This window comes from Ruegeria sp. AH7 (genome assembly GCF_056541325.1).
Map to the genome: position 1 here is coordinate 615,426 of NZ_JBQFYF010000001.1, position 56,092 is coordinate 671,517.

The 56,092-nt window shown below is 57.4% G+C and carries 55 protein-coding genes and 2 tRNA genes (2 of these 57 only partly in view); 36 read left to right on the plus strand and 21 right to left on the minus strand.

Annotation, left to right across the window (positions count from 1 at the left end):
* A protein-coding gene (locus ACR0JX_RS03110) for a squalene/phytoene synthase family protein (protein WP_480541302.1) crosses the window boundary here: on the plus strand, positions 1-634 show its 3' portion. The gene continues 149 nt to the left of window position 1, outside the view; only the last 634 of its 783 coding nucleotides appear in the window; its start codon lies off the left edge, out of view; its stop codon occupies positions 632-634.
* On the opposite strand, the gene ACR0JX_RS03115 is transcribed toward ACR0JX_RS03110, so the two are convergent.
* On the minus strand, positions 635-1,861 hold the full coding sequence (locus ACR0JX_RS03115; RefSeq protein ID WP_480541304.1) for an MFS transporter: 1,227 nt from the start codon (positions 1,859-1,861) through the stop codon (positions 635-637).
* 97 nt (positions 1,862-1,958) lie between these two features.
* Here ACR0JX_RS03115 and ACR0JX_RS03120 point away from each other — a divergent pair, with 97 nt between their 5' ends.
* From ACR0JX_RS03120 to ACR0JX_RS03135, 4 genes are read left to right on the plus strand one after another with little or no spacing between them, the layout of a single operon-like run.
* On the plus strand, positions 1,959-2,591 hold the full coding sequence (locus ACR0JX_RS03120) for a DNA-3-methyladenine glycosylase family protein (RefSeq protein ID WP_480541306.1): 633 nt from the start codon (positions 1,959-1,961) through the stop codon (positions 2,589-2,591).
* Entirely contained in the window at positions 2,588-3,253 is a 666-nt protein-coding gene (locus tag ACR0JX_RS03125) for an alpha/beta hydrolase (RefSeq protein WP_480541308.1), read from the plus strand. The genes ACR0JX_RS03120 and ACR0JX_RS03125 overlap by 4 nt, the downstream gene beginning before the upstream one ends.
* 2 nt (positions 3,254-3,255) lie before the next feature.
* The gene (locus ACR0JX_RS03130) at positions 3,256-3,753 is read left to right on the plus strand and encodes an N-acetyltransferase family protein (protein ID WP_480541310.1); all 498 of its coding nucleotides are present in this window, start codon (positions 3,256-3,258) and stop codon (positions 3,751-3,753) included.
* Positions 3,750-4,055 carry a putative quinol monooxygenase gene (locus ACR0JX_RS03135; protein ID WP_480541312.1) on the plus strand — a complete coding sequence of 102 codons (306 nt, stop codon included), beginning with the start codon at positions 3,750-3,752 and terminating at the stop codon, positions 4,053-4,055. Before ACR0JX_RS03130 ends, ACR0JX_RS03135 begins: the two co-directional genes overlap by 4 nt.
* Positions 4,056-4,061: 6 nt before the next feature.
* On the opposite strand, the gene ACR0JX_RS03140 is transcribed toward ACR0JX_RS03135, so the two are convergent.
* Entirely contained in the window at positions 4,062-4,487 is a 426-nt protein-coding gene (locus ACR0JX_RS03140; RefSeq protein ID WP_480541313.1) for a VOC family protein, read from the minus strand.
* 32 nt (positions 4,488-4,519) lie between these two features.
* A complete protein-coding gene (locus ACR0JX_RS03145; RefSeq protein WP_480541314.1) occupies positions 4,520-5,125 on the minus strand; it encodes an rRNA large subunit pseudouridine synthase E in 606 nt (201 codons plus the stop codon).
* Between the two features lie 212 nt (positions 5,126-5,337).
* Here ACR0JX_RS03145 and ACR0JX_RS03150 point away from each other — a divergent pair, with 212 nt between their 5' ends.
* Positions 5,338-5,925 (plus strand): HNH endonuclease, encoded by a 588-nt coding sequence (locus ACR0JX_RS03150; protein WP_353007716.1) that lies wholly within the window; start codon positions 5,338-5,340, stop codon positions 5,923-5,925.
* On the opposite strand, the gene ACR0JX_RS03155 is transcribed toward ACR0JX_RS03150, so the two are convergent.
* Complete coding sequence (locus ACR0JX_RS03155; protein ID WP_480541316.1) at positions 5,922-6,389, minus strand: disulfide bond formation protein B; 468 nt, start codon at positions 6,387-6,389, stop codon at positions 5,922-5,924. The two genes, ACR0JX_RS03150 and ACR0JX_RS03155, sit on opposite strands and share 4 nt — an antisense overlap.
* Complete coding sequence (locus ACR0JX_RS03160; RefSeq protein ID WP_170532969.1) at positions 6,386-6,964, minus strand: YqaA family protein; 579 nt, start codon at positions 6,962-6,964, stop codon at positions 6,386-6,388. The genes ACR0JX_RS03155 and ACR0JX_RS03160 overlap by 4 nt, the downstream gene beginning before the upstream one ends.
* Before the next feature lie 145 nt (positions 6,965-7,109).
* Here ACR0JX_RS03160 and ACR0JX_RS03165 point away from each other — a divergent pair.
* The 6 genes from ACR0JX_RS03165 (at position 7,110) to ACR0JX_RS03190 (ending at position 14,043) form a co-directional block, all read left to right on the plus strand.
* A tRNA-Leu gene (locus ACR0JX_RS03165) sits at positions 7,110-7,195 on the plus strand.
* A gap of 158 nt (positions 7,196-7,353) precedes the next feature.
* Complete coding sequence (locus ACR0JX_RS03170; protein ID WP_480541318.1) at positions 7,354-8,061, plus strand: class I SAM-dependent methyltransferase; 708 nt, start codon at positions 7,354-7,356, stop codon at positions 8,059-8,061.
* A 338-nt stretch (positions 8,062-8,399) separates the two neighbouring features.
* Positions 8,400-9,611 carry a glycosyltransferase family 2 protein gene (locus ACR0JX_RS03175; protein WP_480541749.1) on the plus strand — a complete coding sequence of 404 codons (1,212 nt, stop codon included), beginning with the start codon at positions 8,400-8,402 and terminating at the stop codon, positions 9,609-9,611.
* A gap of 320 nt (positions 9,612-9,931) precedes the next feature.
* Positions 9,932-10,900: a TAXI family TRAP transporter solute-binding subunit gene (locus tag ACR0JX_RS03180; RefSeq protein WP_480541320.1), complete on the plus strand. Its 969-nt coding sequence runs from the start codon at positions 9,932-9,934 to the stop codon at positions 10,898-10,900.
* 102 nt (positions 10,901-11,002) lie between these two features.
* Positions 11,003-13,615: a TRAP transporter permease gene (locus ACR0JX_RS03185; protein WP_480541322.1), complete on the plus strand. Its 2,613-nt coding sequence runs from the start codon at positions 11,003-11,005 to the stop codon at positions 13,613-13,615.
* Positions 13,612-14,043: a universal stress protein gene (locus tag ACR0JX_RS03190; protein ID WP_170532978.1), complete on the plus strand. Its 432-nt coding sequence runs from the start codon at positions 13,612-13,614 to the stop codon at positions 14,041-14,043. Before ACR0JX_RS03185 ends, ACR0JX_RS03190 begins: the two co-directional genes overlap by 4 nt.
* Here the strand turns inward: ACR0JX_RS03190 and ACR0JX_RS03195 are convergent, their stop codons facing one another.
* Genes ACR0JX_RS03195 through ACR0JX_RS03205 form a run of 3 tightly spaced genes read right to left on the minus strand, consistent with a single transcriptional unit; the run spans position 14,044 to position 18,132 of the window.
* Positions 14,044-15,084 carry a lipocalin-like domain-containing protein gene (locus ACR0JX_RS03195; protein WP_480541324.1) on the minus strand — a complete coding sequence of 347 codons (1,041 nt, stop codon included), beginning with the start codon at positions 15,082-15,084 and terminating at the stop codon, positions 14,044-14,046.
* The gene (locus ACR0JX_RS03200) at positions 15,074-17,488 is read right to left on the minus strand and encodes an FtsX-like permease family protein (RefSeq protein ID WP_480541326.1); all 2,415 of its coding nucleotides are present in this window, start codon (positions 17,486-17,488) and stop codon (positions 15,074-15,076) included. The genes ACR0JX_RS03195 and ACR0JX_RS03200 overlap by 11 nt, the downstream gene beginning before the upstream one ends.
* Positions 17,485-18,132, minus strand: coding sequence for an ABC transporter ATP-binding protein (locus ACR0JX_RS03205; RefSeq protein WP_480541328.1), 648 nt, complete (start codon positions 18,130-18,132; stop codon positions 17,485-17,487). Before ACR0JX_RS03205 ends, ACR0JX_RS03200 begins: the two co-directional genes overlap by 4 nt.
* Positions 18,133-18,306: 174 nt before the next feature.
* Between ACR0JX_RS03205 and ACR0JX_RS03210 the strand changes: the two genes are divergently transcribed.
* On the plus strand, positions 18,307-18,762 hold the full coding sequence (locus ACR0JX_RS03210) for a potassium channel family protein (protein ID WP_480541330.1): 456 nt from the start codon (positions 18,307-18,309) through the stop codon (positions 18,760-18,762).
* Here the strand turns inward: ACR0JX_RS03210 and cls are convergent.
* Together cls and ACR0JX_RS03220 are read right to left on the minus strand one after the other, a co-directional pair.
* Positions 18,752-20,164 carry a cardiolipin synthase gene (gene cls / locus ACR0JX_RS03215; protein WP_480541331.1) on the minus strand — a complete coding sequence of 471 codons (1,413 nt, stop codon included), beginning with the start codon at positions 20,162-20,164 and terminating at the stop codon, positions 18,752-18,754. The two genes, ACR0JX_RS03210 and cls, sit on opposite strands and share 11 nt — an antisense overlap.
* A gap of 67 nt (positions 20,165-20,231) precedes the next feature.
* Complete coding sequence (locus tag ACR0JX_RS03220; protein WP_480541333.1) at positions 20,232-21,302, minus strand: AI-2E family transporter; 1,071 nt, start codon at positions 21,300-21,302, stop codon at positions 20,232-20,234.
* 144 nt (positions 21,303-21,446) lie between these two features.
* Between ACR0JX_RS03220 and ACR0JX_RS03225 the strand changes: the two genes are divergently transcribed.
* Complete coding sequence (locus ACR0JX_RS03225; RefSeq protein WP_480541334.1) at positions 21,447-22,313, plus strand: YihY/virulence factor BrkB family protein; 867 nt, start codon at positions 21,447-21,449, stop codon at positions 22,311-22,313.
* 108 nt (positions 22,314-22,421) lie between these two features.
* The gene (locus ACR0JX_RS03230) at positions 22,422-22,610 is read left to right on the plus strand and encodes a hypothetical protein (protein ID WP_480541336.1); all 189 of its coding nucleotides are present in this window, start codon (positions 22,422-22,424) and stop codon (positions 22,608-22,610) included.
* A 2-nt stretch (positions 22,611-22,612) separates the two neighbouring features.
* On the opposite strand, the gene ACR0JX_RS03235 is transcribed toward ACR0JX_RS03230, so the two are convergent.
* Both ACR0JX_RS03235 and ACR0JX_RS03240 read right to left on the minus strand, forming a co-directional pair.
* Positions 22,613-23,329, minus strand: a complete 717-nt coding sequence (locus ACR0JX_RS03235; RefSeq protein ID WP_480541338.1) for an RlmE family RNA methyltransferase — start codon at positions 23,327-23,329, stop codon at positions 22,613-22,615.
* Entirely contained in the window at positions 23,329-24,441 is a 1,113-nt protein-coding gene (locus tag ACR0JX_RS03240) for a Ppx/GppA phosphatase family protein (protein WP_480541340.1), read from the minus strand. The genes ACR0JX_RS03235 and ACR0JX_RS03240 overlap by 1 nt, the downstream gene beginning before the upstream one ends.
* Positions 24,442-24,621: 180 nt before the next feature.
* Here ACR0JX_RS03240 and ACR0JX_RS03245 point away from each other — a divergent pair, with 180 nt between their 5' ends.
* The 4 genes from ACR0JX_RS03245 to ACR0JX_RS03260 all read left to right on the plus strand — a co-directional run bounded on the left by ACR0JX_RS03245 (position 24,622) and on the right by ACR0JX_RS03260 (position 29,076).
* Positions 24,622-26,508, plus strand: coding sequence for a PhoX family protein (locus ACR0JX_RS03245; protein WP_480541342.1), 1,887 nt, complete (start codon positions 24,622-24,624; stop codon positions 26,506-26,508).
* Positions 26,509-26,755: 247 nt separating this feature from the next.
* The gene (locus ACR0JX_RS03250) at positions 26,756-27,052 is read left to right on the plus strand and encodes a virulence factor (RefSeq protein WP_170533008.1); all 297 of its coding nucleotides are present in this window, start codon (positions 26,756-26,758) and stop codon (positions 27,050-27,052) included.
* 26 nt (positions 27,053-27,078) lie between these two features.
* The gene (locus tag ACR0JX_RS03255) at positions 27,079-28,005 is read left to right on the plus strand and encodes a methylenetetrahydrofolate reductase (RefSeq protein WP_480541344.1); all 927 of its coding nucleotides are present in this window, start codon (positions 27,079-27,081) and stop codon (positions 28,003-28,005) included.
* Positions 28,006-28,014: 9 nt separating this feature from the next.
* Positions 28,015-29,076: a methyltetrahydrofolate cobalamin methyltransferase gene (locus ACR0JX_RS03260; RefSeq protein ID WP_480541346.1), complete on the plus strand. Its 1,062-nt coding sequence runs from the start codon at positions 28,015-28,017 to the stop codon at positions 29,074-29,076.
* An 84-nt stretch (positions 29,077-29,160) separates the two neighbouring features.
* On the opposite strand, the gene ACR0JX_RS03265 is transcribed toward ACR0JX_RS03260, so the two are convergent.
* Complete coding sequence (locus ACR0JX_RS03265) at positions 29,161-29,697, minus strand: winged helix-turn-helix transcriptional regulator (protein WP_480541348.1); 537 nt, start codon at positions 29,695-29,697, stop codon at positions 29,161-29,163.
* 39 nt (positions 29,698-29,736) lie between these two features.
* On the opposite strand from ACR0JX_RS03265, the gene ACR0JX_RS03270 reads away from it, so the two are divergent.
* Positions 29,737-30,108, plus strand: a complete 372-nt coding sequence (locus ACR0JX_RS03270) for a VOC family protein (RefSeq protein WP_480541350.1) — start codon at positions 29,737-29,739, stop codon at positions 30,106-30,108.
* A 63-nt stretch (positions 30,109-30,171) separates the two neighbouring features.
* Positions 30,172-30,245: transfer RNA gene (locus ACR0JX_RS03275), tRNA-Gly, on the plus strand.
* Positions 30,246-30,291: 46 nt separating this feature from the next.
* On the opposite strand, the gene ACR0JX_RS03280 is transcribed toward ACR0JX_RS03275, so the two are convergent.
* The gene (locus ACR0JX_RS03280; protein WP_480541352.1) at positions 30,292-32,340 is read right to left on the minus strand and encodes an ASKHA domain-containing protein; all 2,049 of its coding nucleotides are present in this window, start codon (positions 32,338-32,340) and stop codon (positions 30,292-30,294) included.
* Positions 32,341-32,556: 216 nt separating this feature from the next.
* On the opposite strand from ACR0JX_RS03280, the gene guaB reads away from it, so the two are divergent.
* The 3 genes from guaB to ACR0JX_RS03295 all read left to right on the plus strand — a co-directional run bounded on the left by guaB (position 32,557) and on the right by ACR0JX_RS03295 (position 37,582).
* Positions 32,557-34,005 carry an IMP dehydrogenase gene (gene guaB, locus ACR0JX_RS03285; protein WP_480541353.1) on the plus strand — a complete coding sequence of 483 codons (1,449 nt, stop codon included), beginning with the start codon at positions 32,557-32,559 and terminating at the stop codon, positions 34,003-34,005.
* A 16-nt stretch (positions 34,006-34,021) separates the two neighbouring features.
* On the plus strand, positions 34,022-35,179 hold the full coding sequence (locus tag ACR0JX_RS03290; RefSeq protein WP_480541355.1) for an RsmB/NOP family class I SAM-dependent RNA methyltransferase: 1,158 nt from the start codon (positions 34,022-34,024) through the stop codon (positions 35,177-35,179).
* A 111-nt stretch (positions 35,180-35,290) separates the two neighbouring features.
* The gene (locus tag ACR0JX_RS03295) at positions 35,291-37,582 is read left to right on the plus strand and encodes an ATP-binding response regulator (protein WP_480541357.1); all 2,292 of its coding nucleotides are present in this window, start codon (positions 35,291-35,293) and stop codon (positions 37,580-37,582) included.
* A gap of 5 nt (positions 37,583-37,587) precedes the next feature.
* Here ACR0JX_RS03295 and ACR0JX_RS03300 read toward each other — a convergent pair whose 3' ends face one another.
* Entirely contained in the window at positions 37,588-38,181 is a 594-nt protein-coding gene (locus tag ACR0JX_RS03300) for a sulfotransferase family 2 domain-containing protein (RefSeq protein ID WP_480541359.1), read from the minus strand.
* Positions 38,182-38,373: 192 nt separating this feature from the next.
* On the opposite strand from ACR0JX_RS03300, the gene recA reads away from it, so the two are divergent.
* The 4 genes from recA to ACR0JX_RS03320 all read left to right on the plus strand — a co-directional run bounded on the left by recA (position 38,374) and on the right by ACR0JX_RS03320 (position 43,567).
* Positions 38,374-39,441 carry a recombinase RecA gene (recA, locus tag ACR0JX_RS03305; protein ID WP_480541361.1) on the plus strand — a complete coding sequence of 356 codons (1,068 nt, stop codon included), beginning with the start codon at positions 38,374-38,376 and terminating at the stop codon, positions 39,439-39,441.
* 179 nt (positions 39,442-39,620) lie between these two features.
* Positions 39,621-42,293, plus strand: coding sequence for an alanine--tRNA ligase (alaS, locus tag ACR0JX_RS03310; protein ID WP_480541363.1), 2,673 nt, complete (start codon positions 39,621-39,623; stop codon positions 42,291-42,293).
* A 1-nt stretch (position 42,294) separates the two neighbouring features.
* Positions 42,295-42,582: a DUF1330 domain-containing protein gene (locus ACR0JX_RS03315; protein ID WP_480541365.1), complete on the plus strand. Its 288-nt coding sequence runs from the start codon at positions 42,295-42,297 to the stop codon at positions 42,580-42,582.
* Between the two features lie 361 nt (positions 42,583-42,943).
* Positions 42,944-43,567, plus strand: coding sequence for a transglutaminase-like cysteine peptidase (locus tag ACR0JX_RS03320; RefSeq protein ID WP_480541367.1), 624 nt, complete (start codon positions 42,944-42,946; stop codon positions 43,565-43,567).
* 71 nt (positions 43,568-43,638) lie between these two features.
* Here the strand turns inward: ACR0JX_RS03320 and ACR0JX_RS03325 are convergent, their stop codons facing one another.
* From ACR0JX_RS03325 to ACR0JX_RS03350, 6 genes are all read right to left on the minus strand, one after another.
* On the minus strand, positions 43,639-44,196 hold the full coding sequence (locus ACR0JX_RS03325) for a hypothetical protein (RefSeq protein ID WP_480541369.1): 558 nt from the start codon (positions 44,194-44,196) through the stop codon (positions 43,639-43,641).
* A gap of 462 nt (positions 44,197-44,658) precedes the next feature.
* On the minus strand, positions 44,659-46,476 hold the full coding sequence (typA, locus tag ACR0JX_RS03330; protein ID WP_480541371.1) for a translational GTPase TypA: 1,818 nt from the start codon (positions 46,474-46,476) through the stop codon (positions 44,659-44,661).
* 76 nt (positions 46,477-46,552) lie between these two features.
* Positions 46,553-46,888, minus strand: a complete 336-nt coding sequence (locus ACR0JX_RS03335) for a DMT family transporter (RefSeq protein ID WP_480541373.1) — start codon at positions 46,886-46,888, stop codon at positions 46,553-46,555.
* 375 nt (positions 46,889-47,263) lie between these two features.
* Entirely contained in the window at positions 47,264-48,427 is a 1,164-nt protein-coding gene (locus ACR0JX_RS03340) for an HD domain-containing protein (protein ID WP_480541375.1), read from the minus strand.
* Positions 48,424-48,669, minus strand: coding sequence for a hypothetical protein (locus tag ACR0JX_RS03345; protein ID WP_480541377.1), 246 nt, complete (start codon positions 48,667-48,669; stop codon positions 48,424-48,426). Before ACR0JX_RS03345 ends, ACR0JX_RS03340 begins: the two co-directional genes overlap by 4 nt.
* Entirely contained in the window at positions 48,669-49,322 is a 654-nt protein-coding gene (locus ACR0JX_RS03350) for an alpha/beta hydrolase (RefSeq protein ID WP_170536610.1), read from the minus strand. The genes ACR0JX_RS03345 and ACR0JX_RS03350 overlap by 1 nt, the downstream gene beginning before the upstream one ends.
* A 177-nt stretch (positions 49,323-49,499) precedes the next feature.
* On the opposite strand from ACR0JX_RS03350, the gene iscR reads away from it, so the two are divergent.
* From iscR to ACR0JX_RS03390, 8 genes are all read left to right on the plus strand, one after another.
* Complete coding sequence (gene iscR, locus ACR0JX_RS03355) at positions 49,500-49,958, plus strand: Fe-S cluster assembly transcriptional regulator IscR (protein WP_353007674.1); 459 nt, start codon at positions 49,500-49,502, stop codon at positions 49,956-49,958.
* A gap of 48 nt (positions 49,959-50,006) precedes the next feature.
* On the plus strand, positions 50,007-51,050 hold the full coding sequence (locus ACR0JX_RS03360) for a cysteine desulfurase family protein (protein WP_480541380.1): 1,044 nt from the start codon (positions 50,007-50,009) through the stop codon (positions 51,048-51,050).
* Positions 51,051-51,068: 18 nt separating this feature from the next.
* Positions 51,069-52,589 (plus strand): Fe-S cluster assembly protein SufB, encoded by a 1,521-nt coding sequence (gene sufB / locus ACR0JX_RS03365; RefSeq protein WP_480541382.1) that lies wholly within the window; start codon positions 51,069-51,071, stop codon positions 52,587-52,589.
* Positions 52,590-52,659: 70 nt separating this feature from the next.
* Positions 52,660-53,415 carry a Fe-S cluster assembly ATPase SufC gene (sufC, locus tag ACR0JX_RS03370; protein WP_170536617.1) on the plus strand — a complete coding sequence of 252 codons (756 nt, stop codon included), beginning with the start codon at positions 52,660-52,662 and terminating at the stop codon, positions 53,413-53,415.
* Entirely contained in the window at positions 53,415-54,695 is a 1,281-nt protein-coding gene (locus ACR0JX_RS03375) for a SufB/SufD family protein (RefSeq protein WP_480541384.1), read from the plus strand. The genes sufC and ACR0JX_RS03375 overlap by 1 nt, the downstream gene beginning before the upstream one ends.
* A complete protein-coding gene (locus ACR0JX_RS03380) occupies positions 54,695-55,180 on the plus strand; it encodes a YIP1 family protein (protein WP_480541386.1) in 486 nt (161 codons plus the stop codon). The genes ACR0JX_RS03375 and ACR0JX_RS03380 overlap by 1 nt, the downstream gene beginning before the upstream one ends.
* Entirely contained in the window at positions 55,177-55,743 is a 567-nt protein-coding gene (locus ACR0JX_RS03385; protein WP_353007668.1) for a YIP1 family protein, read from the plus strand. The genes ACR0JX_RS03380 and ACR0JX_RS03385 overlap by 4 nt, the downstream gene beginning before the upstream one ends.
* Positions 55,744-55,755: 12 nt before the next feature.
* Positions 55,756-56,092, plus strand: the beginning of a protein-coding gene (locus ACR0JX_RS03390; protein WP_480541388.1) for a cysteine desulfurase. It continues 884 nt past the right edge of the window; only the first 337 of its 1,221 coding nucleotides appear in the window; the start codon lies at positions 55,756-55,758; its stop codon lies off the right edge, out of view.

Below are 56,092 nucleotides of genomic sequence, written 5' to 3' on the forward strand. Positions count from 1 at the left end.
CGCCCCTTGGGTGACGCAAGAGCCGATGATTGCCGAAATGCGCCTGCAATGGTGGCGCGATGCCCTGCAGGAGATCTCGCAAGGGCCCACCGTGCGGCGGCACGAGGTTGTAACGCCTCTGTCGCAGGTTCTGTCGCCTCATTTGGCCAGGATGCTTGATGAATATGTGGCGGTGCGACGGTGGGACATCTATCGCGATCCTTTTGAGGATCAGGAACATTTTGACGCCTATATCAATCACAGTTCCGGCTCGCTGCTGGTGGCCGCAGCTCAGTCCCTTGGGGCGGCAGATGAGGATGTGTTGCGCGATTTCGGCTATGGCATGGGCGTGGCGAATTGGTTCCGCGCGATCCCAGAACTTGAGGCGCGTGGGCGTATTCCATTGCTCGACGGCAGACCCGAAGGCGTGAGGGTTCTGGCAGAGACGGCGTTGACGCGACTGGCGCGGGCGCGATCCAACCGGTCTGGAGTGTCAGATGCGGCGCGTCCGGCGCTTTATCTCGGATGGCAGGCAGAATGGATTTTGAAACGGGTGAGCGCACAGCCCGACCGGGTTGCGGTAGGTGACTTGGCGCAGAGCGAGGTGCGGCGGCGGTTGTCATTGATGTGGACTGCTGCGACTGGTCGCTGGTGATTAGGCCGGTTTCGCATCGGCAGGTCTGAGGACAAGCCACAGCAATGCGCCACCAGCCAGGGTCAACAGCGGGATCATGGCGAGATTGACGGCTGTCCAGCCTTCAACCGGTGACCCTCCGGAACAGTTCATCAATCCGCCCGATGCCAGCGAAGCAACGGTCACACCGCCGAATACCAACAGGTCGTTCAGGCCCTGCATCCGGCCACGCTCATGCACTTCGTGCGACGCGGCCAGCATGCTGGTCGCACCGATAAAGCCAAAGTTCCAGCCGATCCCCAGCAGGATCAGAGCGATGAAGAAGTTCTCCAACTCGACACCCTGCAAGGCGACAACTCCGGCACCGGCCAGGATCGCAAGGCCAAGAGCCACGATTTTTTCCACCCCAAAGCGCGCGATCAGGTGACCCGTGAAAAAGCTGGGAACATACATGGCCAGCACGTGATAGGTGACCACATCCGCCGCGTCATTGGCCGAGAAGCCGCAGCCCACAACCGCCAGTGGGGTCGAGGTCATCACAAGGTTCATCAACGCGTAGGAAACCATCGCACAGATGATCGCAACAGCAATGCGCGGGGTTTTCAACAACTCTAACCGCGAGCGGCCCTTGGGCGCATCTTCGGTCGGTTTCGGCGGGGTGGGGATGTCGAGAAAGAAGAACAGCGCCGATCCAATCACGTTCAGCGCGATCACTGCCACGTATGTGCCGAGGAACGGGATCACATATGACTCTGACGTCAGTTTGACGATTTGTGGTCCGATGATCGCAGCGGCCAAACCGCCTGCCATCACATAGGAAATCGCCTTGGGGCGGAACTCATCTGATGCGGTATCCGCTGCGGCAAAACGGTAAAACCCATGCGCGCTCATGTAGATACCGGTCAGCAGGCTGCCGAGCAGGAAGATCGGGAAGGACCCCAGATAAAGGCCATAGGCTCCGATAAGGCCGCCCAAGGCCCCGGCTGTTGCCCCGACAAGGAAGCCGGTCCGGCGCCCCCAACGTTGCATGATGGCCGAGACAGGCGTGGCGGCCAGCATCGATCCCAGAACGATCAGCGAGATTGGCAGGGTCGCTAGGCAGGGGTTGCTGGCCAGGGACTGGCCGGCCAATCCACCGACGATAAAGATCATCGGCATTTGCGCGCCCAAGATCGATTGCGCAGCGACCAAAACCGCTACGTTGCGTTTGGCTTGCGAGTCGTCCGGGGTGGCTGTCGTCAGTGTCATGGACCAATGCGTATCGGTGAACGCGCCGGGGCACAAGCGGCTTGCATCTGAGGCTGATCTCCCTAACGTGCAACCCGTATCACAAGGCAGAGAGCGCATGTCCGTAGGTCGCATCATTGAAACGCCCGATTGCGTGACGGAAGGGGCCGAGTGGCTGGCCAACACCTGCCCGCGCATGGCCCATGCGATGGAGCAGACCGGCCCTTTGCCCCTGCGGCGCAAGCCCGATGGATTCGCCCAACTGCTCAGCGCGATTGTCAGCCAGCAAGTCAGCGTGGCCTCGGCCAATGCGATCTGGAAGCGCATGCAGGATGCAAAGCTGACCGGGCCGCGCAAGATCATGTGGGCCACCGATGACGATCTGCGGGCTGTAGGTCTGAGCCGTCAGAAGGTTCGATATGCGCGGGCGTTGGCTGAGGCGCGTATTGATTACAAAGCGTTACGCGACGCTCCTGATGCGGATGTTATCACGACATTGATCCAAGTTCCGGGCATCGGTGTCTGGACCGCTGAGATTTACGCGATGTTCTCGCTTGGTCGCGCGGACGTCATCGCTCCGGGTGATCTGGCCCTGCAGGAGGCCGCACGGGTTCTATACGATTTACCCAAACGACCGACCGATAAGGAACTGCGCCAAATGGCCAAAGCCTGGTCGCCCTGGCGCTCGGTTGCGGCGCGGGTTTTGTGGGCCTATTACCGGGTGGCTAAGAAAAGAGAAGGGATCAGATGACACGGGTTTTGAACGCGCTCCGGAAAGAGCCGGTTTCAGGCGACACACGCTCGGTCGTGGTGTTCGTACACGGCTATGGCGCCAACGGGGCCGATCTGCTGGGTCTTGCTGATCCGCTGGGTGAACACCTGCCCGATACGCTGTTCGTCGCGCCCGATGCACCGGAACAGATCCCCGGAATGCCAAATGGCTTTCAATGGTTTCCGATCCCTTGGATTGACGGCTCGTCCGAGGAAGAAGCGCGCCGCGGCATGGAGATGGCGAGCGACGACTTCAACGCCTTCCTCGACGCACTAATGGTGGATGAAGATGTCCTGCCCGAGCAGGTCGTTCTGTTCGGTTTCTCTCAGGGCACCATGATGAGCCTGCACGTTGCCCCGCGGCGCGAAGACCCGGTAGCCGGGATCGTTGCGTTCTCTGGTCGGTTGCTGGAACCCGATCTGCTGCCCGATGAAACCGTCAGCCGGATGCCGATCCTGCTGGTTCATGGCGACGCGGATGATGTGGTTCCGCCGCAATCGCTGCCCGAGGCAGCAGAAGCCCTTCAAGCGGCTGATTTCAAAGAAGTCTACGCGCATGTGATGAAGGGGACCGGCCACGGTATCGCACCGGACGGGCTAAGCGTGGCACTGGCCTTCATGCGTGACAAGCTGAGCTTTTAGCGATGATTGCCGTCCGCCCGATGATGCCAGAGGATGTGGCCGAGGCTCGGCTTATTCTTAATGATATCATCGCGGCGGGTGGTACGACTGCATTCGAAATCCCGTTCTCGGACGCGCTGTTTGCGCAGAGCTATCTGAACGGGGCCGACAAGGTCTGTTGCCATGTCGCACTGGATCATCAAGGCGAGGTCGCGGGGTTTCAATGGCTTGGCACGCATCAGGCCTTGCCCGAGAATTGCGCCGATGTCGCCACGTTCACCCGCCGAAACCCGGTGCTGCGGGGCGCAGGCCGGGCCCTGTTTGCCGAGACTGTCAAAACGGCAGGTGCATTGGGATTTGCCGCGATCAATGCCACGATCCGAGCGGACAACCTTCTTGGCTTAAGCTATTATGAAAAAATGGGTTTCCGCGACTACTCGGTTGCATACGGCGTTCCGCTGCGGGACGGCACTCCGGTCAATCGCATATCGAAACGCTATGATCTGACGGAGGATAGATGATGCTGGTTGTCACGGGCGTTGTGGAAGTGAATGAGGCCGGGGTCGAACGGACCCGTGAGGCCGCGCAGCACATGGTTGCAGAAACCGCAAAAGAGACCGGCTGTCTGGTCTATGAATTCAGTCAGGTGCTGGGCCACAAAACCCGGTTTCGCGTTTACGAGGAATGGCAGGATCAAGCCGCGCTTGAGGCGCATTTTGCAACGCCTCATATGGCCGTTTTTCGCGCAACTTTGGCCGAGGTTGGTCTGATTTCCAGCGAGATTTACAAAGTTGTCGGCGGTGAGAAGCAGCCGCTCGGCTGATCTGGATCAGCCCCACAAATGGCCCTCGGCAAACTCGACCGAATTGCCTGCGGGGTCGCGGATGTAGAGTGACAGCGCGCCGCTGGGCCAGTCGAACTCGGCATCGATCGGGACATTCCAATCCAGAAGGTGTTTGCGCATGGCTGCGATTTCATCGCGGGTCAGCACCAGGCAGACATGCCCCGCACCACGCGCACCATGAGGCGGTACGGGCAGGTTGGGGTTTAAGGGCGGTTGTTCGGTTTGATCCGGGTTGAACAGTAATAGAACGGACCCGCCAACACGATAAAACACGTGCCGGTCTTTGATCCGCTGAATGCGCTCCAGCCCCAGTATTTCACCATAAAACTGTTCTGCCGCGCCCAGATCATCGACATATAGCGCAGCCTCCAGAATGCCTGACGGGGCAGGGATGTCTGGCGTAAGTTTCATGGCCGTATTCTAGCAGAAAGAAGCGGGCTGTGTCACCGCCGTGCGCGTCTGTCTCGTTTACGTTGCGGGGCGGCATTCAGGTTGGGCAGGGGTAGGCTGTTCCATTGGCCGGGCTCAAGATCGTCCAAAGTCCAGTCGCCGACGCGATAGCGGATCAGGCGTAAGGTCGGCAGGCCGACAGCGGCCGTCATCCGGCGCACCTGCCGGTTCTTGCCTTCGCGGATCGTCAGCTCGATCCAGCTGTCGGGAACGGTCTTGCGCTCGCGGATCGGAGGGGTACGGGGCCAGAGGCCCTCTGGCTCATCCATCTGACGTACTTTGGCGGGGCGTGTCAGGCCATCCTTCAGCTCAACACCGTCCCTCAGCGCGTTCATTGCGCCCGCGTCAGGTTCACCTTCAACCTGAACCCAATAGGTTTTGGCCATCTTGTGCTTGGGATCCGATATCTGTGCCTGCAGTCTCCCATAATCGGTTAACAACATTAGCCCTTCGCTGTCCCGATCCAGCCGTCCTGCAGGGTAGACGCCGGGAAGGTCGATAAAGTCCGACAGGGTGCTGCGCGGCGAGTCTGCATTCGCGCGGTCGGTGAACTGCGGCAGAACATCAAAGGGTTTATTGAATCGAATGAACCAGGACATGCCCCGCCATAGCCTGCAAAACACGCTGTGCGCAACCTGTGGATAACTGTCATGCGCCTGTTACGGATTCGGCTTACCCAATCAGCGACATATTGTGGAAACTCAGGGCTTGTCAGAGATTTACCACGATATATAGTTATCTTAAGACCGGGGCGGGTGCTCTCCGCTCTGGTGTCACAAACGGGCAGCTGAGAGCGAGGAGCGATTCTGTGATGGACGGAGACTTCAGGACCGAATTTGTAAGAGAGCCGGGGACGCTCAAGCATCACCCGGCCTTGGTTTTGAATGCCGATTACCGCCCCTTGTCTTACTACCCGCTGTCGCTGTGGCCCTGGCAAGAGGCGATCAAAGCCGCCTGGCTGGACAGGGTGGACATCGTGGCCGAATATGACGAAGTCGTCCGAAGCCCGAGTACCGAGATCCGAATACCTTCGGTCGTTGTTTTGAAGGACTATGTAAAACCCAGAAAGCGCGTGGCCTTCACGCGCTTTAATTTGTTTCTGAGGGATGAATTTCGCTGTCAGTACTGCGGCAGCCGGGACAATCTGACCTTTGACCATGTGGTTCCGCGCGCAGCAGGCGGGGTGACAAGCTGGCAGAACGTGGTGGCGGCGTGCAGCCCTTGCAACTTGAGGAAAGGGTCCAAATCCCTGCGTCAGGCGGGGATGTCCCTGCGCAAGCCCCCGCGCCAGCCCGATGCGGAGGCTTTGCGCAACATTGGCCGCAAATTCCCGCCAAACCACCTGCACGACAGCTGGATCGACTTCCTGTACTGGGATGCAGAACTGGATGAGTTCTAGGTTTTGGACCGCCAGGCCGCGATCCAGATCAACGTTAAACCCAAAGACATAACGGCATTCCAGCCAGCCAGAGACAAGCCCAGCATTTGCCACGGGATATCGTCGCATCGCACCAGCGGGGCGGACATGATCTGGTTCATCAGTTCTTCCGCCGACAAGCCGCCAATGCTGCCGGACGTACAACTGGTTGGGCCTTCCCACCAGCCTTGTTCGACACCCGCGTGAAACAGGCCAATGCCTGCGCTCGTCAGCGCTGCAAGTGCGCCCGCCAATGGCAGCAGGCGGACAAAGGGCAGCATCAGTGCGATCAGCCCGATGACAAATGCGGCCCCATGTGGAAAGCGTTGCCAAACACACATTTGGCAGGGTGCGAGCCCGCCGAGATATTGGAAACCCCAGGCCCCTAACAGCAATGCTGCCGAACCGCCGGCGGCGAGACCAATCAGAATACTGCGCTGTGTCATAGGTATCGCACCGCTAGAAAGCCGCCGAACAGTAGAATGATGAACAATGTGAACATCAGGCCCAGGCGCTTTTCAATGAAATCGCGGATTGGTTCGCCAAATTTCCAAAGAAGGCCTGCCACAAGAAAGAACCTAAGCGCACGCGCCAGAATCGACGTCGCTATGAAGGTGCCAAGCGGCATGCCCGTCCAGCCCGACATAATGGTGATGACCTTGTAAGGGAAGGGCGTCACCCCCGCCGCCAGCACAGCCCAGAAGCCGAAATCGTTGAAGCGGGTGTTGAACTCTTCCATCGCGTGGGCCTTGCCCATCGATTCCAGAATGGGTTGGCCAATGCTTTCATAGGCGAATGCTCCGATCGCATAACCCAACAAACCGCCCAGCACCGACGCAACCAGCGCAACACCCGCGATAAGCCAAGCGCGCGAAGGGCGTGCCAGAATCATCGGGATCATCAGCACATCCGGCGGGATCGGGAAAAATGAGCTTTCGATGAACGCTACAATCGCCAGCGCCCAAAGGGCATGGGGGTGCTCGGCCAGTCGAATGGTCCAGTCGTAAAGCGATCGCAACATAGTCTACTCAAATCCCGGTCTTTGCCCATGCAAGCCAAATCATGCACCCACGGACCCGTCAACTGCTGGCGGTCAAACAAACCGAAAGCTGGTTGATTTTTGCCTCTGGACCTTCCCGCGCGGGGGCGCTAATCCAGTGTCCGTGGCCCAAGTGGCGGAATGGTAGACGCAGGGGATTCAAAATCCCCCGCCTTCACGGGCGTGAGAGTTCGAGTCTCTCCTTGGGCACCACAATCTCAAGTCCTTGAAGAGTTTCTTATCTCTCTTGGTTTTATTGCGGCAGCTTTCTGGAGCCAACGTTCAAACTTCCTCAGCTCCATTTTTGGGTCTTGCCTTTTATGACGGTTCTTGCAGAGTCCATGCGGGGTCGTTTCGCGCGTCTAGGAGGTATGATGCAGAGCAAGTTTTTGATTGATGGCGTTCCTGACGGCTGTATTTGGGAGTATCCAGATCCGTCAACCTTCAAACCAAAATGGACCGAGAACATCGTTTCTGTACATGTATCTGAAAGGATACCGATTTGGTTGAAGATTTTTGAAAAGAAGTTTTCTAACAATCCCATAAACATGCTCGAGATCGGGGTTTTTAAGGGGGGCTGGGCGTCACATATTTCGACAAGCAAAACAAATGTTGCGTCATTCACGGGTGTTGACCCGTATCTGGGTGACGATTCCGATCCGTATACTGGCGCATATTGGAGCAACAAACAGGGCGCTCAATCCATCTATGAAAACACATCTCAACTTTTTGGAAAGCTCGGCTATACTCTAGACCGTTCGACGTCTCTTGATTTTGTAAAACGTCACGAACATAAACCAACCTATGACGCGATTTTCATCGATGGAGATCACAGGTTTGAAGCTTGTTTGACAGATGCGCGCATTTGCTGGCCTTTGCTGAAACCAGATGGGCTTATGATGTTTGATGACTATGCAAACTCAGATCACCCTGGTGTTACCAAAGCTGTGACACAGTTTATTTCAGAGAAGGAAGAAGAAATCGAAAGCCTGCTGTATTTTGGGTGCTTTTTCACAAACCTAAACAAGGCGATTCCGGTTCTGAATGGTCAGGTAGCGATAACCAAGAAAGCAAACTAGGTTCCGTCGATCCAATGGTACAGTGACAGCGGACGAAAACTGTGTAGGCATCACATGTGATCGCTGATAACCCTTGCCACAGATTTGTTATCTGTTGGGTATTAGTCTGGACAGGTTTCGACTTCACAAAGCTGTACCTGAATCTAAAAACCACCTAAGTTCGCTGCGCGGATTGAATTGTGCGTTTTTATGATTCTGGGAACTAATGCCGGTTTTGTGGTGGCTTTGTTGCCAACATTCACGCAAACACCGGCAGATGTAGGATATGGTTCACTTACAAATCTGATCCGTGCGTGGAATATTGGTTAGTGTATTGATTTGAAAGGTACGTTCCATTGGTGGGAAACTCGGAAACCGCCAAGCCCGTCGGCCAGACTGACGCGCTTGAACTTACGATTTTGATGCCTTGTCTGAACGAGGCGGAAACAATCGAGATTTGTATTAAGAAAGCGCAGGATTTTATTGAACGTGCGCAGATTAAAGGCGAGGTGCTGATTGCCGACAATGGCAGCACCGATGGTTCGATTGAAATGGCTCAGGCTCTGGGTGCGCGTGTTGTGAATGTCCCGCAAAAGGGATACGGCGCGGCGCTGTCGGGCGGGATCGATGCAGCCTTGGGCACCTATGTGATCATGGGCGATGCAGATGACAGCTATGATTTCTCTAGCCTGGATCCCTTTGTCGAAGCGCTGCGGGCCGGAAACGATCTGGTCATGGGCAACCGGTTCAAAGGTGGTATCTCGGATGGTGCGATGCCATTTCTGCACAGATATCTGGGTAACCCGGTGCTCAGCTTCATTGGCCGGCTTTTGTTCAACATCAATATTGGTGATTTCCACTGCGGCTTGCGCGGATTTCGGCGTGACTCGATCCGGGATCTTCAACTGCACACTTCCGGTATGGAATTTGCCTCCGAAATGGTGACGCGATCCGCGATGTCGCGTCTGAAAATTGCTGAGGTGCCGACCACCCTGCGGCCCGATGGTCGAAGCCGCCCGCCGCATCTGCGTACTTGGCGGGATGGGTGGCGCCACCTCAAGTTTTTGCTTATGCACAATCCACGCTGGCTGTTTGTCTATCCGGGGCTGTTTTTCAGCGTTTTGGGCGGGCTGGCCGCCCTGATCCTGATGTTCGGTCCTGTTCAGGTTGCAGGCTCGGTTGAGTTGGGCACAAACACCTTTATCGCCGCCTGTGTGATCACGATCCTTGGAACCCAGCTACTGACCTTTGGCGCCTTAGCGCGGATGATGGCCACCCGGAGCGGATTGCTGCCAGTGGGAGAGCCCAGTCGGATTCTTCGAAGCTGGGCCACAACCGACAATATCGCCCTATTTGCGTTTTGGTTGTTCCTGTTTGGTGTCATCCTGTTCGGTGTGGCGTTCGGCCAATGGGCGCGCCTGGGGTTTGGGAACATCGAAAACCCGCTGCCAACACGCCTGACTGTAGCCGGTTTCAGCCTTATGGCCGTTTCGGTACAAACCGCCTTTGCCGCCTTCTTGTTCGGGATTATTGAGATTCCAACTCGGGAACAAAGCACCGATTCCAACTGACGTTTCCGATCTTAGGAGAATGCTGACCAACAGTTTCACAAGGCTGTCCGTATAAGCGGGCAGCCTGCTTCGTCTTTGATGGCTCAACGGGGAAAGTTCAAAAAACAGCCTCAGATATGCTGCTTTGGCGCGATCAACGAGGGGCTGGCCTTGACATTCATTGTATCTGAATGAAACCTCGAAGATGTTGGGAGACATTGGAAAAATTCAGAAGTAGCAGCAATTGCAGGGCAGCCGGTTCTAAGATACCAGCGCGCTCCCTCGCTATTGCAGGGTTTTTGGCTTTTACCGCCCACACTAAAAAAATGGGAGTTTTTTACATGAAAAACAGCAGCAAGCTTAGCCTCGGCGCGTTTGTGACCGCTGCAATGATGGCACCTGCGGCTTATGCCGAAGAATTCATCACAATCGGCACCGGCGGCGTGACTGGCGTTTACTATCCGACCGGTGGCGCGATCTGCCGTCTGGTGAACAAAGGCCGCAAGGAACATGGCGTGCGCTGCTCGGTCGAATCGACCGGCGGTTCCGTTTACAACATCAACACCATCCGCGAAGGCGAGTTGGAGTTTGGTGTGGCGCAGTCTGACTGGCAGTACCACGCCTATAACGGCAGCTCGAAATTCGAAGAGGCCGGTCCTTTCGAGAACCTGCGCGCCGTCTTCTCGGTTCATCCCGAGCCGTTCACCGTTGTGGCGCGTGCCGATTCCGGCATCACCAACTTCGAAGACCTGAAGGGCAAGCGCGTTAACATCGGCAACCCCGGTTCCGGTCAGCGCGGTACCATGGAGGTTCTGCTGGGTGAAATGGGCTGGACCACCGACGATTTCGAACTGGCGACCGAGCTGAAGGCGGCCGAACAGTCGGCGGCTCTGTGCGACAACCAGATCGACGCGATGGTTTACACCGTGGGTCACCCCTCGGGCTCGATCCAGGAAGCGACCACAGCTTGCGACTCGGTTCTGGTGAACGTCAGCGGTGACGCGGTAAGCAAGCTGGTCGACGACAACTCGTTCTACCGGACTGCGACAATTCCTGGTGGCATGTACCGTGGTTCGGACGGCGACACAGCAACCTTCGGTGTGGGCGCGACTTTCGTGACCTCGGCGGATGTGTCGGATGACGCGGTTTATGCGGTTGTCAGCTCGGTCTTCGAAAACTTCGATGACTTCAAAAAGCTTCACCCGGCATTTGCGAACCTCAAGCCCGAAGAGATGATCGCGGACGGCCTGTCGGCTCCGCTACATCCGGGCGCCGAGAAGTACTACAAAGAAAAAGGCTGGATTCAGTAAGCCAGACCTAAAGCAGGGCGCCTACGGGCGCCCTGCAACCCAAACCCGCACAAAGCGGGTATTTCAGAAGGCCAAAAATGGTCGCGACGGGGAGACATTTGCATGAGTTCCGACACACAATCCAATCGTCCGCTATCCGAAGAAGAGCTTCAGGATCTTGTGGCGTCATCTGATGCGGGCGGACGTAATCCGGTCGGCAATGTCGGGATTTTCCTGGCCATTGTGGCAGCGATCTGGTCGATCTTTCAGGTCGTTTTGGCCTCGCCCATAGCGAACTATGTGCTGCCAGGTAGTATCGTGAACAACTCACGGCAGTTTCATCTGGCCTTTGCGATGTTTCTGGCCTTTGCAGCCTATCCGGCACTGAAATCCAGCCCGCGCGACTATATCCCCATACAGGATTGGATCATGGGGCTGCTGGGTGCGTTTGTCGCGCTGTATGGCTATTTTTTCTATGACAAGATCGTCAATGCAGGTGGTCTTGCAGATGATACTGACAAATGGGTTGCGCTGGGCGGCTTGCTGTTGCTGTTTGAGGCCGCGCGCCGCGCGCTTGGCCCGGCAATGGCAATCATTGCAACGATTTTCCTCGCCTACGTATTCTTTGGATCTTCCGAATGGGTGCCCGAAGTTATCCGCTGGAAAGGGGCCAGCCTGAAAAAGGCGATGAGCCATATGTGGATCACGTCCGAGGGCGTGTTCGGCATCGCGCTTGGTGTCTCAACAAAATTTGTGTTCCTGTTCGTGCTGTTCGGGGCTTTGTTGGATAAGGCCGGGGCAGGAAACTACTTCATCAAGATGGCTTTCGGGGCCCTCGGCCACCTGCGGGGCGGCCCGGCCAAGGCGGCTGTTGTGGGTTCGGCGGCGACCGGTCTGATCTCTGGCTCGTCCATCGCCAACGTTGTCACCACAGGCACATTCACCATCCCGCTGATGAAGCGCGTGGGCTTTAGCAGTGAACAGGCAGGCTCGGTCGAGGTTGCCTCGTCTGTGAACGGCCAGATCATGCCGCCTGTGATGGGGGCTGCGGCCTTCCTGATGGTGGAGTATGTGGGTATTTCCTACGTTGAGGTCATCACCCATGCCTTCCTGCCGGCTGCGATCTCTTACATCGCGCTGGTCTATATCGTGCATCTGGAAGCCGTGAAGCGGAACATGCCGACGCTGGGCAACCGTGAGGTTCACCTTGCGCGGACCGTGGTTGGGATGCTGTCCTTCTTCATCGTCTTTGCGGGCCTATGCTACGGCTCGCAATACCCGGTCGATGCGGTCACCAGCATGGTGCCAACGGCCGCTGGCATGGTGCTGAGCCTGATCGTCTGTGCGGTCTATGTCGCTCTGCTGTATCTGGCCGCGCAGGTCCCTGACCTTGAGCCGGACGATCCAAACGCCAAAGAGGTCGAGCTGCCGGTTATCGCCGACATCTACAAGGCTGGTCTGCATTATCTGCTGCCGATCATCGTGCTGGTCTACTTCCTGATGATCGAGCAGAAATCGCCGGGTCTATCGGCCTTCTGGGCAACGGCGCTGCTGTTCGTGATCCTACTGACGCAGAAGCCGCTCAAGGCGATCTTCCGGGGCGAGAGCGAGGTCTACAACCGCTTCATCGACGGTGTTGCTGATTTGTGGCAAGGCCTGATCGACGGGGCGCGCAACATGATCGGGATTGCTCTGGCCACGGCCACCGCAGGCGTGATCGTGGGCACCGTGACCCTGACCGGTGTGGGCCAGGTGATGGCCGATCTGGTCGAGTTCCTGTCGGGCGGCAATCTGATCCTGATGTTGATCATGGTCGGTATCCTCAGCTTGATCCTGGGGATGGGCCTGCCGACCACTGCGAATTATATCGTCGTTAGTTCACTGATGGCCGGAGTGGTTGTTGAACTGGGTGCGCAAAGCGGGCTGATCGTGCCGTTGATCGCGGTGCACCTGTTCGTATTCTACTTTGGGATCATGGCGGACGTGACGCCGCCTGTTGGTTTGGCAAGCTTCGCGGCCGCTGCAGTATCGGGCGGTGATGCGATCAAGACCGGTTTCACCGCGTTCTTTTACAGCTTGCGGACCGTAGCGCTGCCTTTCGTTTTCATCTTCAACACCGACCTGCTGTTGATCGACGTGACGTGGGTCGAAGGCATAATCGTCGCTATATTTGCAACCATCGCCATTCTGGTCTTTACGGCTGGCACGATGGGCTATTTCCTGACCCATAGCCGCATCTACGAAAGCATCGCGCTGATCTTTGTTGCCTTTGCGCTGTTCCGGCCAGATTATTTCATGGACCGCATCTCGCCTCCGTTCCAGTCGGTTGAACCCGCTGCGTTTGAAGAAACGATAGGTCAAGCACCGCCAGGTTCTGAAGTGCGACTGGTCATATCCGGCCCGGATTTCGACACGCTCGAAATGGCCGACACCACCGTTGTTGTCACTGTTGGCGACGAAGAGGGTGGCGCGGCGCGGGTCGAGGCGATGGGGCTGATCCTGATCCCCGAAGATGGGCTGATCAAGCTTGAGGAGCCTCTGTTTGGCACGCCTGTGGCCGATGATCTGGGTATCTTCGACTATTATGGGGATGAGCCGGTACGCCTGACCTCGGTCAGCTTGCCGTCCAGCCAGCCCCCGAAGCAGTTGGTCTATATACCGGCGATGATCCTGCTGGCTCTGATCGCCTTCCTGCAACGCGGCCGGGCCGCCAGACAAGAAGAGGTGACAGCATGACCAAATCAGTTCTTTGCGCTGTCGATATCAGCAATGGCGATCTGGATAGTCCGGTTTTGAAACAGGCCGCTAGGCTGGCGGATCTGGACGGGGCGCAGCTTGATGTTGTGACCGTGCTTCCTGATTTCGGCGAAAGCTGGGTATCGGGTTTTTTCGAGCCCGACTTCCACGATAAGGCGCTGGCCGAGGCGCATGACAAGCTGGCAAACCTTTGCGTCTCTGTACTTGGTGCGGAACGCAACGCCGCTATGCGCCACGTGGTGGCCACTGGCACGGCCTATCAGGAAATCCTGAAAACAGCAGAGGGCGCCGGCTCCGACCTGATCGTGATCGGTGCTCATAAACCGGATTTCAAAGACTATCTATTGGGCCCCAATGCTGCGCGCGTTGTACGTCACGCCACAGCCTCGGTCTACGTGGTGCGCTGATCAATACCCGGTCATTTCCAGATAGCCGCGTCCCGCGTGGCTGCCTGAGACAATGACCGGGCCTTCCCAATATTCAAATCGTGTTGCCATCCAGGCGTCCGGGATTAGGACAGCGACATCGACGTCCAGCCCCCGATCCGGCAGGCTGACCTGCCATCGGATTGGCACATCTCGCCCGGCCACTTGCGCGGCCTCAAGCGGTGTGAAGGTGGCGGAGCCGTTTGGCAGTGCCTCGGTGCTGCCATCCGCATTGATCCAAGTGGCAGCCGTAAAATCGCCGCGATCCCCGCGTAGCCGAAAAGCCATCAGCTTGTCGCCATCGTCAAAACTCAGCGAGAACCAATCCCATCCGCTTTGATCTTCGGCCAAGGGTTGCGAAGACCATTCGCGATCCAGCCACGCCGAACCGCTGACGGTGACATCGCCCTGAGGCAGGTGCAACGTGCCTTCGACCGCATAAAAGGGTTGAGAATAATAGTAGCTGGCTTGCCCATCGGCGGATTTGACGGAATAACCATCCTCGCCGTGAAACACCAATGGGCCTTGGGCATTTAGGGACAGGGTGTACCCGAAATCCTCTCCGTTTGCGGTCAGGGACAGCGTGTCGAAATCCGGACCGCTCATGCGCCATTCGTCGATCCAGGCGGCGAAGGGTTCGCTCGTGACGCCTGCCTGACCTACGCCGCCGCGTGACAGGCGTTCGGCAAAGTAGTGTCGTTCAGGCGTGGTGACAGCGGCATGGCCCATCCATATCTGAGGGCTTTGCCAACCCTCGGTCTCAAAGGGTTTGAGGGCCGAGCGAAACAAGGTCCACTGGATGCCATAGTCGCGCCCGTCATCCCCTTTGAGATTGGCGGTCAGATACCACCACTCGATCCGGTAGCTGGGATGCGGTCCGTGATCTCTCGGGAACTCGAACAAAACCCCGTGCTGTGGCACGTCAAACCCGTCTGCCGATCCGCCCAGACCGGCATAGCCCTGCGCTAATAAGGGTGTCGGTAGCCAGACCAGCAGGAATAGAAGAAACGCTCTAACGTTCATTGGCAAACACTCTCAGCAGGCTGGCCGGGGGCAGGCGCAGCAATCGCAAAGCGGGCAGGGCTGCGGCAACGAAAGCGGCCAGTAGTGTCAGAAGGAACAGATACAGCCAGTCCCACGGAAACAGGAACATCGGCAGCCTCCAACCGAAAGCCTGCACATTGATGACGGCCAGCAAGACCCAAGCCAGAACCAGCCCCAAGGGCAAAGCCAGGCAGGCGGTCAATGCGGCCAGCAGGACACTGCGCAACAGCTCGAGCCTGGCCAGTTGCGCACGGTTCAGACCCAAGGCCCAGACCGGCGCGATATGGGGCAGGCGCTGCGTCCAAAGGGTGAGCAGGCTGGTCAGAATGGCAAATCCGGCAACCCCAAGGGTCAGGATATTCAGGGCTGAGGTCACGACAAAGGTTTTCTCGAATATCGCCCGGGATTGCGCCTTCATCGCCGCCTGCTGAACCACGCTGCGCGGAGGCATATCGAACTGCGTACGCAGGGATTGTGCCATCTCGGTAGCTTGATCTGGGTTCATACGAATGCCGAACCGTCTTGCTTCGGCCCCCGGCGCGATTTGGTCCAGACGGGACATCGACACGATGGCCTGTCCGGTTGGATTGCCATAGTCGGAATAGACGCCTGCAATGGGCAGAGAGGCCGTTGCCGAAAGCACCAGAGTGTCTCCGGGCCAGAGGTCCGCGCGCCGGGCCAGTTGCTCGTTAATGAGGATTGCTTGTCCTGACATCACCCGATCCCAATCGCCATCAGATCGCGCGATCAACGGCCAATGATCCCGGTAGACCGGGTCATCGACCACGCCATACAGGAACAGCGGGCCGGTTTCATGGGCCAATTCGACACTGCGGATGGGTAGAATTGCATCGACCTGAGGAGCAAGCCAATCCGTAATTTCCAGCGCTTGCCGATCATCTTCGGCGGTAACATACAGTTCCGAAGTCAGGCGTTGATCCAGCCAACCGACAAAGGTCAGCCGAAAGCTCGAGACCATTGTACCGACACCGATATTGGCCGCCAGCGCCAGCAACAGGGCCATCAGTGCCAAGGAAAGACCAGGCAGCTGCGCCCGCATATCTGCCCAAATCCATTGAGACACCGGCCCGCGTGCTTTCTCGGCAAAGATCGTCAGGACAAGCGACAGGAACCACGGCAAAACCAGTGCCGCACCGGTCAACAGCCCAGCGAGCAGTGCAAAGCCGCCAAGCAGACCACCCATGCCGAAATAGAGAGCGCATCCGCAGGCGATCAGGCAAACTCCGACAATCCCAGTCAGGCTGTGTGATCGCCCGCTCCCGCTCCAGGCCTGAATGCCGGGCCCTTCGAGCAGTGGCATACGTGACAGACGCCACAGTGCATGACCACTGGCCCCTAAGGTGCCAAGAAGCGCCATGGCCATACCGGCCAGCGCCCAGCTCGGCTGCAGGCTCAGCTGTCCGGTGACAGGGGCACCATAGAGCCCGCGCAAGGTTGCGGCCACGTCCGGCAGCAACGCGCCTGCGAGAAAGAAACCCAGGATCAGGCCCAAAGCCCCGCCGATACAGGCCAGTGCCGTCAGTTCGACCAGCACCATCCACACCAGCCGCCTCATTGAAACGCCCAAGGCACGCAAGGTTCGGATCATGCCGCGCCGTTGGGCAAAGGCCAGCCCGACGGTACCGTTCACAATGAATAACCCGACGGCGAATGACAGTAATCCGAAGGCGGTCAGGTTCAGGTGAAAACTATCCGTCAGCTGCGCCGTATCGACCTGCGAGGCCGGGCTGATTTGCTGTAGCTCAGGTGCAATCTGCGACAGGGGCGGGCGTCCGCGGGGTTGGTTTGGCAAAACCACAAGCCGGGAAATCTTGCCGCGTTGGTCCAGTAGGGTTTCGGCGACGCCTATATCGGTCAAAATCACATCGGCAGGCAACGATGTGCTGAGGATGATCGGCGGCAGTCCTTCGACCGAAGACAATAGTGGCGCAAGGTCCGGATGAACAAACAAGCGGCCCGGAGCCGTCAAGATATCGGCCGGGTCTGGTGGATCAGCGCTCTGCTCGGTTTCCATCACCGCAGGCAAGGTCGGGTAGGCCACCATATCCACGCCCATCACCCGCAGGGTGCGACCTTGGGCGCGATAAGGACCTTCCAGAACGGCGGCGACTTGCCAGCCCGCCCGGCGCAGCTTGGAATATCGGGACAAAGGGATTGGGCCGCTTGGATCGCGCAGTTCATCAAACTGCCCCAAGGCCAGTTGTGCATTGGCCCGCGCATAGCTTGCGCGTGCTTCGGCGTTGATTGCTTGCACAGCAGACCACAGACCGGTTGCCAAGGCGATGCCGATCAGCAGCGTCGCCAGCTGCAGCCAATGCGCGCGCCAATGTGATAGCAGCGCCTGTATGACGGCCTTGGTCATTCGATGCGACCACCGGCCAGATGCACGCGCCGGTCAAGTCGCGCGGCAATGTTTTGCGAATGGGTCACCAACAGCAAAGCGGCCCCGGTATCGGCAACCAGGGACAGCATCAGGTCCAGAACATTGGCACTGGCAGTTTCGTCCAGGCTACCCGTAGGCTCATCCGCCAGCAGCAGTTTGGGCCGCGCAGCCATGGCGCGGCCAATGGCAACGCGCTGTTGCTGGCCGCCAGAGAGGTTTTCGGGGAAACGATCCAGCAAATCGGACAACCCCAGTCGATCAGCCAGATGGGTGCTCCAGGCCGGGTCATGACAGCCAGCCAGGCGGGCGTGAAAGGAGAGGTTTTGCGACACCGAGAGCGACGGGATCAGGTTAAACTGCTGAAACACCAGGGAGACCTGCGTACGGCGTAACCCTGCACGGCCTGCATCATCCAGCGCTGACAGGGCCATGCCATCCAGTGTGATCTCACCCGCATCGAAGCTATCCAAAGCGGCGGCTAGGTTCAGCAAGGTGGATTTGCCGCTGCCACTTTCACCGGTCAGGGCCAGTGTCTGCCCCTGATCCAGGGTCAGCGATACATCACGCAGGACAGGCCGCCCACCGGGATAGGATTTCTGCACCTTGTCGATCGTCAACAGCATGATCTGCCCCGCATTTTCATGCAGGATGTGCAACGGAACTCACCCATGTCCAGTGCCGAACGCCCTCCGATGCGTTTCGCCGCAGGTACATTGAGGGCACGCCGGTCTTGTGCCTTTCCGCCGCAGAGTCCATTCTAATACTCAAGGGATCATCGCGGAACAGGGTGGAAAAACATGAGCTTGCTGCACCAGATTGTTTGGGGCAGTGCCTTTCTGGGGCTCTGCTTTGTGGTCGAGATATTCTTTCTGGCCTGGTGCACGATCTTTGTAATCAAAATGGAGCCGAAATGGTCAAAACATGGGCTGTTTCTGGCCACTGCCGCCCCGATTGCCGTCGCATTGGCGTTTATCGTTTTGACACACACAATTCAGGTGTGGATATGGGCGATCGTTTGGGTTTTGCTTGAGGTGCTGCCGGATTGGAATACGGCTCTGTATTTCTCGTTGGTGACGTTCACCACGCTGGGCTATGGCGATATCGTTTTGGGTGAGGCGCTAAGGATTTTTGGATCTTTTGCGTCGGTTACCGGGCTTTTGGCCTTTGGACTTTCAACGGCCTATATGGTTGCGCTGATGTCCCGGGTGTTTCAGGAACGGTTCTTTTCCTTGGGCCAACCCCCTAAAGAATAGGCGCAAACAAACGGGCCAGGGGCGCACCAAATCGAATATAGACCGGTTGCTGGAACAAGGATCGCGTCAGTTCATAGCTTTTATCGAAATCAGCCAGAAGCATCCGTTCCACCGCCTGTGCGGCCTCAGCATTAAAAAACAACGCCATTGCTTCAAAATTCAGCCGGAATGATCGGTTGTCCAGATTAGTTGTCCCGATCGCAGCCAGAGTATCATCGACCACAAACACCTTTTGATGCATGAAACCATCGGTGTATCGAAACACCCGCGCACCACAGTTTCGAACCTCATCAAAATAGGCAAAGGCGGCCAGCCAGGGCAGGCGGTGATCGATCACCTCGGGCACAAGGATACGCACATCCACTCCACGCATCGCCGCATGTTGAAGCGCGGTCATGACGTCGATATCGGGCACAAAATAGGGCGAGGCGATCCAGAACCTCTCTTTTGCCTCGGCTATGGCCGAAAAGAACATCATAGCGCCGGTTTCGGTATCATCGCCGGGCCCGGTTGCGACGAGTAGCGCGTTCATGTCCTGATCAGATTCGCTGCCAGCCCAGTCCAGATCATCGATCAGGTCCTCACCACGGGCCCAGTGCCAGTCTTCGGTGAAAATCAACTGTAGCTGGCGAACGATATGGCCGGTGATCTTTACATGAGTGTCACGCCAGAGGCCGAACGTTTCGCCCTGACCGAGATACTCTACACCAACATTGTGTCCGCCGATAAAGCCGGTCTCTCCGTCGATCACCACTGTTTTCCGATGGTTGCGGTAGTTCAACTGAAAGCGAAAATTCGGGCCGCGCTGTTCCTTCGGGTCGGCGACATCAATCCCGGCGTTCTGCATGGTTTCCAGAAAGTCGGACGGCAAGCCATAGCTGCCCACCGCGTCGGTCATGAACCGCACATGCACCCCGCGGTTTGAGGCCGCGATGAGCCGTTCCTGCAGCTTCAATCCCAATTCATCGGCGCGCACGATGTAGAATTGGATCAGGATGTAGTTCTTTGCTGCATCAATGGCTTCGAAAATCGCATCGAATGTGGCATCGCCATCGATCAATAGCTCCGCCCCATTGCCGCGCGAAACGGGTAGATGGGCCAGAAATTCGAACGGCCGGGGATTGATCGACATTTTCTCAGGATCTGGCTTGGAGTGATCGGCGAATGTTTTGATCCCTTCGACCACGCGCTCACTTTCTTGCCGGGCGATACGATAGCCGTGAAAACGGTGGTGGCCCAGAAACAGATACATCGGTACGGCAAAGAAAGGGGCGGCAATTAGAAAGACCACCCAGCCAACCGCACCTTGCGGTGTGCGAGCTGTCTGCGCTGCCCTGAGCGAGAAGATAGCGGCTGTAACATAAAGTGCAAAGACGGCCGCAGATACCAACACTGTCCACATTTGTTTTCAGGGCTCCGTCTTTTTGCTTTGCTTTAGGGGCGATAGGCGAACGATACTGCGTTCTTCTTCATCTGGAGTCGTCCCCTAATCGCCCATCCAAAGACATCAAGATTGCGACTGGGCGCAGCGCCGGAATATGACTGAAAACGATCAAGATGCAGACCGTAAGAGGCACACTCAGAAAGGCTCCGATCAAACCCCATACCGTCGTCCAGAAAGTCAGCGCCAGAATGACTAGGAATGTGGACATGTTGAGCGATCGGCCCAGCATCGCAGGGTCCAGGAAATTACCGATCAGGAACTGGATCGTGCCGCAGCCCAGAACCACCACCAGAAACGGGCCGATGCTTTCAAACTGAACCAAAGCGATCATGGCCGGAAACACCACGGCAATGATCGACCCAATCGAAGGGATGAAATTCAAGGCAAAGGTCAGAACTGCCCATGTCTCGGCATATTCCAGGCCAAGCATGCGGAAGACACTATAGCTGATACCCGCCGTGATCAGGCTGATCAGGGTTTTGACTCCGACATACCGCTGTAGGCTGAACGAGATTGCATCGAGCATTGCCGACAGCTCTTTCCCGGTTTCCGGGCTTCCTGCAGCCAGCTGGATCTTTTTGCGAAAGGCCAGGCGTTCGACCATCAGGAACGAAACATAAAGGCTGATCAGAAAGAACTGGTTCAACAGCGATGTTGCGCTGCCCAGCAACAGCCGCGCCAGATAGGACATGTCGATACTGACAAGGTTGTCCCGAATAAACGTTGTCACATCGCTGCCCACCAACCCCGCGATACGGTTGATTGCGCTGTCGAACTGGGCCTCGTAGGTGGTGATGCCGCGTGCGAATTGGGTCGCCTGGCTGCCCAATATGTACATTATGGTAAACAAACCGGCCAACACAACTGTCACTCCGGCCAGGTTTGCCAGCCATACCGGTGATCGGGTCAGGGCGATGACTCGGTCGCTGAGCGCGATGATCAGAACATTAACTAGCAGGGCAAGCGTCAATGGGATCAGAAAGGTCGCACCCGCATAAAGCCCCAGCACCACCAAAGCTGCAACAATACAGCTGTCGCGCACCGCAGACAGGCTGAGGCGGCGGCGCGTTGTGGGTGTGTTTGGATCGGATGTCATAAAGAACCTGACTTGGGGCAGGGCGCACGCGTGCCACGATCCTGCACAGCCCGATAGGTTTATGCAATGCTGTCAGCTGTTTATAATTCCAGATTTGTGATCGAGCGACTTCTACGTTGGCCGTCGGCGGGCTAGGGTTGCACCATGTCTGGTGCATCGATTCTGTTCTCTGCCCGTCCGGTCAAGGCGCTGTTTCTGGCGGTGCGGCGGTTCAATGCCAAGAACGGCTTTGTCATGAGCAGCCATGTCGCCATGTCGATGATGATGGCGCTGTTTCCCTTTGTACTGTTCACCGTCGCGCTGGCAGGGGCACTTTCGCAGGGCTATGTGACGGATGAACTGGTCGATCTGATCTTTGGTGCATGGCCGCAGGATGTGGCCGGACCCATCGTGGCCGAGCTGCGGGCTGTGTTGGATGGATCCGGGTCCGGGGCAATTACGCTTGGCGGTTTGCTAGCTGTCTACTTTGCCTCAAACGGGGTTGCAGCGGTGCGGACAGCTATGAATCACGCCTACCACGACCATGACAGCTGGCCCTTCTGGAAAACGCGTTTGCTGTGTATCGCTTTGGTCATTCTGGGCGGTGCAGCCATCCTGATCGTCGCAGCGGTCGAGGTGGGTTTGCCCGTCTACACGGCGCTGGTTTCCGAGCACACAGACTTAGATGTCGCGACTTGGTTGTCGGCGGATCGCCTGCGGTGGACCTTTGCAGTGGCCGTGCCTGTAGTGACGATTCTGATGGCGCATCTTGTTCTGCCCACGCGACGTCACAGTCTGATGCAGATCATGCCGGGCGTGTTTCTAACACTTGCGCTATTGGGGGCCGGGGGATGGGGTTTTTCGATCTATGTCGGTCAATTCGCCAGCTACAGCGCCACTTACGCCGGTTTGGCCGGGGCCATGGCCGCGCTGATCTTCCTGTACCTTTGCGCTGCGATTGTGATTTTGGGGGCCGAATACAACAGCGCGCTGATTGATCTATCAAAAGACGATACGGGCGTGCAGGCCTAGGTGCCGATGGATCGGCACGCGCTTGCCAGTATTGGGCCATGATCCCGGCAAAATTCACTTGTAGACAGCCTTAGGGGCATCAGCCTCAGGTTTGTTTGCAGGTGGCGTATGTCAGAAACGATGCAGAAACATCCCTGTGTAGGGGACGTGAAGGGGTCATTGGAGCAGCGTATCGCGCAGTTGCGGGATCGTAAGCCGGTTTATCTGAACCATTCAGAGGTTGTTGAGATGCAGAACCTTGCAGCCGCGTCTTTTCAGGAGCATCCGCTTGCAGTGCAGTTGACGACAGAAGATTAACTTCAGCCGCGAAACCCTGTCGCCACAACGAATTTCTCGGAACTGTCCGACCGGGATGCGGGCGGTTTGACGTTGGCGACCTTCTCGAACTTCTGTTTCAACAGCTTTTGCAAATCTCCCTCGGCGCCTCCGGCCAGAACCTTGGCGACGAACGTGCCACCTACTTCCAACACGTCAAAGGCAAAATACGCAGCCGTTTCGCACAGGGCCATAATCCGCAAATGGTCGGTCTGTTTGTGGCCTGACGACGCGGCGGCCATGTCCGACATCACCACATCGGCCTTGCCGCCCAGCCAGTCTTTGACCTTTTGATCGGCGTCATCTTCCATGAAATCCAGTACATGAGCCGTCGCACCAGCAACCGGTTCGACCTCTTGAAGATCAATGCCCAGTACAGTGCCAATGCGCTTGCCGCTCTTCTCGCCCAGCGCATTCACCCGCTTGACCGCAACCTGCAGCCAGCCACCGGGGGCGCAACCCAGATCCACGACGCGCGCACCGGGTACGAGGAATCGGAATTTCTCGTCTAGTTCCAATATCTTGAACGCCGCGCGCCCGCGATACCCTTCGGCATTTGCGCGTTTGACATAGGGGTCGTTCAGCTGCCGCTCGAGCCAACGTGTTGAGCTTAGCTTACGCCCACGCGCCGTCTTTACCTTTACCTTCAGGTCGCGCTGTCCGCGGCCTGAGGTGTTTTTTCCACTCGGTGTCTTTGCCATCAGAACGGTCCGTCTTCCAATACGCCGTCCGCACTCATCTGTGCATAAAGCAGACCTTCGCGCAGCCCCCGGTCCGCTACAGACAAGCGGTCGGTGGGCCAGCAACGCAAAAGGGCCTGCAAAATGGCCGAGCCGGACATGATCAGGGCCTGCCGGTCATCCCCAATCCGGGGGTCGCGGCGGCGCCCGTGAGGGCCGAGTTCTAAATACCCGCGGATGACTTTGTCAATCTGATCGCTGGTCATGCGCAGACCGTCCACTTTGGTTCGGTCATAGCGCTTCAGCCCCAGATGCGACGCGGCAACGGTTGTGACCGTGCCGCTGGTGCCGACGATCTGGAATCCTTCGCGGGTTTGTTCGTCCTTGTAGGGGGCGAAGTCGGCCAGATTTTCTTCGAAAAACCAACTCATCAGGGCGAAACGAGCCGAGTCGTCTTCGACGTCGTGGAACTGATCGCGCAGGGTGGCGACACCAAGGGGCACGCTGATCCAATCCACGACCTTTGCGGCGGGGAAGGGGCTGTCAGCTGTGTGAAAGCCATTGTGAAGCCGCATGATCGCGGCCGGGCGATCGCGGCGGGGAATCGAAGATATGTCGATCCAAACCAGTTCGGTCGAACCGCCGCCGATATCAACGACCAGCAATTGTTCGGTCTTGGTGGAGACCAAAGGCGCACAAGAGATAACGGCCAGCCGTGCCTCTTCCTCGGGCTGGATGATCTCCAGCGTCAGGCCGGTTTCGCGCTTCACCTGACGGATGAAGTCGCGCGCGTTCTTGGCGCGGCGGCACGCTTCGGTCGCGACCAAACGCATCCGTTTGACCTTGTTGCGTTTCAGCTTTTGCTGGCAGATGCGCAGGGCCTGAACCGTGCGCGACATCGAGGCCCGAGACAGTCGCCCCGTCCGTTCCAGACCCGCGCCCAATTGCACGGATTTGGAGAAGCTGTCGACCACATGGAACCCGCTGCCCTTGGGCTGGGCGATCAACATGCGGCAACTATTTGTCCCCAGATCCAACGCCGCATAGAGCGCATCTGGATCGGGTCTTGCCGGCGCGGGGCTTTCGACCGCCTTCGGGAACGCGCCCGCACCTTTGGGACGCTTGGGCGCCATTCGTCACGCCCTCCGATTTTCGAGTTAGTTTGACCCTAGGCGGGGGATCGCCGACGCGCAAGTGATTTCAATTTTGAATTTAACGTGAGTGTCACACCGCGTTCATACTGGGGTGCGATCCCGTGGCCGAGCCCCGATACGGGATTCTCTACCAGCTTTCAGCCAGATATGGAGATTGCCATGAAAGACGAGCACACCCTTTCTTTTGATGAATATGATGAGGTTGTAAATCCCCGCCCCGAGGAATGTGAATTTGACCGTGTGGTTGAACGCGCCTTGTCGCGACGCGGTTTTTTGGGCGGTGTTCTGGCGATGGGCAGCTTTACGGCTGTCGCGGGCTCGTTTGTCCCCTCGGGTGCACGTGCGGCTATGGATCGTTTCGCGTTTGACGCAATTCCGGTTTCCACCGCAGATGACGTAGTTGTGCCCGCGGGCTACAAAGCCGAGGTTATGGTGCGTTGGGGTGACCCGCTCTGGTCCGATGCGCCCGAATTCGACCATGCAACGCGCGGTACCGCTGCAAGTCAGGAACGTGCATTCGGCGACAATACCGACGGTCAGGATGTGTTCCTGCATGATGGTCATGTGCTGCTGGTTGTGAACAACGAATACACCAACCGTGACATCCTTTGGGGCAATAACCCCGATGCCAAGGCGGCCTCGGACGATGATGTTGCCAAGGGCATGATGGCCCATGGTGTCACCGTGGTCGAGATCGCCAACACCGATGGCACATGGGCGATTGTCAAGGACAGCCCTTACAACCGTCGTATTACGCCGCAGACCGATATGGCCTTGACCGGCCCGGCGGCTGGGCACGATCTGCTAAAAACAGCAGCTGATGCAACAGGGACCACCTCGAAGGGCACCTGGAACAACTGCGGCAACGGCATGACGCCCTGGGGCACCTATCTGGCCTGTGAAGAAAACTTCAACGGCTACTTCTCGGCAGCTGATGAGAACCACGAGGTCAGCCCTGAACTGAAGCGCTACGGCGTCTCGTCCAAGGATTGGGGCTATGGCTGGGCCAAGATCGATGACCGTTTTGACGTCTCGAAAAACCCCAATGAGCCGAACCGCGCAGGTTATGTGGTGGAGATTGACCCGACCGATCCAAATTCGACCCCACGCAAGCTGACCGCGCTGGGTCGTTTCAAGCATGAGAACGCTGAAGCGGTTGTAAACAACGATGGTCGCGTCGTCGTTTACATGGGCGATGATGAACGGGGCGAGTTCCTGTATCGCTTTGTATCGGACGGCGTTTATGCGGCAGGCGTTGACACCAATGCGCTGCTGGAAAATGGCACTTTGTCCGTTGCGAAGTTCAACGACGACGGCACGGGTGAGTGGCTGGAATTAACGCCAGAAACCACGGGTTTGGCCTCGCAGGCTGAAATCAGCATCCACACACGTCAAGCCGGTTCAGCGGTTGGCGCGACTACGATGGACCGTCCGGAATGGGTTGCCGCAAACCCCAACTCGCCCGAGGTTTATTGCTGTCTGACCAACAACAAGAACCGGGGCGTCAAGCCGAATGCCGGTGGAGATGACACATCGGTCAACGGACCAAACCCGCGTGAGGCAAACAACTATGGCCAAATCGTGCGCTGGACCCCGAATGGTGGCGATCATACCGCGGCAGGTTTTGGATGGGACCTCTATGTTCTGGCCGGTAACCCGACTGTGCATCAAGACGCCTATGGCGGCTCGGACAACGTCAATGCGGATAACATGTTCAACTCGCCCGACGGGTTGAAGTTCGACAGCAATGGTCTGCTGTGGATCCAGACCGACGGCAACTATGGCAACGAAGGCGATTTCGCCGGACAGGGTAACAACCAGATGCTGGCCGGCGATCCGGTCACCGGCGAAATCCGCCGCTTCATGGTTGGCCCGAACGAGTGTGAGATCACGGGTATCAGCTGGTCGCCTGATCGCCGCACCATGTTCGTGGGCGTCCAGCACCCGGGTGAGGACGGCAACAGCCACTGGCCCGAAGGCGGTGACGCGGTTCCACGCTCTGCAATCATCGCGGTGACCCGCGAAGACGGTGGTCTGGTCGGCTAACATCGCTGATCTTTGAACGACGACCCCGGACGCATAGCTTCGTCCGGGGTTTTTCTGTTTCATGCAGTAGTTTCATAGTGACAATGAGAATTTTGATATGCGGATTGGCTGGGAACTCAGCTACAAGCGCCGGTACACAACCGTAGGCCAAAAAGTCGCTTGAAATACCACTTGTGTCGAAAACCGACCGACCCAGGCCCATATAGATGTTTAGAACCGCCCCATCGGGTTAGGAGGAATCACAGCAATGCCTGACGTCACCATCGTTTACTGGCGCGACATTCCCGCTCAGGTCATCGTCGGCAAAGGCCGTCGCGGCGCCAAGCGGCAATTGGAAGAACGGTTTGAACAAGCCATCGACCGCGCCGCTATGAAGGTGAATGCCAAGGACAGTGATGCCTACCTTGCGGAATGGCGCAAAGCCGCGCCTTTTGCAGTTGAGGGCGACCCGTCCGAGATTGCGGAGGCACAGGCCGTGCGTCTGGAAACGGAATACGATCAGGACCGCATCAAAGCGCTGATCGCCAATGACGGTTGGGCATGAGCCCGAGACAGCTATGGGAGGCCGCAATGGCTTTGCTGAACTTCAAGAAACGTGATGCGGTCGAAAACGGGCCGGTTAATCCGACCGTCGAAGCCTTTTTGCAGGGCTATTCGATCGAGGTGATGCCCCGCACCGCCGAAAAGGTTGAAGATTTCCGCGCGTTGTTGCCCGAAGGCACCCGCGTCTACATCGCGCATATCGAGGGCACACCCATCGAAGATATGGTCAAGACCGCCAAGCGCCTCGCTGATGATGGCTATCCGGTGATGCCACACTTCCCGGCGCGGATCATCAAGGACGCGGCGACGCTTGAGAACTGGATCTCGATGTATCAGGGTGAAGCCGGTGTTGAGCAGGCGCTGCTGCTGGCCGGTGGTGTTGCTAAGCCACATGGGGATTTCGAAAGCTCGATGCAGTTGCTGGAAAGTGGCCTATTCGACAAGGCGGGTTTCAAACGTCTGCATGTCGCTGGTCACCCCGAGGGCAACAAGGACATCGACCCAGACGGTTCGACCAAGAATGTCGATGATGCGCTGCGTTGGAAACAGAAATTCTCGGAAACCACCGACGCCAAAATGGCCCTGGCCACCCAGTTTGCCTTTGACGCCAAACCGATCATCGCATGGGCCGACAGCCTGAAAGAAGCGGGGATCGACATCCCGGTCCATATCGGCATCGCCGGCCCGGCCAAGCTTCAGACGCTGATCAAGTTTGCTATCGCTTGTGGCGTTGGCCCGTCGCTGAAAGTTCTGCAGAAACGCGCCATGGACGTGTCCAAGCTGTTGCTGCCTTATGAGCCGACTGATGTTGTCACCGAACTGGCCAACCACAAAGCGGCCAACCCGGATTTCAACATCACCAACGTCCACTTCTTCCCGCTGGGCGGGATCAAGACCAACGCCAACTGGGCGATCAATAACGGCGGCGCTTCGGCAAAGCCCGCAAATTCCTAAGGAACGGACATGACCCGTACAGTCGTAGAATCAAAAACAAAAACTGCCGTTCTGGGCTTTGACGAACCGTTCTGCGTGATCGGCGAGCGGATCAATCCCACAGGCCGCAAGAAACTGGCCGCCGAACTGGAAGCGGGCGATTTCTCGACCGTCGAGAAAGACGCGCTGGCGCAGGTTGCTGCAGGCGCGACCGTTCTGGATATCAATGCGGGTGTTGTCTACAACTCGAACCCCAATCCGAACGAGACCGAACCGCCGCTGATGCGCAAGATCGTTGAGCTGGTACAGGGCTTGGTCGATGTGCCTCTCTGCGTCGACAGCTCGGTCCCTGGTGCGTTGGAAGCGGGTCTTGAGGCGGCTGAAGGCCGTCCGCTGCTGAATTCGGTCACCGGCGAGGAAGAGCGTCTGGAGCTGGTTTTGCCGCTGGTGAAGAAATACAACGTGCCGGTTGTTGCCATCTCGAATGACGATACTGGCATTTCCGAAGATCCCGACGTGCGTTTTGCGGTTGCCAAGACGATTGTCGAACGCGCTGCTGACTACGGTATCCCAGCTCATGACATCGTCGTTGACCCGCTGGTGATGCCCATCGGCGCGATGGCGACCGCAGGTCAGCAGGTGTTCGCTTTGGTTCGCCGCCTGCGTGAAGAACTGGGCGTGAACACGACATGCGGTGCCTCCAACGTCTCGTTTGGCCTGCCAAACCGTCACGGCATCAACAACGCCTTCCTGCCGATGGCGATGGGCGCTGGCATGACCTCGGCCATCATGAACCCGGTGGCATTGCCGGTCACGCAAAAGAAGATTGCCGAAAAGAAAGAGGCTGTCGCCGCCGCAGGTATCATCCTGCCTGAAGGTATGGATGATGAGACATTCGTGCAGATGTTCGGTTTGGGATCGACCCTACCGCGCGCCGGTAAAGAAATGGAGGCCATCCGCGCCGCCAATTTGCTCACCAACAACGACCCCCATGGTGGTGAGTGGATCAGGTTCAACAAAGCCCCCGAGGCACCCGGAGCCGAGGGCGAAGGGCGAGGACGTCGCGGAGGCGGTCGCCGCCGCCGCGCCTAAGCTGAACGCAACTTGATCACAGGCCGGGCACTTGCCCGGCCTTTCTATTTTCCATGCAGGAGAAGCTCTGATCAGCGTATGATCTCAGATGTGCAAACCGATGGCGTGGTTCACCGCTAAACCGGTGTTGATCGCGCAATAGGTCGGGTAGGGTGTGCGTTCAGAAAGGTTGATATCTCGTTGAATCAATTGATGATCTTCCAGCCTGTACAGGGACTCGGATAGCGCCCTGTCCGTGATTGTAGTCAGTGCCGTTTTCATGGTTGAAAATCGCTGAGGCGAGTTAGTCAACGCTAAAACTGGGACTGACCAGCTTTTACGTAGCAGGGCAAATTCACTTTCATCAGGTACGGCCTTAATAATCTTGCTGGCCATCTGCGCGGCCTCAACACCCTTTAGTGTCAGCCGAAACTCGGGCCGCAAAGGATGGCCGTGGCCCGGATTTCTTTCGAGAAGACGCAGCGCAATCAGGTGATCAAGGCTGGCACGAAAGGAGGTCCGGCTTGCGTTGGTCGCTGCCAGCAAGGGGGCCTGACGTCCCGGCGTACCCGCATCCAACAGCGCCAGAATGCTGAGTGACCAGGCCCGTGATGTCAGGTTGACAAGTGTCGGAATGTCCATAAAGTATAGTTACTAGTATTATGAAAAAAGGTAAAGCACATGGCACGCGTTTCTCTTGATGATACGATCACACTTGCCCTGTCCGTACGCGACCGCCACGCAAGCGCGACGTGGTATCAGGAAAACTTGGGTTTCTCGCTTGTATACCATATGGACGAAGCAGGCTGGAGCGAGGTGCAGACCAACACCAAGGGCGTGACTCTGGGTCTGGGCGAGCAGGCAGAGCCCAATCCCGGCAACTGCGTGCCCGTATTCGGCGTGGCCAATATATCAGAAGCCCGCAAGGCGCTGGAATCCGCTGGCGTACGGTTTGATGGCGAAACCGAGACCGTCGAGGGCATGGTCAGCACGGCAACCTTTTTCGATCCAGACAACAATGCGCTGATGCTGGCGCAGGACCTGACCAAGTAGATTTTGGCCCCGCATGATCCCTCTTGAACCCCGGTCAAAGGGGGTGCTATCCACATCTGCGCGGCGGGTATGATGTAATGGTAGCCTGTCAGCTTCCCAAGCTGAACGCGCGGGTTCGATTCCCGCTACCCGCTCCAGATTTCCGTGTTTAGATCCGGAAAACCAGGTCCTGCGCTGATCCAGTTATCCCCTGCGGCGACGGCGCCGACCTCCGCCAGCGTCGGACTCGCCACCGCCTGTATTGAACGAGGGCGCGGGCAGGGTGACGACTCGGGCCAGTTCGGGGAACGGGTCCGTCTTGTGCGGGATCGCGTTGGCTGCGACGAAGTGATCCTGGAATTTCGGCTCGATGGCGGTTTCGACCTTGGTAATTTCGCGAACTACGCGCTCGATTTCGGCCCGTGCACCGATGTTGCACAGCGCTATCCGGGCACCAGTACCTGCGGCGTTCCCGGCGCTGGACACCTTGTCCAGCGGGGCATCCGGGATCATACCCAGAACCATCGCGTGCTTGGTCGAGATATGTGCGCCAAACGCACCTGCGAGGACAACGCGATCCACTCGGTCGACCTCCATCTCGTCCATCAACAACCGCGCGCCTGCATAAAGCGCGGATTTGGCCAGTTGGATGGCGCGGATGTCGCCTTGGGTGACGGTGATCCGCGGGCCGCCATCGGCGCTGGCATCGTGGATCAGGTAGGAATGGGTGCGACCCTCGGGCACGCTGCGCGATGTGCCGGTCTGCTCGGCTGAGCCGATCAGGCCACTTTCATCCAGCAGGCCCGCCATACGCATTTCGGCGACCGCTTCGATAATGCCAGAGCCGCAGATACCAGTGATGCCGGTGGTGGCAATGTCGACGTCAAAGCCCTCTTCGTCCGACCATTTCTCGGACCCGATGACGCGGAAACGGGGTTCTTTGGTGGTTGGGTCGATCTCGATCCGTTCGATGGCGCCGGGGGCGGCACGCTGGCCCGAACTGATCTGTGCGCCTTCAAAGGCGGGGCCGGTGGGCGAGGAACAGGCCAGAACGCGGCTGGTGTTGCCCAGCAGGATTTCCGCATTGGTGCCGACGTCGACGATCAAAACCAGATCCTCGGATTTTCCGGGCTCTTCCGACAAGGCCACAGCGGCGCAGTCCGCACCCACATGGCCTGCGATACAGGGCAGGATATAGACCTGTGCCCGCGGGTTCATGTTGATCAGGTCCATCTCATGCGCGGGCAGGGACATCGACTCGGATGTGGCCAGCGCAAATGGAGCTTGCCCCAACTCGACCGGGTCCAGACCCAGCAGTAGGTGATGCATGACCGGGTTGCAGACAAAAACCGTTTCCACGATCAGGGCGGCGTCAATCCCGGCCTCATCAGCGATTGAGGTGGTCAGATCGTTGATCGCCTCGCGCACCGCTTTGGTCATTTCCTGATCGCCGCCGGGGTTCATCATGGCATAGGACACGCGGCTCATAAGATCTTCGCCAAAACGGATCTGGGGGTTCATCAGGCCGGAAGAGGCTTTGACCTCGCCGGTATCCAGATCGGTCAGGTGCGCGGCGATGGTGGTTGAGCCAAGGTCGATGGCCAAACCATAGAGCCCGCCTTCGTGCAGGCCCGGCCAGATGTCGACAACCCGCGCGACAGAGTCCTTGTGGCCTTTGTGGATGGCGACCGTGACCTCCCATTTACCTTTGCGCAGCACGGGTTGCAGCTTGGACATAAGCGACAGATCAGCAGTGATGGCGTCGATCTTCCATTGGTCGCGCAAGGCACGTTCCAGCCGCTCCAGATCACCGGTCGGCGAATGCATGTCAGGTTCTTCAACCACGACGAAATACAGACGCGTTGCCGGATCCATGGTGATAGCGCGCGCAGTGGCGGCCTTTCGCACGACCTGGCGGTGCACTTGGCTTTCAGGCGGTACGTCGATCACCACATCGCCTTGCACCGTGGCCTGACAGCCCAGACGGCGGCCCGGCTTCAACCCCCGTTTGTCTTCATAGCGCTGCTCGACCGCGTTCCATTCACTCAGCGCACCGTCGCTGACCGTGACGCCATGTTTGGGAAACTCGCCATAGCTGGGTGTGATCTGGCATTTCGAACAGATGCCGCGCCCGCCGCAGACCGAATCCAGATCAACACCCAACTGCCGCGCTGCAGTCAGAATTGGCGTGCCAACCGGGAAATGCCCGCGTTTGCCGGATGGGGTGAAGACGACAAGAGGGTCGGTGGTCATGAATGGCCTGCCTTTGTATTCGCGCGTGTCCCGCGCAAGATATGAATTTCGTGAGAAAGGGAAAGGCCATTCAGCGGCAGGTTTTCAACAACAAGCGTCGTTTTAAGGCACGGTGTTCTGATGCTTTTGGCAACAACTTCGGTTCAGGGGCTTTTCCTTGGAGTTGATCCATGCAATAGGGTCACCGCCAAACGGGCTTTTGCATGGGGTGATCAGATGCAGATTCGTGAGGCGCTTACCTTTGATGATGTTCTTTTGGTGCCAGGGGCATCAACGGTGCTGCCGGCCACGGCAGATACCACGACACGTGTGACACGTCAGATTACCATGAACATCCCGCTGCTCAGCTCGGCCATGGACACCGTGACAGAAGCGCGCATGGCCATTGCCATGGCCCAGGCGGGGGGCATCGGGGTGATCCACAAGAACCTTTCGATCGAAGAACAGGCCCGCGAAGTGCGCCGGGTTAAACGCTTCGAATCGGGGATCGTCTATAACCCGGTCACGCTGCGCGCCGATCAGACACTGGCCGACGCGCAGGCGCTGGTGCAGCGCTACAATTTCACCGGGTTCCCTGTGGTGGATGATCAGGGGCGCGTCGTCGGCATCGTGACCAATCGGGACATGCGCTTTGCGACCTCGGATGACACGCCGATCCACGCGATGATGACCGCGGACAACCTGGCGATGCTACAAGAGCCTGCCGATCTGGAAGAAGCCAAAAGCCTGATGCGCGCCCGCCGCATCGAAAAACTGCTGGTCGTTGATGGTGAGGGCAAGCTAACCGGTTTGTTGACCCTCAAAGACACCGAACAAGCCGTGCTGAACCCGACCGCCTGTAAAGACAGCCTTGGCCGTCTGCGTGTGGCGGCTGCAACCTCGGTTGGCGATGCCGGATTTGAACGCTCGGAACTGCTGGTCGATTCAGGTGTCGACATCATCGTTGTCGATACAGCGCATGGCCATTCACAAGGCGTTCTGGATGCGGTGAAACGCGCCAAGACCCTGTCGAACGAGGTTCAGATCATCGCAGGGAACGTTGCCACGTCCGAGGCGACCAAAGCATTGATCGACGCGGGCGCGGACGCCATCAAAGTGGGTATCGGGCCGGGCTCGATCTGTACCACGCGTATGGTGGCCGGCGTCGGAGTGCCTCAGCTGACGGCGATCATGGATTGCGCGGCAGCGGCTGGTGATGTTCCGGTGATTGCCGATGGCGGTATCAAGTTCTCGGGCGATTTCGCCAAGGCCATAGCGGCGGGGGCCTCCTGCGCCATGGTGGGTTCGATGATTGCCGGGACCGATGAAAGCCCGGGTGAGGTGATCCTGTACCAGGGCCGGTCTTTCAAATCTTATCGCGGCATGGGCAGTCTGGGTGCGATGGCGCGTGGCTCGGCCGATCGCTATTTTCAGAAGGATGCCGCCAATGACAAGCTGGTGCCCGAAGGGATTGAGGGGCAGGTGCCCTACAAAGGGTCAGCCGGGGCTGTTGTGCACCAGTTGGTGGGCGGCCTGCGCGCAGCGATGGGCTATACCGGCTGTGCAACCGTTGAAGAGATGCGTAAGAACTGCAACTTTGTGAAAATCACCGGGGCAGGTCTGAAAGAAAGCCATGTGCATGACGTGCAGATCACCCGCGAAAGCCCGAACTATCGGGTGATGTAAGGTTGCAGGTTAAGACATGACACCTGCGGCGCGCGTCCAGGCTTCGATCGAGATTCTGGATGAGATACTGGGCAGAGCACCCGTTGAAAAGGCCCTGACCGGCTGGGCGCGCCGCAGTCGGTTTGCCGGGTCCAAGGATCGTGCAGCGGTGCGGGATCATGTGTTTGACGCGTTACGCCGCAAACGATCTTTTGCCGCGCTTGGCGGTGCATGTACCGGGCGCGGCCTAATGATCGGGGCCGTGCGGGCGCAGGGTGGTGATGTAAGCTCCGTGTTTGCGGGCGACAGGCATGCTCCGCCGCCTGTAAGTGCCTCCGAAACCGCGCGTGCTTTTGAAAGCGATGCGGAAAGATTGGACATCCCTGAATGGCTGTGGCCGCAGTTTTGTGCCTCGTTGGGCGCGGATACGGAAGCCGCTGCAGAAGCTTTGCAGAGCCGTGCGGGTGTTCATCTGCGCGTGAACCTTCTGAAAGCCGATCTTGCGTTGGCGACCGAGGCCTTGGCTGCGGAGGGCATCGCCGCAATCCCGCATCCAATTTGTGAAACGGCGCTTGATGTCACGGACGGTGCGCGCAAGATCGGACAAAGCCGTGCCTATACAAACGGGCTGGTTGAATTGCAGGACGCTGCGAGCCAAGCCGTTGTGGCGGCGCTGGATGTGCAGCCGGGTATGCGTGTTCTGGACTATTGCGCCGGCGGCGGGGGTAAATCGCTGGCTCTTGCTGCGCACAGAGATGTCACCGTGTTCGCCCATGACGTGAATGCAGGCCGCATGCGGGATTTGCCCAATCGAGCGGAGCGGGCGGGGGCTGATATCACCTTGCTCAGCTCTGGTGAGCTTGCAGACCATGGGCCGTTTGACATCGTGCTTGCCGATGCCCCGTGTTCTGGCAGCGGGTCCTGGCGGCGTGCTCCGGCGGGGAAATGGGCCTTGACCGGGACGCGTTTACACGAATTGACGAGTGTTCAGGCCCAAATACTAAATGGCATTCGGGGGTTTGTGCAGCGCGATGGAGTTTTGGCCTATGCCACATGCTCGATGCTTGACTGTGAAAATGGTGACATTGTCGAGGCGTTCTTACAGTCCAACCCCAACTGGCAGCAGTCTTTGCGCCAATCGTGGCGGGTAACACACGGTGTGGATGGTTTCTTTACGGCACACTTGACGCGGTAGCAAGGTGGGCTCTAGCAACTTTAGGTAGAGGCTCGTGCGACTAGATTCGTTAAGCGGGTTTTAACCAATTTAAGTTCCAGATGCCCCAACGCCCTTTTGACCGAGCCATTGATGTCCGACATTGCCGATTTACCCTATCAACCGCGTTCTGATACGGTCCCTTCTATACAACGTATTGCTGCACTGGCCCTGCTGGCGCTCGCACTTGTTTTGGCACCCAGCACGAAACTTGTATCCCCGGATTGGGCCATGGGACTTTGGGTTTCAGGCGGATCGCTGGCAGTGATTGCGCTGATTGTGGTTCTCAGGGTGGCGCTGAGCAACCGATCTGTACAGAGATCGACCGCCGTGATGGCAGCCTTTGCGCAGCAGGATACGTACCCCTGTTTGATTGCCAATGCCGAGGGCGAAATCCTGATTGCCAATGCGGCTTCCTATCAAAGGCTCCGCGCGATGCCAGGTGAGGCACTGACCCATTGTCTGCGCCCCGTCTTTGCCAATCCGGCGGCGATCTTACTGCGCCTGCAATCGCGGGCGCAATCACAGGGCCGGGCGCACGAACATGTGGTGACGCTTGATACAACAATCCCGGTATCGGTCTTCCGGCTATGTGACGGGCTGTTGTGTTGGCGTTTTCGATTTGAAGAGAGCGGACCCTGGGACTCAGTGTCTCTGCCGGTTCTGACCGAAGGGCGAAACGGTGATGTTTTGCGACTGAACCGCGCCGCTGAACGTCTATTGGGTTTTCTGCCAGAAACCATGGATCAGGTACTGCCCGAAGTTGGCAATGAACAAATCGGTATCATGCGGCTCTGTACCAAAGCCGGGGATCAAACTGCGGTCGTGTCCGAGTTGTCCAACTCGAGCACAGGGCGCAATCTGGCGCTGGTTCCGCTGGCCGCCCCCCCTAAACAGGGGATCGGGACGCATTTCAATGATCTTCCCGTGCCGCTTTTGTGCCTGTCCCCTGACGGGACGATCCTGCAAGCCAATCGGCTGGCGTTGAAGCTGTTGGGTGGCGGTGAACTCACCAAAACCAACATCAGCACCATCATGCAGGGCTTGAACCATCCTGTGTTAGAGTGGCTGGCTCGGACGGCAGCGGAAGAAGAAGCGCATCGGTCCGAGTTTCTGCGGCTTAGCCGTGATGACAAAGAGATATTCATACAAGTTACACTCAGCCGTGTTCACAAAGATGGTCAGGTATGTTTGATCGCGGTTCTCAACGATGCGACCGAGTTAAAAACGCTTGAGGCGCAATTTGTGCAGGGGCAAAAGATGCAGGCTGTTGGCCAGTTGGCGGGCGGTGTTGCGCATGATTTCAATAACTTGCTGACCGCCATCTCAGGCCATTGCGACCTGCTGTTGCTGCGGCACGATCAGAATGATCCCGACTATGCGGATCTGGTGCAGATCAACCAGAACGCCAACCGCGCGGCGGCGCTGGTCAGCCAGTTGTTGGCCTTTTCGCGCAAACAAACCTTGCGCCCCGAGGTACTGGATATGCGGGATACGATCTCAGATCTGATTCACCTGCTGAATCGTCTGGTCGGGGAAAAGGTACATCTGACGCTGAGCCATGACCCCGTGCTCAAACCCGTTCGCGCCGACAAACGTCAGCTCGAACAGGTGCTGATGAATCTGGTGGTCAACGCCCGCGATGCCATGCCCGAAGGCGGTGAAATTCGGATTGAGACTGAGGTTCTAACCCTGACGAACCCATTGATGCGGGACAGAGCCACGGTCGAGCCGGGCGAATATGTCACCGTCAAGGTCAAGGATGGCGGTATCGGAATACCGGCCGACAAGCTACAAAAAGTGTTCGAGCCGTTTTACACAACCAAACGCACCGGGGAGGGGACGGGTCTGGGCCTGTCAACCGTCTACGGTATCGTGAAACAGACAGGCGGCTTTATCTTTGTTGACAGCGTTGTTGGGCACGGGACGAACTTCACCCTTTTGCTCCCGGTTTGCAAAACCGCCTCTGAACCAGAGGTGATCGAAGACGTATCGCATAGCCCGCAGACCAATCGTCAAGGTGAAGGGGTCGTTTTGCTGGTCGAAGACGAGGCTCCGGTCCGCGCCTTTGCAACCCGCGCTTTGCGCCTGAAAGGCTATACCGTGTTGGAGGCCGAGTCTGCAGAGGATGCCCTGAACATATTGGACGACCCTGAATTGGTCGTTGATGTTTTTGTAACCGATGTGGTGATGCCGGGCATGGATGGTCCGACATGGGTTAGCAAAGCCCTGGAAACCCGGCCCGATGCGCGCGTTGTCTTTGTGTCTGGATACACCGAAGGCGCGTTTGGCGATTCCGGACCGCAGATCGCCAACTCGACCTTCCTGCCTAAGCCGTTCTCATTGACCCAACTGACCGAAGCCGTGTTCGAAAAGCTCAACTGACGCGCTTATTGCGCTGCGTCATGGGTCGCAAATTCTTCGGCGTGTCTCTTACGAAACATGGTCTCGGTCTCGGGTGTCAGAAACATGTTCCGGGTCGGAGAGACATTTTCGCGTGGCAGGGTGATGTCCATTTGCAGCCGCTCTTGCAGGAAGTTCAGGATTTTGTCCTGATGTTCATATTTAAAAACGTGGCTGGCGCCGACGCCGTTGTTGCGGGTGCGAAAGAACTGGTGCTGGCTGCCCACATCCGCAAATTTCGGGCGCGGGTTCTGCATATAGGCGCGGACAAACTCATCGAAGCTTAGATCACGGGTTGAATGCGGATGCCCGATACGGTCATCGCGGCTGCGAAAGCGATACCAGCTGCCCAGCCAGTCGATGGGTTCGCGCACGACAGCCATGATCTCCATCTCGGTGTCATACATTTTTCGGTACATGTTCTGAAAAAAACGATCAAACCGGCGCACCGGGGAGTGTTTCAACTCGGGCGGGCCTGTGATCACCAGATCCGCGCGTGATCCGAGTGCTGTGTGATAGGCGGTGCTACCTGTCTTGGGTACAGATAAAAACGCAAGGCGTTCTTTATAGAAAACAAGCATTTATCAATCCCGAGACTTGGACCGTTACGATTGCAGATTGTCGTAAACCACTCTTTAACACAATTGCCGAAGAGTAGGTTCTGTAAGTTTTAGTTGAAATGTTCTCTTTTTGGTCCCATAAGGAACAAGAGGCGAACAAAGCAGCGATTGCCGCCCGGCAAAGGGTGTGACAAAAGGGAAAGCGACAGGACAATGGCGGATCTTCTGACGATGAGCGACAAGAAAAACGCAGATAAGCAAAAGGCGCTCGACAGCGCGCTGGCCCAGATCGAACGTCAGTTCGGCAAAGGCTCGATCATGAAGCTGGGCGAAGACAGCAAACAGGATATCGAGGCCAGCTCGACCGGGTCTCTGGGTCTGGATATAGCGCTCGGAATTGGCGGTCTGCCAATGGGTCGTATCGTTGAGATTTACGGACCAGAAAGCTCCGGTAAAACCACGCTGACGCTGCATTGTATTGCAGAACAGCAAAAACGCGGCGGCGTTTGCGCCTTTGTCGATGCGGAACACGCGTTGGACCCGCAATATGCACGCAAGCTGGGCGTCGATCTGGATGAGCTGCTGATCTCGCAGCCCGATACCGGCGAACAGGCGCTTGAGATCACCGATACGCTGGTGCGTTCCGGGGCTGTGAATATGGTCATCGTCGACTCGGTGGCGGCGCTGACGCCGAAATCCGAGTTGGAAGGCGATATGGGTGACAGCAATGTCGGCGTTCAGGCCCGATTGATGAGCCAGGCGATGCGTAAACTGACCGGCTCGATCAGCCGTTCGAACTGTATGGTCATCTTCATCAACCAGATCAGGATGAAGATCGGCGTCATGTTCGGCAGCCCGGAAACCACGACCGGTGGTAATGCGCTGAAATTCTACAGCTCGGTCCGGCTGGACATCCGCCGCATCGGTGCCATCAAGGATCGTGACGAGGTGGTCGGCAACCAGACCCGCGTCAAGGTTGTGAAGAACAAGGTGGCACCGCCGTTCAAACAGGTGGAATTCGACATCATGTATGGCGAAGGCATCAGCAAGATGGGTGAACTGCTTGATCTGGGTGTGAAGGCCGGTGTGGTCGAGAAATCGGGATCCTGGTTCAGCTATGGCGATGAGCGGATCGGGCAGGGGCGTGAAAACGCCAAGCAATATTTGCGAGATAACGGCCAGATCGCGCTGCAGATCGAAGATAAGATTCGTGCAGCCCATGGGTTGGATTTCGACATGGCACCAGGCGCGACCGAGGATGACGACATCCTCGAGGCTTAATGGCCGCTTGGGGGGCAGCAGAAATCCCCCTGCATCCCGAAGGCGCTGAGAATATTAGGAATAGGGCGGCCCAATGGGGCCGCCTTGTTTCGTTTTCAGGCAGCCTATGCTGTGGACACTCCCTGGGTGCGGCGGTAAACCTGCGCAAACCATTCTGATTGCGCGCTGAGAGAGCCCAAATGCCCACGCTGAACGATATTCGATCGACCTTTCTGAACTACTTCGCCAAGCAAGGGCACGAAGTGGTGGCGTCCAGCCCCTTGGTGCCGCGTAACGACCCGACACTGATGTTCGTGAATTCGGGCATGGTACAGTTCAAAAACCTGTTTACCGGCGTTGAAACTCGTGACTATCAACGCGCCACAACGGCGCAGAAATGCGTTCGCGCCGGGGGCAAGCACAACGATCTGGATAATGTGGGTTACACCGCACGGCATCACACGTTCTTTGAGATGCTGGGGAACTTCTCGTTCGGTGACTATTTCAAGCCTGAGGCTATCCCTTTTGCGTGGGAGTTGATTACCAAGGAATATGGCATTGATAAGAACCGTTTGCTGACCACGGTTTACCATACGGATGATGAGGCGTTTGAGATCTGGAAAAAGGTCGGCGTGCCCGAAGACCGGATCATCCGCATCGCTACCAATGACAATTTCTGGCAGATGGGCCCGACCGGCCCTTGCGGCCCGTGCACCGAGATTTTCTATGATCACGGCGATCACATTTGGGGCGGCCCTCCGGGATCGGCCGAGGAAGACGGCGACCGGTTCATTGAGATTTGGAACATCGTTTTCATGCAGAACGAGCAGTTCGAAGACGGCTCGATGGTCGAACTCGATATGCAGTCGATTGACACCGGCATGGGGCTGGAACGGATTGGCGCTCTGCTGCAGGGCAGCCATGACAACTATGAAACTGACCTGTTCAAGACCCTGATCGAAGCCTCGGCAGATGCAACCGGCGTTGATCCTTACGGAGATCAGAATGTGCATCACCGGGTGATCGCGGATCACCTGCGGTCAACCTCCTTCCTGATCGCCGATGGGGTGATGCCATCCAATGACGGGCGCGGTTATGTGCTGCGCCGGATCATGCGCCGGGCCATGCGTCACGCGCATCTGCTGGGCGCGAAGGACCCGGTTATGCACCGGCTGGTGCCAACACTGGTGCAGTTGATGGGCGCGCAGTATTCCGAGTTGGGACAGGCACAGCCGTTGATCGAAGAAACCCTGTTGTTGGAAGAAACACGCTTCAAGCAAACGCTGGATCGTGGTCTGAAACTTCTGGATGAAGAAGTGGCAGGCTTGCCCGAGGGCGCGGCCTTACCTGGCGACGCCGCGTTCAAGCTGTATGACACCTATGGTTTCCCATTGGACCTGACACAGGACGCGCTGCGTGAAAAGGGTCGGACCGTGGATACCGATGGCTTCGATGCGACCATGGCCGAACAAAAGGCCAAAGCGCGCGCAGCCTGGGCCGGTTCGGGCGAGGCGGCGGACCAGGCGGTGTGGTTCGATGTGCTCGATACCGCTGGCGCAACTGATTTCCTGGGCTATGACACGGAAAAGACCGAAGGGCAGATCGCGGCGCTGATCGTCGATGGTGCGCTAGTCGACACAATCGAGCAGGGTGGCAGCGGCTGGGTCGTTGTGAACCAGACCCCATTCTATGGTGAGGCCGGGGGTCAGGTCGGAGATGTGGGCGAGATTCGACGTTTGGAAGAGCGCGATGATGTTTCGCGCGTCGAAGACACTAAGAAGTTCGCGGATGGTAAAGTCTATGCTCACAAAGTGTCCGTAGAGCGCGGCGTGCTATCCAAGGGTGATGCGGTCGAGCTTGAGGTTGATCACGCGCGCCGGTCCTCAATCCGAGCCAATCACTCGGCGACGCACCTGTTGCATGAAGCCTTGCGCGAAACGTTGGGTGACCACGTCGCGCAGCGTGGGTCATTGAATGCAGCGGATCGTTTACGGTTCGATTTCAGCCATTCAAAGGCTTTGACATCTGAGGAAATTCACAAGGTTGAGCGCGAGGTGAACGACTTCATCCGCCAGAACTCAACCGTTGAAACCCGGATCATGACCCCGAATGACGCGCGCGAATTAGGTGCGCAGGCCCTGTTTGGCGAGAAATATGGCGATGAAGTGCGCGTCGTTTCGATGGGCAAAGCGCCCACCGGCAAAGGCCAGGATGGTGAAACGTGGTCGATTGAACTCTGCGGTGGCACCCATGTGCGCCAGACCGGCGATATCGGAACTTTTGTGGTACTTGGCGACAGTGCCAGCAGTGCGGGTGTCCGCCGTATCGAAGCGCTGACCGGAGATGAAGCGTTCCGCTATCTGTCCGGGCAGGATCAAAGGCTTTCGCAAATTTCTCTGGAGTTGAAAGCGCAGCCGGATGATGTCGTCACGCGCGTGAAATCCTTGCTGGATGAGCGGAAGGCGCTGCAAAACGAAGTTGCGCAGCTGCGCCGCGATCTGGCAATGGCTGGTGGCGCGGGGCAGGGAAGTGGGGCCGAGGCCCGTGATGTAAACGGGGTCAGCTTTCTGGCGCAGGTTCTCAGCGGCGTATCGGGCAAGGACTTGCCGGCTTTGATCGACGAACACAAAGCGCGTCTTGGTTCGGGCGCGGTTCTGCTGATAGCGGATACAGGCGGTAAGGCGGCTGTGGCCGCCGGTGTTACCCCTGATTTGATCGGCAAAGTCTCTGCAGTGGACCTGGTCAAAGCAGCCGTTGTCGAATTGGGTGGCAAGGGTGGTGGTGGACGTCCAGATATGGCGCAAGGCGGTGGTAAGGATACCACGAGCTCAGACGCTGCGATCAAGGCCGCCGAGCAGGTATTGGGAGGATAAGATGGCTGCACTTTGGATTGCACATGTGACTGTGACTGACACGGACGCCTATGGGAAATATGCAGAATTGGCAGGGCCGGCGATTGCAAAGCATGGCGGTGAGTTCATCGCGCGTGCGGCCCGATATGTTCAACTGGAAGGAAAAGAGCGCCCCCGAAATGTCGTTGCGCGCTTTCCTTCGGTCGAAGCGGCGGTTGAGTGTTATAACTCAGACGACTACCAGGCGGCCTTGAATCATGCGCGCGGCGCGAGTGAGCGCGAGCTGGTTGTCGTCGAAATCACAGAGTGAGAATCATCTTGCGCGATCTTTGTTGCGCAAGGTCGCGGTTTATAAGCGAAAATCGGCCAAGGCGCGAAGGATGAAATTGAGACTCTTCGCGTCGACTATTACTTATCTGTTAAATATGATTATTTACAGGGAGTTGTCTCGATAACCTAAGGTTGAATTTCAGAATTCCCGTTATAATTGTGGCAATCTGACCCCAATTCTTGCCCAACTTTGTCATGGTAAGTGACGAATTTCCGCCCTTTTTCCCCGTCAAGTTCGTCCTAGATTGCATCGCGGGCCATGTTTACGGATATTTTCTAAAAACAGGGCAGTGTCCGGTTTAACTGCAATCGCATGGTTGAACACGGATTGGGGATCAGGAATGAAATCGATCGGCACGAAACTCATGCCTGTCTTGGGGCGCGCAACCTTAGGGTCGAGACACTTTGTATGTGCAGCCGCTCTCTTGCTTGGCACTTTGGGGGCCGCGCCAGCAGCGCAGGCATCCGAGGGTGCGTTTATTACAATCGTTTCAGCCTCTCCTCCGCCATCCGGGGCGCGACAGCTGTGCCGTCAGTATGACTGGGCTTGTGCTACCAAGCGGTCCGGCAGGTTGACCAGCCAGCAGGAAATGCAGATCGTCCAGCGTGTAAATCGTCATGTAAACGCGACCATTCGCGAGGTGACGGATCAATCTCAATACAAAACCCGTGAACGTTGGGCGCTTCCCACGTCTCGGGGCGGTGATTGCGAAGATTTTGCTCTGTTGAAAAAACGCGATCTGATCGCTGCAGGCATTGACCCCAGAAAGCTGCTGATCGCAACGGTGTTGGATACACGCCGCAACGCGCATGCGGTGTTGGTCTATCGTTCTGACAGCGGCGATCTTGTTTTGGATAACCTGACAAATAGCATCAAGCCTTGGGCATCGACACGGTATCTTTTCCTTCGCATGCAGGATCCCAAGCAACCCCGTCGTTGGGTAGGTGTATTCGGAAGCAGCTAAACGCTTTTGTTTGTTGTGAAATAGAGAACACCAGCCGCGATTTACGCAGCTGGTGTTTTTTTGAAGCCGTATCAAACGTTGTTGTTCGGGGCAGGGTCGTTTGTTGTGCCGGTGGCGCCCACGTCACCAGTGCCGCCACCTGAGCCACCACCGTCGCCGGTGCCGCCGCCATCACCGGAGCCGCCGCCCGAGCCACCGCCGTCGCCGGTGCCGCCGCCGTCACCCGAGCCACCGCCCGAGCTGGAACCGCCGCCAGTGCCACCGCCGTCACCCGAGCCGCCGCCCGAGCTGGAACCGCCGCCAGTGCCACCGCCGTCACCCGAGCCGCCGCCCGAGCTGGAACCGCCGCCAGTGCCGCCGCCGTCACCCGAGCCGCCGCCCGAGCTGGAACCGCCGCCAGTGCCGCCGCCGTCACCCGAGCCACCGCCCGAGCTTGAGCCGCCACCAGAGCTGGAACCACCTCCAGATCCGCCACCGCTCTCATCAGCGGGGCCGTCACCCGTACGCTGAGGATTTGTAATCGACGCTGTGGGAAAGTCAGTCAGAACTGCTGCGAAAGCCGGGCAGGTTTGAAGCGTGCGGGATAGAATGTCTTCGAAATCAGCCCGACGCTGAATGTATCGCAGCATTCGGGCGTCCACGACCTTACAAGCGCAAAGGGTTTCTGTTGAAACCGATTGCTTTGCAGTGCGGATCGTGCAGGTCCCGTCCGAAAAGGTTGGGCCTGCTGCAAGAAAAGACGCAGATGCAGATGCAAAAACAAGGGAAAACAAACGGGATTTAATGCGCATAGCGCCACTCCTCAAAACTCATTACCAACTGCGTCGATCTTATGCACCAATCAAAACGTGCGTTGTATGAACGACGTCACACTTTGGCCCAGAATACACCTTTGTTAGGCCGAATTTACAAGAGGGACTCTTGGTGAAAGAGTTATTCTTAACTTTACTTAAAGTTGATCAGCCATGAAAAACAGGGGCTAAACCTGACCTTAGGTCAAACCGGCCCCAGTTCACCATTTTTGCGATGGATGAAAAAATGTCACACTCGTGTCATTGTTTCTAATTTTGAAACCCTGAATTTGCCACAATTTAGGCAGATTTCGCCATCCGCTTGCGCTCGTGCGGGTCCAGATATCGTTTGCGCAGGCGCACAACGCTGGGTGTAACCTCGACCAGTTCGTCGTCATCGATATAGGCGATCGCCTCTTCCAATGAGAATTGAACATGCGGTGTCAGGCGCACTGCATCATCCGAGCCGCTGGCGCGAACGTTGGTCAGCTTCTTACCTTTCAGCGGGTTCACTTCTAGATCGTTATCGCGCGAATGCTCGCCGATTACCATGCCCTGATAAACCTCGGCCTGTGGGCCCACGAACATGCGACCACGTTCCTCGAGGTTCCAAAGCGCATAGGCGACAGCCTGACCTTTCTCCATCGAGATCAGAACACCTGCACGGCGGCCTGGAATTTGGCCCTTATGTGGGGCCCAGTCATGGAACACGCGGTTCAGAACACCTGTACCGCGCGTGTCGGTCAGGAACTCACCGTGATAGCCGATCAACCCGCGCGAGGGGACATGGGCGATGATACGGGTCTTGCCAGCGCCTGCCGGGCGCATCTCGACCAACTCACCCTTACGGGCGCCGGTGATCTTTTCGATGACCGACCCGGAATATTCGTCATCCACGTCGATCGTGACTTCCTCGACCGGTTCCAGGCGCTGACCATCTTCTTCGCGGAACAGAACCTGCGGGCGAGAGATGCTGAGTTCGAATCCTTCGCGACGCATGTTTTCGATCAAAACACCCATCTGCAATTCACCACGGCCTGCGACCTCGAAGGCTTCGCCGCCTGGGGTGTCGGTGATGCGAATGGCGACATTCGATTCGGCTTCTTTCATCAGGCGATCGCGGATGACGCGCGATTGGACCTTTTTTCCGTCACGGCCGGCCAGGGGTGAGTCGTTGATGCCAAAGGTCACGGTGATGGTCGGCGGGTCGATGGGTTGAGCGGGCAGGGCTTCTTCCACCTGCGGCGCGACCAGCGAGTCCGCGACGGTGGCTTTGCTCATCCCGGCGATGGTGACGATGTCACCAGCTTCGGCCACATCAATCGGTTGCTGCGCCAGACCACGGAAGGCCAGAATCTTGGAGGCGCGGAAATTCTCGATCAGTGTTCCATCGCGGCTAAGCGCCTTGAGACTGTCGCCCGCTTTAAGTGTACCGCCTTCCACACGGCCCGTCAGGATGCGTCCGATAAACGGATCGCTGCCCAAAGTGGTGGCCAGCATGCGGAAAGGTTCGTCTTTCTTTTCGGCCTGCTTTGGGGCGGGGACGTGATCGACGATCAGGTCGAACAGTGCGGTCAGATCCTTGCGCGGCCCGTCCAGCTCCATATCAGCCCAGCCGGACCGGCCCGAGGCATACATGGACGGGAAATCCAATTGATCATCATCCGCGCCGAGGTTGGCGAAGAGGTCGAAACACTCATCCAGCGCGCGGTCGGGTTCGGCGTCGGGCTTGTCGACTTTGTTCAGCACCACAATCGGCCGCAGGCCCAAGGCCAGCGCCTTGGAGGTCACGAATTTGGTCTGCGGCATTGGACCTTCAGCAGCGTCAACCAGCAGGACAACGCCATCGACCATGGACAGGATCCGCTCAACCTCGCCCCCGAAATCGGCGTGGCCGGGGGTGTCGACGATATTGATGCGCGTGCCCTTCCATTCGACCGAAGTCGCCTTGGCTAGAATGGTGATGCCGCGCTCGCGTTCCAGATCATTGCTGTCCATGGCGCGTTCGGCCACGGCCTGATTTTCCCGGAACGCGCCGGATTGTTTGAGCAGCTCATCCACCAGCGTTGTCTTGCCGTGGTCCACGTGAGCGATGATTGCGATATTGCGCAGGTCCATGAGAGGTCAGCCTTTGAACGGGAAGTTGCCGCGCGCATAACGCGGCACGCCAAAATATACCAGCCCTAACCGGTCTTCAGTGGCCTGCGGTCTTCGAAAACAGGTGAATGATCAAAATCCCGGCCAGAATCAACGACAGACCAAGGATCGCCCAGACGTCCAGTTTCTGCCCGAAGACCAAAAAGCCGATAATGGCGATAAAGAAGATGCCAAGGCCGGACCAGATGGCATAAACAATGCCCACAGGCATATATTTCAGTGTCAGCCCCAGCAGGTAGAATGCGAATCCGTAGCCAATCACGACCAGAACCGAAGGCCAAAATCGCGTGAATTGCTGGCTGGCCTGCAATGCCGTTGTCCCAACCGTTTCTGCAAAAACCGCGATCAACAGGATCAGGTAGGCTTTGGGCATTGTCATAACCTTAATCTTGCACGGGCCGGGTCAGCTTGAGCACGGAATCAGGCTGGCAGGCAAGGGGATTCAAGTAAGCCGGTCATGGCGCTGACTACCGGGTCAGGTATACCTGACTTTAGGTAAACACGTGATCGTGTAACATCTGCGCCGTTGTTGGTGTTTTGTTACCGAGTGTATTTTATGACCTTATTTGCAAAAACTGTGATTCTTGCCGCGTTTCTTATCGTGGCGCTTGGGTGGCTTGCTGGCGGGGGGTCCGTCGATACTGATGCAGCCAGTATGGTTCAAAAGTTGGATGGTAGCGTGATTTGAGCGCCGATCTGATCCGGTAGGGGGAAAAGGGGCCTTTGGGCTCCTTTTTTCCGTTATGTTTCAGGCGTCCACTGTAACTTGAGTTTGGAAATATGCGGCCAATTGAGGCTGCAGCCAACGCCATAGGGCAGGCGCGCCAGTCTCAATTGCAGGCCGAACCCGCATTTCGATTTGCGCATAAGTCACGTCATAGTCGACCCACGATCCACCACCAGTTTCCAGATTGGCGATGGGCGTTTGGTAGCGGTCAACTGCTTTGGCAAATACCGCATCCGCTGTTTCAGCCGCTTCGAATTCATACCACAGATCAGAAAATTCGGCGTTCTGCGCTGCGGGCAACAAGCCGAAAAGCCGCTGTGCGGCAGCCTCTTCCTTTGCGGCCTGTGCCGTGTGATCCACGTGACCGTGAATGGGGTGATCGCCGGCGTCGATTTCTACAATGTCATGCAGCAAAAGCATACGCAGCACCCGCGCAACCGAAATATCGGTTTCGGCATGTTCCGACAGCACCCAAGCATAGAGCATGATGTGCCAGGAATGCTCGGCTGAGTTTTCGAACCTGTCCGATGTCATGAGACGTGAGGCGCGCAAAACGGTTTTCAGTTGGTCGGCCTCGGACAGGAACGGAAGCCGCGTGGTAAATGCGTTTGTGTCTGGGGTTGCCCTAGTCAACAGGGCCTTTGCGTGGCCGAAGGCCAAAGGAAACGCTTGGGCCAGATAGGCGACGCGCCCGCCGTCCATATTGTCCTTTGCAATCTCGATATGCGCGGGCTGGGGCTGATCTGCACAGAGCACCTGAAACAGGGGCTGGCAGCGATCCAGTATCTTGGCAAAGCGGGCGTCTGCCGTCTGATCGCCTTCAAATTCCTGCCAAAGCGCCTGAAACTCTTGTGCCTGATCGGGCGGCAATAGGCCAAAGAGCTGTGACGCCGCCCGTTTTTCGGCCTCCGCCACCGCCTGCCAGTCGGTATCCAGATGGATAGGATGGTCGCCTACGATGATCTCGACCAGATCATGGAGCAGCAGCATCCGGATGACCCGGTCAATCGAGACCTCAGGTGCAGCCAGAGGCGCCATAACCAACGCCCAAAGCGCCAGATGCCAGCTGTGCTCGGCCGAGTTTTCGGGGCGCGATTGATCCAGCAGAACATTGGCGCGTTCTACCGTTTTTAACCTGTCGGCCTGTTTCAGAAACGCGATTTGAGCCGACAGTCGATCCGTCATTGTTTTTCGATGGCTTTCACTTTGGAGCGGTGGGTGCTGAGACGTTTGATGACAAAGGCGCGTGCCTTGCGTTCGGCCAGACGCACGCGGATTTCAGTCAGAAACGCCTCTTCCAGAGATTGAGAGGCCGCACCAAGCACTTCGCCAACTTCAACAAAGAATCGGTCATCACCGGTTTCATCCATAACCTTCATCGTATCCTCTGCCAGCTTGGCGGCGAGGGTCGTGATGGTGTCTGACATCAGCGGGTATTCTCGGTCAGGCGGCGTTTCACATAGTCGCTGACATCGGTGATCAGCGTGTCCATGTGGCGATCCTGGAAGAAGTGATCGGCGCCTTCAACCTCGGTATGGGTGATGGTGATGCCTTTCTGCTCGTGCAGTTTGTTGACCAGTGATGTGGTGTCTGCCGGCGGCGCAACACGGTCGGATGAGCCGTTAATGATCAGGCCAGAAGACGGGCAGGGTGCCAGGAACGAGAAATCATACATATTGGCTGGGGGCGAGACGCTGATAAAGCCCGTGATCTCGGGTCGACGCATCAGCAGCTGCATCCCGATCCATGCGCCAAACGAGAACCCCGCCACCCAGCAGTGTTTCGAGTTATTGTTCATCGACTGCAGGTAATCCAACGCCGATGCCGCATCGCTCAATTCTCCTACGCCCTGGTCATACTCGCCCTGGCTTCGGCCCACGCCGCGGAAGTTGAAGCGCAACACGGTAAAGCCCATGTTGTAGAATGCGTAATGCAGGTTGTAGACGACCTTATTGTTCATGGTCCCGCCGAACTGCGGGTGCGGGTGCAGGACGATGGCGATCGGAGCGTCTTTTTCCTTTTGCGGGTGGTAGCGGCCTTCCAGGCGGCCTTCGGGTCCGGGAAAAATCACCTCGGGCATGTGTGCTTTGGTCCTGTCTTTTTCTTCTTCGAGCCCGGATATACTTGACGATAATCGTCGGGCACCTTAGAACGGTTCTAATTAATAGCGGCGCGTATTGTCGCTGCCCGTCGGAGATACGCACTGGCGGCGGCGGCGTCAATGATTTCGCGTGTATCTTGCCATGAGGGAATGCCAATGAAGCTGTCGACGAAGGGCCGTTATGCCATGGTTGCGCTGGCCGACATCGCGCTGCAGCCCTCGGATCAGTTGGTCACGCTGGGTGAGATATCGGAACGACAGGACATTTCGCTGCCCTATCTCGAGCAGTTATTTGTCAAGTTGCGCCGGGCTGAACTTGTGGCGTCTGTTCGAGGGCCCGGTGGTGGCTATCGTCTGGCGCGGCCCGCGTCCGAAATCCGTGTCGTCGAGGTTCTGTCGGCTGTTGATGAAACAGTTGACGCCTTATCCAAGGGCGCGGGTGCCTCTGGGGCATCTTCTGGCAGCCGCGCTCAATCCCTGACCAATCGTCTTTGGGAAAGCATGAGTGCGCATGTCTATGTGTTCCTACATCAGACCCGGTTGTCGGATGTGATCAAGAACGATCTCGCCCCATGTCCCGCTGTGCCCAGCTTGTTTGCTCTTGTTGATGAATAGAGCTTCGATCCTCAGTTGCCCGTTTAGTGTCTGACAAAAGATGTATCCATGACTCGCGTCTATCTCGATCATAACGCCACTACACAATTGCGGCCCGAAGCTCGGGACGCGATGATTGCGGCGATGGAGGTCTGCGGGAACCCGTCATCGGTGCACGCCGAAGGCCGTACAGCCAAAGCGTTGATCGAACGTGCAAGGGCGCAGATCGCCGCCGCATTTGGGGCCGATGGGGCGGATATCGTATTTACCTCAGGATCGACCGAAGGCGCGGCGTTGGCGCTTGCTGGTCGAAGACTGCATGGGGCAGCAATCGAGCATGATGCCGTAAGGTCTTGGATCAAAGAAGATGTTCCGGTTCACGAAATGGGTCTTGTTGATCTACCCAATCCAGCCAACGCAACGCTTCAGCTCGCCAATTCCGAAACGGGTATTGTTCAGACTCTTCCTTCGGGACTTGCCGTGACGGATGCCACACAGGCCTTTGGAAAGCTGCCGGTGGCTTTTAACTGGATGGACGTTCAGATGGCGTTGATCTCAGCGCATAAACTGGGCGGGCCCAAGGGCGTTGGAGCTGTTGTCATGAAGCGCGGCACCGATCTTGCGGCCCAGATCAAGGGCGGTGGGCAGGAAATGGGGCGGCGTTCAGGCACGGAAAATGTCATTGGAATCGCTGGGTTCGGGGCCGCAGCTGAAGCTGCTGCACATGATCTGGCCAATGGTGTTTGGGAGCAGGTCGAAGAATTTAGAAATATTCTAGAAAATGCTCTTGAGGCCGGAAATAAATCACCTATTTTTGTCGGGAAAGGTCAGAAGCGCCTGCCAAACACTCTGTGTTTCGCCTCACCCGGTTGGAAAGGTGAAACCCAGGTCATGCAGATGGATCTGTCGGGTTTTGCGATCAGCGCGGGCTCGGCCTGTTCCAGCGGCAAGGTGCGCGCCAGTGCTGTGCTGACGGCGATGGGATATGACGAGGTAACAGCAGCCAGCGCAATCCGCGTTTCGCTTGGCCCTCGGACCACAAATGAAGAAGTGCTGCGGTTTGCTGAAACGTGGCTGGATAAAGAGAAAAAGCATCGCGCGCGCGCCGCGTGATCTGATGGAGAGGAAGCAATGGCCGCTTTGGACCAGACCCAGGTGAAAGAAGGTGTCGATCAAGAAACCGTGGATGCGGTGCGCGAGGTCAGCACCTATAAATACGGCTGGGATACAGATATCGAGATGGAGTATGCGCCCAAAGGCGTGAACCCCGATATCGTGCGGCTCATCTCTGAAAAAAACGAAGAACCCGAATGGATGACTGAATGGCGTCTGTCGGCCTTCGAGCGTTGGACCAAGATGGATGAGCCGAAATGGGCCATGGTCAACTATCCTGAGATCGACTTTCAGGACCAGTACTACTATGCCCGTCCGAAATCGATGGAGGAAAAACCCAAGTCGCTCGATGAGGTCGATCCCAAACTGCTGGCTACCTACGAAAAGCTTGGTATCCCGCTGAAAGAACAGATGATTCTGGCGGGTGTTGAAGGCGCTGAAAACGCGCCAGCCGAGGGGCGCAAAGTTGCTGTCGACGCGGTGTTTGACTCCGTCTCGGTTGGGACAACCTTTCAGAAAGAGCTGAAGGACGCGGGCGTCATATTTTGTTCGATTTCCGAGGCGATCAAAGAACATCCTGAGCTGGTCAAAAAGTACCTTGGCACCGTGGTTCCGGTCTCGGATAACTTCTACGCCACGCTGAACTCAGCCGTGTTCTCGGATGGTTCGTTCGTCTACATCCCGCCGGGTGTCCGCTGCCCAATGGAGCTGAGCACCTATTTCCGCATTAACGCTGAAAACACTGGTCAGTTCGAACGCACCCTGATCATTGCCGATAAAGGCAGCTATGTCAGCTACTTGGAAGGCTGTACTGCACCTCAGCGCGACACTGCTCAGCTGCACGCGGCCGTGGTCGAGATCATCGTCGAAGAAGATGCCGAGGTGAAGTACTCGACCGTTCAAAACTGGTTCCCCGGGGATGAGAACGGGAAGGGCGGCATCTACAACTTCGTAACCAAGCGCGCGGATTGCCGTGGGGATCGCTCCAAGGTGATGTGGACGCAGGTAGAAACTGGCTCGGCCGTGACGTGGAAATACCCGTCCTGCATTCTGCGCGGCGAGGAAAGCCAGGGTGAGTTCTACTCGATCGCGATTGCCAACAACTATCAACAAGCTGATACCGGGACCAAAATGGTTCACCTGGGCAAGAACACCAAATCGCGTATCGTGTCCAAGGGCATCAGCGCGGGCAAGGCGCAGAACACCTATCGTGGGCTTGTCTCGATGCACCCGAAGGCCAAGGACAGCCGCAACTACACCCAGTGTGACAGCTTGCTGATCGGCGACAAATGCGGGGCGCATACGGTTCCGTATATCGAGGTCAAGAACAACTCCAGCCGTGTGGAACACGAGGCGACGACATCCAAGGTGGATGACGATCAGCTGTTCTACTGCCGTCAGCGCGGCATGGACGAAGAAGAGGCCGTGGCCCTGGTGGTCAACGGGTTCTGCAAAGACGTCCTGCAGGCGCTGCCGATGGAGTTTGCGATGGAAGCCCAGCAGTTGGTGGCCATCAGCCTCGAAGGATCAGTGGGTTAATCCCGCCTTTCACAGAATTCAGAACAAATTCGGGTCTTGCGACCCCTTGCGATACGCAAAAGGACAAAACATGCTGGAAATCAAGAACCTGCACGTACAGCTTGAAGAAGAAGACAAGCAAATCCTCAAAGGTGTGGACCTGACGGTTGAAGCTGGCAAGGTACACGCGATCATGGGGCCGAACGGCTCGGGCAAGTCGACGCTGAGCTATGTGCTGTCGGGCAAGGATGGCTATGAAGTCACCGAAGGCGCTGCCACACTCGATGGCGAAGATCTTCTGGAGATGGAACCCGAAGAGCGCGCCGCTGCGGGTGTGTTTTTGGCCTTCCAATACCCGGTTGAGATCCCGGGCGTCGGCAACATGACCTTCCTGCGCACCGCCGTGAACGCCCAGCGCAAAGCGCGTGGGGAAGAGGAGCTGTCCGCCGCAGATTTTCTGAAAGAGGTGCGCGCCAAGGCGAAAACCCTCAAGATCGACGCCGACATGCTCAAACGTCCGGTCAATGTGGGCTTTTCGGGTGGTGAGAAAAAGCGCAACGAAATCCTGCAGATGGCGATGCTTGAACCCAAGATGTGCATCATGGATGAAACCGACTCGGGCCTTGACGTGGATGCGATGAAACTGGTGGCCGAAGGTGTGAATGCGCTGCGCGATCAGGGCCGTGGTTTCCTGGTCATCACACACTATCAGCGCCTTCTAGATCACATCAAACCCGATGTCGTGCACATCATGGCAGACGGCCGTATCGTCAAAACCGGCGGGCCCGAGCTGGCGCTTGAGGTCGAAAACAACGGCTATTCCGACATTCTTGCCGAGGTGAACTGATGGCCTTGCCCGAAGTCAAACAATCCGCAACCGAGGCGCGGCTGGCCGCGCTGACCATGCCCGATGCAGGCTGCACCCGCGCGGCCCGCGAAGATGCGCTGGCACGTGTTTTGGAAACAGGTCTGCCGGGGCGCCGCGACGAGTACTGGAAATACACACAGCCCGATACTCTGGTCGCGGCAGCGGCGCTGCCTGCGGCTGTTTTTGCAGATGATGAAGCGCTGATCTTTGATGAGTTCGATAGCCTGAAGATCGTATTCATCGACGGTGTGTTCAGCGCTGAAGAGTCCGATGTTCTGTCGCTGGAAGGTGTCAGCATCGACCGGCTAGAAGACATTTGTTGCAAAGATATCCACTGGGCCAAGGATCAGTATGGCGTTCTGGAAGCGCGTGGTCAGGCGCCGGTACAGCGCCCTCTGGCCGCTTTGAACACGGCCTTTGCCTCGGACGGGGTGGCCATTAATGTGACAGGTAAACCGTCGAAGCCGATCAACTTGATCTATCGTCATGCATCGCCGACATCGGACGCGATCCTACATCACGTGGTCCGCGTCGAGAGCGGGGCCGAGGCGACCATCCTGGAGACGGGTCCTGCGGCCTCGCGCTTTAACAAATGTATGGAAATCGACATTGCAGATACCGGCACCCTGCACCATGTCCGTGCACAGGGTCGTGACCATGAACGTCGCGCGGCGACGCATATGTTCACTCGGCTGGGGCAGGAATCGGTCTACAAATCCTTCACCTTAACCGTGAACGGCGTTCTGACGCGCAATGAACAGATCATCGAACTGACGGGCGATGATGCGGTTGCGCATGTGGCCGGGGCCTGTGTCGGTGATGGAGATTTCCACCATGATGACACGGTGTTCATCACCCATGATGCGGTGAATTGCGAAAGTCGTCAGGTGTTCAAGAAGGTGCTGCGCAACGGCGCGACCGGTGTTTTTCAGGGCAAGATCCTTGTCAAGGAAGGGGCCCAGAAGACAGACGGCTACCAGATCAGCCAATCGCTGCTGCTGGATGATGACAGTCAGTTCCTCGCGAAACCCGAACTTGAGATCTATGCCGACGATGTGGCCTGTTCGCACGGGTCAACCTCGGGCGCGATTGACGAGACCGCGCTGTTTTACCTGCGCTCACGCGGGGTTCCAGAGAAAGACGCGACCAACATGTTGACGCTGGCGTTTCTGGCCGAAGCCGTGGACGAGGTCGAAGACAGCGCCCTGGCTGAGGCTTTGGTCAGCCGGCTGGAAGGGTGGCTGGCCCGCCGCAGCTGATGCCGGTGTCATCAGATATCGTTGCCACATATCGGGGGCCGGGGCGCGTTGTGCGCCGGCTTCTGGATATGGGACCGCGCGAAGACCGAGCGCTGATCTTCGTCATGGCCTTCTGCATTGTCGCCTTCATCGCGCAGATGCCCAGCCTTGCGCGCCGTGCCCATATTGAAGGTGTCGAACTGAATATGCTTCTGGGCGGGGCCTTGATGGGCTCTGTCTTTATTCTGCCACTGTGTTTCTACACGATTGCGCTGTTGTCGCATTGGGCGGCGCGCATGGTGGGGGGCAAAGGCACGGCTTATGGCGCGCGGCTTGCATTGTTCTGGGCGTTGCTGTCCTCAGCTCCGCTGGTGTTGCTGAATGGCTTGGTCGCCGGATTCGTCGGCCCAGGCCCGGCTTTGACCTTGGTTGGGCTGATTTGGGTTGCTGTCTTTTTCTGGTTCTGGTTATCCGGGTTAAGGCAAGTGCAAAGGTCAGCAGAATGAATGTTCCTCATCTGGGTCAACTGGCGGTTCTGACAATCAGGAAACCCGCCGAAGCGGCAAAACAGCTATTGGTTCTGAAACCGGGGCGAGAGGTTCTTTGGCTAACCTTCTTTCTTGCGGTTGTCCTCAACTGCCTGATCCAGCTGGGTATTGATCTGTCCGTTCCCGTGGGTGACGGCGAAACTGGTCCGGTGATCGATAGCGTACCTTTGGTTCTGATCCGATCGGCCGGCGCGATGATGTTGAGCATCTTGGCGTTTTTGTTCGTCGGCCGCCTGCTTGGGGGTACAGCCACATTTGACGACATGATGATCCTGACGATCTGGCTGCAATACCTTCAGATCGCCGCCTTGATGGGGACATTGATCCTGAGCCTGACGGTTCCGGTCTTCATGGCACTGTTGTTGTTCGCCACAGCCATACTGAGCCTTTATATCACGCTGCATTTCCTGAACGAGGCGCATCAGTTCGGCTCGCTCTGGAAATCCTTTGCCGTCGTACTTTTGTCCGCTTTGGTTGCGGTTCCATTCGTCCTGATGTTCGCCCCTGCGGCACCCGTCTAGAAAGATCACCTCATGTATGATGTGCAGAAAATCCGATCTGACTTTCCGATCCTGTCGCGCGAGGTGAATGGAAAGCCGCTGACCTATCTGGACAATGGGGCCTCGGCGCAGAAACCGCAGGTCGTGATTGACGCTGTGACGCAGGCCTATGCGCATGAGTATTCGAACGTGCATCGCGGGCTGCACTACCTGTCGAATCTGGCTACCGAGAATTATGAAAACGTGCGCGGCACTATCGCGCGGTTTCTGGGTGTCGCCAATGAGGATGAAATCGTTCTGAACTCGGGCACCACCGAGGGAATTAACTTGGTGGCTTATGGCTGGGCTATGCCCCGGTTTGAGGCTGGGG

Coding starts and splice junctions, on each gene's coding strand:
- ACR0JX_RS03115 (WP_480541304.1), bottom strand. CDS start 1,861: ATGACACTGACGACAGCCACCCCGGACGACTCGCAAGCCAAACGCAAC.
- ACR0JX_RS03120 (WP_480541306.1), top strand. CDS start 1,959: ATGTCCGTAGGTCGCATCATTGAAACGCCCGATTGCGTGACGGAAGGG.
- ACR0JX_RS03125 (WP_480541308.1), top strand. CDS start 2,588: ATGACACGGGTTTTGAACGCGCTCCGGAAAGAGCCGGTTTCAGGCGAC.
- ACR0JX_RS03130 (WP_480541310.1), top strand. CDS start 3,256: ATGATTGCCGTCCGCCCGATGATGCCAGAGGATGTGGCCGAGGCTCGG.
- ACR0JX_RS03135 (WP_480541312.1), top strand. CDS start 3,750: ATGATGCTGGTTGTCACGGGCGTTGTGGAAGTGAATGAGGCCGGGGTC.
- ACR0JX_RS03140 (WP_480541313.1), bottom strand. CDS start 4,487: ATGAAACTTACGCCAGACATCCCTGCCCCGTCAGGCATTCTGGAGGCT.
- ACR0JX_RS03145 (WP_480541314.1), bottom strand. CDS start 5,125: ATGTCCTGGTTCATTCGATTCAATAAACCCTTTGATGTTCTGCCGCAG.
- ACR0JX_RS03150 (WP_353007716.1), top strand. CDS start 5,338: ATGGACGGAGACTTCAGGACCGAATTTGTAAGAGAGCCGGGGACGCTC.
- ACR0JX_RS03155 (WP_480541316.1), bottom strand. CDS start 6,389: ATGACACAGCGCAGTATTCTGATTGGTCTCGCCGCCGGCGGTTCGGCA.
- ACR0JX_RS03160 (WP_170532969.1), bottom strand. CDS start 6,964: ATGTTGCGATCGCTTTACGACTGGACCATTCGACTGGCCGAGCACCCC.
- ACR0JX_RS03170 (WP_480541318.1), top strand. CDS start 7,354: ATGATGCAGAGCAAGTTTTTGATTGATGGCGTTCCTGACGGCTGTATT.
- ACR0JX_RS03180 (WP_480541320.1), top strand. CDS start 9,932: ATGAAAAACAGCAGCAAGCTTAGCCTCGGCGCGTTTGTGACCGCTGCA.
- ACR0JX_RS03185 (WP_480541322.1), top strand. CDS start 11,003: ATGAGTTCCGACACACAATCCAATCGTCCGCTATCCGAAGAAGAGCTT.
- ACR0JX_RS03190 (WP_170532978.1), top strand. CDS start 13,612: ATGACCAAATCAGTTCTTTGCGCTGTCGATATCAGCAATGGCGATCTG.
- ACR0JX_RS03195 (WP_480541324.1), bottom strand. CDS start 15,084: ATGAACGTTAGAGCGTTTCTTCTATTCCTGCTGGTCTGGCTACCGACA.
- ACR0JX_RS03200 (WP_480541326.1), bottom strand. CDS start 17,488: ATGACCAAGGCCGTCATACAGGCGCTGCTATCACATTGGCGCGCGCAT.
- ACR0JX_RS03205 (WP_480541328.1), bottom strand. CDS start 18,132: ATGCTGTTGACGATCGACAAGGTGCAGAAATCCTATCCCGGTGGGCGG.
- ACR0JX_RS03210 (WP_480541330.1), top strand. CDS start 18,307: ATGAGCTTGCTGCACCAGATTGTTTGGGGCAGTGCCTTTCTGGGGCTC.
- cls (WP_480541331.1), bottom strand. CDS start 20,164: ATGTGGACAGTGTTGGTATCTGCGGCCGTCTTTGCACTTTATGTTACA.
- ACR0JX_RS03220 (WP_480541333.1), bottom strand. CDS start 21,302: ATGACATCCGATCCAAACACACCCACAACGCGCCGCCGCCTCAGCCTG.
- ACR0JX_RS03225 (WP_480541334.1), top strand. CDS start 21,447: ATGTCTGGTGCATCGATTCTGTTCTCTGCCCGTCCGGTCAAGGCGCTG.
- ACR0JX_RS03230 (WP_480541336.1), top strand. CDS start 22,422: ATGTCAGAAACGATGCAGAAACATCCCTGTGTAGGGGACGTGAAGGGG.
- ACR0JX_RS03235 (WP_480541338.1), bottom strand. CDS start 23,329: ATGGCAAAGACACCGAGTGGAAAAAACACCTCAGGCCGCGGACAGCGC.
- ACR0JX_RS03240 (WP_480541340.1), bottom strand. CDS start 24,441: ATGGCGCCCAAGCGTCCCAAAGGTGCGGGCGCGTTCCCGAAGGCGGTC.
- ACR0JX_RS03245 (WP_480541342.1), top strand. CDS start 24,622: ATGAAAGACGAGCACACCCTTTCTTTTGATGAATATGATGAGGTTGTA.
- ACR0JX_RS03250 (WP_170533008.1), top strand. CDS start 26,756: ATGCCTGACGTCACCATCGTTTACTGGCGCGACATTCCCGCTCAGGTC.
- ACR0JX_RS03255 (WP_480541344.1), top strand. CDS start 27,079: ATGGCTTTGCTGAACTTCAAGAAACGTGATGCGGTCGAAAACGGGCCG.
- ACR0JX_RS03260 (WP_480541346.1), top strand. CDS start 28,015: ATGACCCGTACAGTCGTAGAATCAAAAACAAAAACTGCCGTTCTGGGC.
- ACR0JX_RS03265 (WP_480541348.1), bottom strand. CDS start 29,697: ATGGACATTCCGACACTTGTCAACCTGACATCACGGGCCTGGTCACTC.
- ACR0JX_RS03270 (WP_480541350.1), top strand. CDS start 29,737: ATGGCACGCGTTTCTCTTGATGATACGATCACACTTGCCCTGTCCGTA.
- ACR0JX_RS03280 (WP_480541352.1), bottom strand. CDS start 32,340: ATGACCACCGACCCTCTTGTCGTCTTCACCCCATCCGGCAAACGCGGG.
- guaB (WP_480541353.1), top strand. CDS start 32,557: ATGCAGATTCGTGAGGCGCTTACCTTTGATGATGTTCTTTTGGTGCCA.
- ACR0JX_RS03290 (WP_480541355.1), top strand. CDS start 34,022: ATGACACCTGCGGCGCGCGTCCAGGCTTCGATCGAGATTCTGGATGAG.
- ACR0JX_RS03295 (WP_480541357.1), top strand. CDS start 35,291: ATGTCCGACATTGCCGATTTACCCTATCAACCGCGTTCTGATACGGTC.
- ACR0JX_RS03300 (WP_480541359.1), bottom strand. CDS start 38,181: ATGCTTGTTTTCTATAAAGAACGCCTTGCGTTTTTATCTGTACCCAAG.
- recA (WP_480541361.1), top strand. CDS start 38,374: ATGGCGGATCTTCTGACGATGAGCGACAAGAAAAACGCAGATAAGCAA.
- alaS (WP_480541363.1), top strand. CDS start 39,621: ATGCCCACGCTGAACGATATTCGATCGACCTTTCTGAACTACTTCGCC.
- ACR0JX_RS03315 (WP_480541365.1), top strand. CDS start 42,295: ATGGCTGCACTTTGGATTGCACATGTGACTGTGACTGACACGGACGCC.
- ACR0JX_RS03320 (WP_480541367.1), top strand. CDS start 42,944: ATGAAATCGATCGGCACGAAACTCATGCCTGTCTTGGGGCGCGCAACC.
- ACR0JX_RS03325 (WP_480541369.1), bottom strand. CDS start 44,196: ATGCTGCGATACATTCAGCGTCGGGCTGATTTCGAAGACATTCTATCC.
- typA (WP_480541371.1), bottom strand. CDS start 46,476: ATGGACCTGCGCAATATCGCAATCATCGCTCACGTGGACCACGGCAAG.
- ACR0JX_RS03335 (WP_480541373.1), bottom strand. CDS start 46,888: ATGCCCAAAGCCTACCTGATCCTGTTGATCGCGGTTTTTGCAGAAACG.
- ACR0JX_RS03340 (WP_480541375.1), bottom strand. CDS start 48,427: ATGACGGATCGACTGTCGGCTCAAATCGCGTTTCTGAAACAGGCCGAC.
- ACR0JX_RS03345 (WP_480541377.1), bottom strand. CDS start 48,669: ATGTCAGACACCATCACGACCCTCGCCGCCAAGCTGGCAGAGGATACG.
- ACR0JX_RS03350 (WP_170536610.1), bottom strand. CDS start 49,322: ATGCCCGAGGTGATTTTTCCCGGACCCGAAGGCCGCCTGGAAGGCCGC.
- iscR (WP_353007674.1), top strand. CDS start 49,500: ATGAAGCTGTCGACGAAGGGCCGTTATGCCATGGTTGCGCTGGCCGAC.
- ACR0JX_RS03360 (WP_480541380.1), top strand. CDS start 50,007: ATGACTCGCGTCTATCTCGATCATAACGCCACTACACAATTGCGGCCC.
- sufB (WP_480541382.1), top strand. CDS start 51,069: ATGGCCGCTTTGGACCAGACCCAGGTGAAAGAAGGTGTCGATCAAGAA.
- sufC (WP_170536617.1), top strand. CDS start 52,660: ATGCTGGAAATCAAGAACCTGCACGTACAGCTTGAAGAAGAAGACAAG.
- ACR0JX_RS03375 (WP_480541384.1), top strand. CDS start 53,415: ATGGCCTTGCCCGAAGTCAAACAATCCGCAACCGAGGCGCGGCTGGCC.
- ACR0JX_RS03380 (WP_480541386.1), top strand. CDS start 54,695: ATGCCGGTGTCATCAGATATCGTTGCCACATATCGGGGGCCGGGGCGC.
- ACR0JX_RS03385 (WP_353007668.1), top strand. CDS start 55,177: ATGAATGTTCCTCATCTGGGTCAACTGGCGGTTCTGACAATCAGGAAA.